Below are 57,671 nucleotides of genomic sequence, written 5' to 3'. Positions count from 1 at the left end.
CTCATCGAGCTCAAATTGAGCACGAACTTGTTGCTCAACATCCGACTGTACTTTTGTTTGTTGCTTACTGACTAACTCGATATCACCAAATAAATCCTGCAGCTCAGCTAAAGCAGGACTGTTATAAGGAGACTGCTCAGTCTGGCTTTGACCTAAGTTAGCAAAGTCGCTTAGTTGATGATGAAGTTCATCTATTTCATCAAAGTCATCAAGGTTTACATCAGCAGGCGTGTTTAACTCATCAAGATTAACTTCATCCATGTAGTCAAACTCAGCCAGTGGATCGGCTTTAGTTTGAATGTCGTGTTGCTCATCGTTATCTAAACGCTCAATAACAGCGCTGATTTTTTGTGACAGTAAATCCTGTGGGCAAGGCTTAGACAGATAGTCATCAAAGCCTGCGTCCAAACACTTCTGCGCTGAGCCGCTTAAGGCGTCTGCAGTCAGTGCGATCAGATAAGTATTATCATGTTTCTTGTCATTTCTTAGGGCTGCAGCTAGGCCAAATCCGTCCAGGTTAGGCATGTGACAGTCCGAGATGATCAGGTCATAGTGTTTTGCATTTGCCATATCTAGCGCTTGCTGACCATCATGGGCAACGTCGGCAGAAATCCCCAATCGGTGCAGCTGGCCAGTGATAACTTTACGATTCACCGGGTTATCTTCAGCCATCAGTACTGACAGTTTCGACAGGGTGTGCGGTGAATATAATTGCGGTCCAACCACAGGTTGCAGCTGGTTTTGACGATGCTCGGTTAAGGTTAGCTCAGCCTGCTTTAGTGGCAACACTATGCTAAATAAACTGCCGTGACCTATGATGGATGAAACCTTAATTTCACCTGCCATCGCTTCAACAATTTCGCGGCAAATTGCCAGCCCTAAGCCTGTGCCGCCAAAGCGGCGAGTGGTGTCAGACTCCGCTTGCTCAAACGGGTTAAACAAGCCTGCAAGCTTAGTTTTATCGATGCCGATACCTGTATCGCGAATATCGATTTTTACGGTGAATACATCATCTTGTTGTTTGATGATATGGGCGCGAATATCAATGCTACCTTTTTCGGTAAACTTAATCGCGTTAGAAATAAGGTTGTTGACGACCTGCATTAAACGGCTTGGGTCACCAATAAATAACTGATCTTTACTGCTATCAATCGCCAGGCTCAACGCGATACCCGCACTTTGTGCCTTGTATTTAAAGTTGTCTAAACTTGCCTGTAAAATCGACTGTAAATTGAACTCAATCAGTTCCAACTCCATCTTGTCGGCATCCATCTTGGAGAAGTCGAGTACGTCATTGAGTAGGCCCATTAAATGTTTGGCTGAGCCTGTTAGTGTGTCGAGCAGGTCGGTTTGCGCTGGAGATAGATTGGTATAACTTAACGACTCGGTCATGCCGAGAATACCGTTCATAGGCGTGCGGATTTCATGGCTCATTTTTGCCAGAAAGTTGGTTTTTGATTTCCCCGCTTCAATGGCGGCAAGCTCTGCTTGTTGCGCTTTAACTAACGCAGCCTCTAACTCTTTTTGGTGGCTGGCTTTTACCCTAAGTTGCCACTTAAAGATAATAGCGAGCAACAACAAGATGCCAAAGAACATACCAAAGCCAAGCAAGCTACGTTTGTAGAGTTGGTTGTATTGGGTGTTGTTGGAGTTGTCGATAATTAAGCTGTTAATCCATTGCTGGCGCACAGACTCTATATCCATGGTACTCATATCAGCAAGGGCAGCGTTGACGAGTTCTCTTAGGACGGTCTCTGATTTTTTGAAGCCAAAACGGTAACTGTAGTTGTGATCGCCAATATCAATTTGCGTCAGTTCCATATTGGTGTAACTGAGCTTACTGCGATAATAAGTGGTGTTAATACTGCTACCCAGATAAAAGTCAGCCTGCTTACTGTTGACGAGTTTCAGTGCTTCAGGAATGGTCTGCGCTTCAATGAACTTGGCTCGGGATAAGCTAGTTCTCAATCTCTTAGTGAAATAAGCGCCAGGCACGACTGCGATGGTTGCACCTTCTAACTCACTAATATGGGTAAATTCATGATCAGCAATCGCGGCCAGTGTCGGTGTAATAGGCTCATAGGCTGTCGAAAAGTTGAATTGCTCCATACGTTCTGGGGTTTGGATGACATTGGGTACAAAGCGCACGTCGCCTGTTTCTTTTAGGCTTTTTACCAAAAGTGGAATATTGCGGTAGGTATGGTAACTAAATTCAATACCTGTCTTTTCAGTGATTTTCTGAAGTAGTTCAACGATGTAACCTTTGGCTACACCATTTTCAACATAAATATAGGGCAAAATTCCGTCGGTTAAAAAACCATAATTAACCATTGGGTTGTCGATGATGTACTGTTGAAGATCATCACTTAAATTGCGAGCCAGACCATTAATTATTGGGCTACCACTCTTGCTTGGTGGTAAATCTTTTGCCAATTTACTGCCTTTCCCGTGCATGAATGTATTAATTTGCTGTAGTAGATGTTTATTTTCAGGTTTTACTTTTGCTCTTAAAAATACCTTATGTTTAGCATTGTTAACCCGAGTGTATTGCTCAGCATATTGAGACTTTCTTAGCTCTACCTCAAATTGCTTAGGGAGCCAGCTATAAATTACATCGTATGGTTCTGTACTTGTCAGCAATTTGGCTGAACTTTTGTCTGTTGTTAGGTTAGCAATAGCTTGACCAGACCAGCCAAGGTTGAAGTGATAAGGTGAATGTACACCAATATTTAAGCCAGTTTGCTTTGCCTCATTTAATACATATTCCGCAGGCACAATCGAGAAATAGGGCACGCTGTAGGCGTAGCGCTCACTTTTAGTGGGTTGATAGGTGGTAAGCGCCGCAATATCAAAAGCGCCTTTTTCTAGAAGCTCATCAGTGCTTTGTGCATAGGTGATGACCACAAACTCGATGTGATAGTTGTTCTCCTTGCCCCAGTATTGCCAGAATTTTTTAACAAACTGAATGCCCTGAAAGTAATCAAAATTGTAATCCTGACTTATATCGTTGATATCAGGAATACCTACACGGAAGGTTTGTTTTTGCTGGTGGTCAATTATATTTGTATCAGTCTGACGCTCGTTAGTGGCTGAATCAGACGTAACTGCAATCGCCTCTGAAGCGGTTTGACGTACACCTGTTTGCTCTGTAGTTGTGCTTTTATTAACTACCTCTATAGCGGTATAAGCACTTGCTTGGTTTAGCAAAGCGATAGAAAAAAACAACAAAAACAAAGATTTTAATGACAACTTAACGCCACTATTTACCATACATCCCCCAACAATAATTGACGTTATATTAGCCGAATATGAATTGGGTTCTGTTCTTGTCGTAACAGAAGTATAGATTGGCATTTTGTAACATCTGTTCGAATTTTGAACTAGGTGGGGATGCCAATGAAGTTTAACGAGTTTGTTAACAGTAAAAAGTCTGTGTTGATTATCGATGATTGTCCGGTGTATCGAACTGCACTCAAAGGAATGCTAGTGAAGATGGGCTTTCATAATGACAACGTACTGTTTGCTGCTGACGCTAACTCGGCGCTGCAGATCGCCCGTACCAAAGAGTTGAAGCTTGTGTTCTTCGACTATAACTTGGGCGACAGCAAAAATGGTATTCAGTTGTTGGATGAACTGAAATCTAGCAAATTGCTTCCTCCTAGCTGTGTGTTAGTAGTGGTAACCGGAGACTCAAGTAAGGGCGTAGTGACAGGCTTTGCTGAGCAAGATCCCGATGGCTACCTGATCAAGCCGCTTAACTATGTCACGCTAGCTGACCGACTGCCGCGTTTTACCCGCCGTAAACGTGAGCTTGAACCTCTGCTAAAAATGTATACCGCGCGTGAGTATGAGTTGGTGATTGAAACCGCTAAGCAATATGACTCCACTAATCCTGAGTTGATGCAGTGGTGCCAGTACCTAAGTGCTAAGTCATACCTTAAAATGGGTGATGCAGATGTAGGAGTGAGCTTGTTAAAGAGCTTGCTTGGCTCAACGCTGCACACTAAAGCCCTTGGTGTATTGCTGCGCTATGCTATTCAACATCAACACTATGACGAAGCCCAGTCACTCATATCTGAGTTAGAGGGTTTCCCATTCCAAAAGCCAAAAGCAATGCAGTACGCTGCTGAGATTGCTTTGCGCCAAGACAATAAGCCAAAAGCCTTAGCCATCATCAATGAAGCCGTCAAACTAGCACCAAGCAGTATTGAGCAGGTAGGCACTCAGTTCCAGATTGCCTGTGCCAGTGGTGATTTTGAGACGGGATTACAAAGCATTAATCGTGTTATTCGCTTAACCCGTGACTCCTTTAGAGAGCATATCGACCTTTATTTCAGTAAAGGCAGCATGTTACTTGACGCCGCTGAGCAAGAGTTTGATATCAAAGAGCGCAGTAATTACATCAATCAGTTACTTAAGCTTGCGATTACCTGGCGCAGCAAGTTTTTAAAGAAATATTATATTGGCGCTGAGCTGTTGTTGTTTGCCCGTGCTCATGCCTTGCTTGGCCGCTATGAAAAAGCCAATCAGTCATTAGAAGAATATGAGCAGTGGTTAGCTGAATCTGCGGCCGGTAAAAGTGGTAGTCAGTTAGAACAAATAGAATATGCACGGGTGCTACATAGGCTGCGCGGAGAGTTAAGCCTGGTTAAGATGTTAAAGCAATTTGAAACTATTCCAGTTGCTAAAATGGATATACGCACCTTGTGTGTTAAGCAATATTACGGCGCCTGGTATGGTCAATTCAGCGCTAAGACAAAATTGGTCGCGCAGCTAAAAGATCATGCGTTGGCCGACTTTGCTAAGCAGCAGTTTGAGCCTGGTGTTAAGCGCCTTTCAAAAGCATTTGAAGTGGGCTTGTATGACCTCTCTATCGCCGAATTATTGCTGAAGAACTTATCAAAAGCCTGGCCGCAAGAGTGGGACAAGCACACTGTTTCATCGCTTGTAGCCAAGTGCAAAACCTTACTGCAGGATAATCGCAGTTTAATTAATACTGATATCAGCTCTGAAATGACTGTGCTGAACCGTCAGCTACAACTTGCGAGTTAACTGTGATGCTAGATATTTCAAATAAGCAAGATTTAACCGCGATTGAGCGTATTCTGATTGTTGAAGATGACGACTTTCAACGCCACCTAGTTAACAAACAAGTTACCAAGTTATGTAATGCAGAAGTCGTAGCGGCAGAGGATGGTGAAGCCGCGATGCTGGCGATGATTAATGGTTTTCAGCCTGACGTGATTTTTTGCGATTTAAATATGCCTGGTGTTGACGGCATTGAGTTACTGAGAATTATTGCAACTTTGCATTTTACCGGTCATATCGTGCTGCTAAGTGCAGAGTCTGATGAGATTTTGCAGTCGGTTAAGCTAATGTCTAAAAGCTATGGTTTTGCCAGTGTAAACAGTTTGAAAAAGCCTATTACTAGCAAAGATCTTGAGCTGGTGTTGCTGCAAGCGTTGCAAACGACGTCGCATAAACCTCAACAGCATACCGATAGCGCTGCGCAAGGGTTTACAGACGTAGAGCTCACTCAAGCTATGTTTCATAATCAGCTGTGCTTGTTTTATCAGCCCATGTCGACCCAGCTAAAGAGCAGGTCATTGGTGCAGAAGCCTTAGTACGTTGGCAGCATCCAAGCTTAGGCCTACTAACGCCTGATAAGTTTTTAAGCTCTATCATGAGTCATGGTTTGTCACTGGAAATGGCGCGTTTTGTTATTCGCAGCGCGGTTAAGCAGTGTAAACAGTGGCATCAAGCTGGGTTTGAAATTGGTGTATCGGTCAACGTGTCGGCAAGTGATTTATCTGATACTCATCTCGCCAATTACATTTTGGCTGAGCTGGATAAAAGTCAGTTGAATCCACGTTTTCTCACGGTGGAAGTCACCGAAACTGAAATGACACTCGACCTGGCGAAATCATTAGAAATTTTAACGCGCCTACGCATGCGCGGAGTGAACATATCAATTGATGATTTTGGTACTGGCCACTCGTCATTGATGCAGCTTATTCGCTCGCCATTTTCAGAGCTTAAGATTGATATCAGCTTTGTGCGAGATATGTTTACCGACAAAAAGAGCATGGCGGTGATTAATGCCTCTATGTCGTTGGCAAAATCCCTTGGCATAAAAACCGTCGCTGAAGGGGTCGAGAGTAGTGAACAAGCACAGTTCTTTTTGTCTCACGATTGCCATGCGATTCAAGGATACTTATATAGTGTGCCGTTAGCTCCTGCCCAGTTTCTAACTTTCTTAGGCACAGCCAATCAAACCAAGTTAGCTGAGTCAGTTGTTGTTAATTAGCTAGCGCTAGTCAGCAGCTATGACCATATGTCTGTAGCCGCTTAGTCCAAATAGATATGAGAGAGATAAAGTTGAAAAAAGTACTAATAGCACTAGCAATGACTAGCTTGGTTGCTGGCTGTGGCAATGATGACAAATTGTATAGCGGTGTAGATATATCGTCGAAGTGGGATGCAAGATCCGTGTGTCAAACCGCAAGAATGCTATATAAGCGCTCACAAGGTGAGGCAGCAGCTAAGCCATTGTATTCAAGTAAGTGTACAGTGAGTAAATTAACTGGCGAACTCCCTGCTAAATCATGGAACACGCCTTATGCGGCAACCTGGCCTAATGGCACTGCCTTGCGCGTTTATGTTGATAGTAAAGGGTTAGGCTTGATGGGGATTTCTACTGAAGGTATTCCGTTTGGTTGGAACAAAGCAGAAGATATGACTGAAACCTCTGTCGACGGACATATTCAGATTTGTAAGGCTCGTTTAGCCAATGTCGGAACGAATATCGAGCTTATTGATACCGAGTTGTATGCTGATAAGTCTGGCGGAAAAGCGCATTTTAAATTTCTCCGCAGTCCAACTGAGCAAGGTACTGGCAAGTGCCTATTTGATACTAACAAGGTATTGATGGTAACAACTGACCGAAAGGCAGACTATTCGCTGTTGAACTAAGTCGCCGCACAAAATAAAAGAGGCTGAATAATCAGTCTCTTTTGCGTTTTATAAAATCAAGATTTAACATGGTCAAGTAATGAGGTAGTTACACTGCTTTCACGCAGTTACGACCTGACTCTTTGGCTTTATAAAGCGCCTTATCTGCTTTGAGTAACAGCGGTGATAGGGTGGTTTCATTACTAAAACTAGCTACACCGGCGCTAACGGTTTGCTTTAATTCAGGCGCCACCTGTTGCCAGTCAAAGTTGGCAATAGTGCTTAATAGTCGGTTGGCAATTTCCACCGCAGTGCCTTGTTCTACATTTGGTAACAGAATTAAAAACTCCTCGCCGCCTACTCGGCCTACCACGTCAGTATCACGCATCATGCTCGAGGCTATTTCGGCAAGTTTTATCAGTACTTTATCGCCTACTTCATGTCCTAGGGTGTCATTTACTGCTTTAAAGTGGTCCGCATCGAACGATATTACCGAGAAAGGTTTACCTGAAGCTTTAGCCTGCTTAAGGAACAATTGCCCTTGGTTGTATGTGTCACGGCGATTTGATAACCCTGTTAATTCATCAGTCAGCGCAAGCTGGCGGTAGGTGCGCTGCCTAATCAGTTGCTTGTAGGCAAAAATCGACAGGATAACTAGGATAATCACACTGAGCACGATTACCACAATTTGCAGAGTATCGTTACGCTCCATAACTGCAAGTTGTTGTTCTCTTGCTTTAGCCGCGCGTTCTAGTAATTCGTTTTCACGCTTAAACTTGGAGTTATCAAAACGAGCCAGCATTTCGGCATTACGATCTGACAATAGCTTCTCATCTAAAGCTGCGTGGGTTTTGTTGTATTCAACTAACTCTAGATAGGCTTGTTGCCAGTTTTGCTCACTAGCATGAACCTCACTGGTGAGTTTTTGCGCATCGGTCAGGCCGCGATTATTGGCGCTTTTGTTGAATGCTTGTTGTGACTCTTCAAGGTAGGCTAAAGCCTGTTTGCTATTTCCTTCATGGTGGGCCATTTGGGCAAGAGCGTACATGAGGTGGCTATAGGGAGCATCAAAATCCGCAGGGATAATGTGTTTATGATTCTCTAAAAGTGGCTTAGCTTTGTCGTATTGGCCTAGTGCCATGTACGCATTTGCGATAGTCACCGCCATATCAGCTGCCATTTCCGGGTCGTCATTGGCTTCCCAGTATAGTTTTGCAGCCTTGAAATGCTCAATTGCTTTATCGAACTGTCCCAGCGCTTCATAGGAGTATCCCATTTGTACTCGCACTTCATTGGCATCCAGATTTTGATCCGTTTCGGTAAAGCTTGCTAGCAGCTTTTCTTGATAACGCAGAGCGGTGGCAGGATCGCCAAAGCGGCGGTATGCGGTAGCAAGCTCGGTGAGATTAAAAATTTCCCAGTATGGTGTGTCTAGCGATTCATAGATTTGCTGAGCAGTAATTAAATCTTCAAGTGCGGTGCTGTATTCACCCTGGTAAGAAAACATGGTACCGCGCAAACTGCGGGCATCGGCTATGAGTCTTGGGCTTTCTAGCTTGTAAGAATCATCTACCGCTTTGTTGTAATCGACTAAAGCTTTATCAGTAAATGAATTAAGGTTGTAGTAAAAGCCGCGGCACATTAGCAGCTCAGTTAAAATGTATGACGGCTTTGGATCTGAATACAGTAAAATTAGCTTACTGGCATGCTCAATAGCGACATTAATTTCCTCAGTGGTTGCGCTGTCTTGATACCAACACCTTAGCCCAACAAGTTTATGACGACGTTTAAGGTCGTCATCGGCAATTAATCTGTCTAATTCAGCAAGCATTTTGTCGCTTTGCTCTGGGTAATTGATTTCACCTAAATCGAATTGACGAAAGATGGCATCAGCCTTTTCGGAATTGGTGAGTTCTTCAGCTTTTAGGCTCAAGCTTGTTAAGCTTAAAAAACTGATACATATAGAAATAACGCTTAGCTTAGCGATAACAAAACTATACTTCACGTGTCCACGATTGAGCATGAATTTGAGCAATTGGCGTTCCTGAGCATCAATTATTATTTTTAGGTCGCGCAGTGTTAGAGACAGCGCCATTCCCATGAAATGCATAAGGCTATTATAGATACAAAGCTGTGTAACATGAAGGTAACATTTAGGTTTTGGATAAAAATGTTACATTTATCACCTCTTTGCAAATAGGTGGCTATTTTAAACTGCTTTGATAGCTGCAGCGGCGACTTTTCACAACTTTACATTGTTAATAGTAGCGAGTTTAGCTGTGATATTGAGTATCAATAATAAAGCAGTCTAAATCCCGGTTTGAATGCAGTATAATGCTGCGTTTAAAGTTTTAAGCGTGGTCAAATCTGTATTGGCTTCGCTGCCAAGATAGTTAAAGAGTAACGATTATGAGCGATAAAGATCCACAGTACGTTGAAACAGCCAAAAAGGTAGCTTACAACGTGTCAAACCGTGTACTACCTATGGCAAAAATGCCGGCAACCTTGCTTGAAGCCTATGAAGGTCTATTTGCCGAACTGATTGCTGACAAAGCAGGCCACTTTCAAGCATCTTGGGATGCATTGCCGGCAAGTGCACAAAAGTTGTTTCCTGTTGCTGAGTTCCATGGTTTTTACATCGCTAATGCCTGGATGCAATTAAGCCGCGTAGCGCAAGAGATTGCTGATAGCGCGGAAACCGAAGAAGAAATGAATGATAAGCAATACGACGGTGTATTTGGGCGTCTAGCGGAAGCATCATTGAAAGAGAGTTTGCGTAAGCTTAAGAAAGCACGTACCGACCGCGCCTTACTCAACAGCATCAAGCAGGTGATGGCTGAGTAGCTGAAATAAAGCTGGGTCGTAAAATAAAATTGGGTCCCAAAATAAAGCTGGGTCAAGGTAAACGGTTATTTCCAATTGAATGGCCGTTTACTCTGACCCAGTTTTTTATGGCTAGTGGGGCTAGAACGAAGTACGCTTGTAACGGCGATACTCAGGCTCCCAGAAGTTGTTTTCAATGCGCTGTTTTAGCAGCTCATCATCACAAGGTAGGGCATGACCCTCTTCAATCGCTTTTTTCGCTACCGCAAAGGCGATGTACTTACTCACTTTTTGAATATCTTCTAAATCTGGAAGCAGTGAGCCTTCACCGCTTTCACCAAGTGGTGAGCATTCTGCCAGTGCACGGCTTGATGCCATCAGCATTTCATCTGATACCCTTGCTGCACCACATGACAATACGCCAAGACCAATGCCAGGGAAGATAAATGAGTTATTGCACTGGGCGATGTGGAAGGTTTCATCGTTATAAACAACAGGTTCAAATGGGCTACCTGTCGCCACCAATGCTTGACCATCGGTCCAGTGAATGATGTTCTTTGGCGTTGCTTCCACGCGGCTAGTTGGGTTCGACAATGGGAACACAATTGGGCGTGGGCAATGGCTGTGCATGGCGCGAATGATTTCTTCGGTGAACAATCCTGGCGCACCAGAAACACCAATGAGTACTGTTGGCTTAGCGTTGTTGACGACATCAAGCAATGACACGTTTTCACCGTCATGCTTCCAGCTGTCGATAACTTCGGCTTTTTGCGTCAGCTTTTGCTGGAATGGCAGCAGGTTCGGCATATTGTCTTGCAGTAGACCCCAACGGTCGACCATAAACACTTGAGAGCGAGCCTGAGTTTCGCTGATCCCCTCTGATACCATTTGCGCGATAATCGCTTCTGCAATACCGCAACCGGCGCTGCCTGCACCTAAGAAAGTAATACGCTGCTGTGAAAGCTTAGTTTTTGCAGCTTTACAGGCGGCTAACAGTGAGCCAACCGTGACGGCAGCTGTGCCTTGAATATCATCGTTGAAGGTACAGTATTTGTCTTTGTAACGCTCAAGCAGTGGCATAGCATTCTTTTGCGCAAAATCCTCAAATTGGATGAGCGCATCGGGCCAGCGGCGATGAACCGCTTGCATAAACTCTTCAACAAACGCGTCGTATTCTTCACCAACGATGCGCTGATGTGGCCAGCCCATGTACATCGGATCTTCAAGAAGATGTGGGTTATCTGTACCCACATCAAGGGTTATAGGTAGACAATACGCAGGTGAGATACCGCCACAGCTGGTGTAAAGCGACAGTTTACCAATTGGGATCCCCATGCCGCCGATCCCTTGGTCGCCTAAACCAAGAATACGTTCACCGTCGGTAACAACAATCACTTTAACTTTGTGACGAGTTGAGTTGTTGAGAATGTCGTCAATGCGGTCTTTATTTGGGTATGAAATAAACAGGCCACGGTTACGACGATAATCTTTAGAAAAACGCTCACACGCCAGACCCACAGTTGGGGTGTAGATGATAGGCATCATTTCACTAATGTGATTACGTACTAATCGATAAAATAGGGTTTCGTTGGTGTCTTGAATGTTACGCAGATAAATATGCTTATCGAGATCATTATTAAAGCTGGTGTATTGCTGATAAGCGCGCTCTGCTTGTTCCTCAATGGTTTCGATCTCCCATGGGATCAAACCTTCAAGGTTAAAGAAAATACGTTCTTCTTCACTAAAGGCTGTGCCTTTGTTTAGTAGTGGAGACTCAAGGATTGCTGGACCTGCAAAAGGAAGATAGAGGGGCGTTTGTTATCGTCCATGGGGAACCTTAGTGTTTAGTATTATCGATTTATGGGTTCTTTTGAAAATGTCGCTAGATTACCACGACTGTTACAGATTGTGGTCTGTTAAGTGAGGTATTTCACGTTTTTTCGTTAAAATTTTAAACGCGTAAAGGTAAATAACAAAAAACGCAGCCTTGGCTGCGTTTTTTACGGTATTCAACTCAATATACTGAGTTTGGACTTGTTTGATTGTGCCCGTCGATTGCCAAGGACTACATACCGCGATGTTTGATTGACAAGCCTTTTAAAAAGTTGCGCAAGAATTGATCGCCGCAGACTTTAAAGTTCTTATGGCCAGGGTTTCTAAATAGCGCGCTTAGCTCTGATTTAGAGGTTCTGAACTTAGCCAGCTCAAGTGTGGCAATAATGTCTTCTTCACGTAGCTCTAATGCGATGCGCAGCTTTTTAAAGATCAGATTGTTGTTTAGCTTTTTGCTTGGCTCTGGTATATCGCTACCAGGCTTAAGGCCACGGTTATTGATGATAAGTCCATCTAAAAACTGGCACATTGTTAGGTCGTTACACGCTTGATAACCCTTGTCATCCTCTTTCTTTAGGATGGCAATAACCTGCTCGGTAGTGACCGTTTTATTGGCTTTAGCAAAAATTTCAACCATTTTTTCATTTGAAAAATCAAAGACAAAACGGACACGGCGAAGAATATCGTTGTTTAACATAGCTCTCTCATGCGCGGCTGCGCGATTATTTAATTCGCGCAAATTATACCTGCTTTAGGCTGCTGATGTGCAGCTTTATTGCCTTACTCATCGACTACCGCGTTATTTTACAATGAGCTGTTGTAATACTTGCTGGCGAATGTTGTCGTGCACCGAAAATACCCTAGATATGTCATCCAATGACCAAGACGTGTTTTCTAAAATCACTATACTGGTTTGGCTTTGAGGATAGTAAATACTGCTGCTAATAAAGCCATTAACATAGCCAGAGTGGCTGTACTCAACGATAGGTTTTAGTTGCTGACCGTTAGTGATTTTATTGATCTGCACGCCATACCCATAGCCCAATTGCCCCCAACGATGTTTGCGCTCCCCATAAGTTGTGGTCATTGCCTGATAGCTAGCAGACGACAATAGCTGGCCTGTATGTAGCAAGTGCATAAAGCGAGCAAAGCTGGCTGCATCTGTCTGGATAAATCCTGAGGCTAGCTCGCTCTCGCTAAAGTTTAAGCTCTCAACCTGACTACGTTGGTAGGTTGCTGTGTTTGGCTTGTCACTTTTAAGCTGTTTGTCTTCACTGGTTTGAGTGGGTTTAACAGCAACTTTCTCATTAAAGCCTGCCAGTAAAGATGGGTTTTGCAATTGCGCGTCTTTAAGGCCACCAAAGCTTGCATGCAAATTGAGATCAAACTGCCTGCCAAAATCGCTGACTTGCTTAGCCAATGGTCGGTTATTGATTGCAGTGAGTAGCTGACCAAGTAATTGATAACCAAGGTTTGAGTACTGAAAGCGCTTGTTTGCATAAGCGTTTTCATCAGTAAGTATTTTAGCATCCCCCCTAATGCCCGATGTGTGGCTTAATAGCCCCGCAACGGTCACGTCAGCGTGAATATTATCGCCGAGATAATGGCTGACTTTATCATTGAGCTGCAATTTACCTTGGTCGATTGCGCGCAACACCAATGTTGCAGTGATCATCTTAGATAGTGAGCCAATGATATATTGCGGCTCGCTGACAACTGGCTCACTTACACCCGAAGCCATTTTGTTTATGAGTACCTGAGTGCTGGCATGGTCAGCTATCAAAATGGTGCCGAAAAAGGGGCGGGGTGCCTGAGCTAATTCTTGTTCGATGATTTGTTCAAGTTGGTTGCTGGCAGTGACCGAAAGCTGCAGTGCTTGCGCTTTCGAAAATAGCAGTGGCGCAGAGGCCAAACAAATAACAATGAGGGTACGTATGCTATGGCTCAATGGGGGATATCCTGGTTTCATTGTCTAGAGAATGGGTTTGCCGCACTGTTTGTTAAACTATCAGGCGCTAAAGCGAAGGTCTAACTTTTGCGCAATTTAACCTTTAAATCATACCCATTATCGAGTTATGTCCCTTTTGTTTTAATTTACTCCTTATTTACGTGTTCAGTCGGCTCTCATTTATATAGTTAAGCTGTTGCTAATGCTAGCTTTAATTGTGACAGCTATATTGGACGGTATCCGAAAATAGAGATTTATTTTGTTTGAAATCAGTCAATAACAGTATGTTGTTGACATCCTTTTTGATATTTAGCTTTTGCTAATTTAATACTTTTTGGTCGATTGACAAAGTGAGGCATCACTTTACATTAAATCAGGCTATACCCACTTAAATAACTGATGTTAGTAGTAGTTATGGAAGATACATATTAATAATTAAGGATAATTATAATGATACCTACCTTTTTACGCAGCTCGTGCGCACTCGCTGTCATGCTGGCTGTTACGCCAAATGTTTATGCAGAGCAAGAGTTAGAACGCATTGAAGTAACTGGTACACACATTAAGCGTACAGATATGGAAGGCGCTTCGCCTATGTCAGTGTTGACTGCTGAAGATATCGCCAAGACAGGCGCCCAAGACATTTCGCAACTGCTAAGTAAGTTACCAGAATCGGGTAGCGGTACCTTTTCTACTCAAGGTAACAATGCTGATGACACCGCTAATGGTGGTGCTGCAGTGTCACTACGTGGTTTAGGTGCTGATTCCACCTTAGTACTTTTAAACGGTCGCCGTATTGCGGTGTCTTCGTTTGCGAAATCGATTGATACTGCATTTGTCGACATTAACTCAATTCCAATTTCAGCGGTAAAACGTATTGATATTGTTAAAGACGGTGCCTCTGCAACGTATGGCTCAGATGCTATTGCAGGTGTAATTAATATTATTTTGAAGAAAGACTTTGAAGGCTTTGAAGTCAACGGTAAGTTGGCTGAAACCGTTGAAGATGGCGGTGGTCAGCAAGCTGCATCAATGCTGTTTGGTACAAAAAGTGATGATGGAAAATCTCATACCACGGTAATAGTAGATTACTTTAAGGAGCGCGAAACACTATTTGCTGACCGTGATTATTCTAAGTCAGCTGATCAAAGCGCCAATGGTGGATCAGACTTTAGATCGTCTTCAGGTAATCCTGGCTCTTACATCCCTGCTACAGTTGGCAGTGATGGCTCGATCACACCTAAATCTGATCAATACAGTTGGACCCCTGATGTAAATTGCCCTGCAGATCTGACGAAGGGGCCATATTGTCGTTACGACTACGCGCCGCTGATGACTTCCGTACCAGAAACAACGCGTGTTGGACTGTCAGTATTTCAAGACTATCAATTCAATGACGACTTAAAGTTTTTTGCTGAGCTGATGTACCAGCACAATGACAGCGTGATTAAAGGTGCAGCAAGCCCATCGTTTGGTGAATTTTATATGCTAGCTGATAACCCCCTGTTTGCCAGTGGAGCAGCAGTAAACCCGTTTCCGGGTGAAGACTTAACCATGAGGCGACGTATTACCGAGACTGGTCAACGCCAAAAGTCGGCAGAGTCAAATAGTGCCCGCATGGTATTGGGCTTAAATGGCATGTTGGCTGAGTGGGAATGGGAGCTTGCATATACCTATTCATATAACCGTAACCATGAGTACGGCGAGCAGGGCTTTGTGTGGTCACCAAGATTACAAGAGGCGATTAACACAGGAACATTTAATCCACTTGCAACCACACAAAACCCTGGTGTGATTGATCAAATCACGGTCAACACAGTACGTAATGGTAAGTCTACGACGCAAGCATTTGACGGCAAGATAGTGGGTGATTTATTTGATATGCCAGCGGGTAGCGTGGGTATGGCTGTTGGGTTTGAGCATCGCAAGGAAGAACTGTCTGATACCCCAGATGAGCTGTTTAAGCGTGGCGAAATCTTTGGTACAGAAGCCACTGAAGCGGCAGGTTCTCGTGATCAAACTTCGGTGTTCGTTGAATTTGCGGTGCCGGTGTTGGAGAGCTTAGAAGCCCAGTTAGCTGCACGTTATGAAAACTACTCAGACTTTGGTAACACAACTAACCCGAAGGTTGCACTGCGTTATACGCCGCTTGACAATTTAACGTTACGTGCCAGCTGGGGTAAAGCGTTTAGAGCGCCATCTTTAGTGCAGTTAGGGCTTGGAGCTACTCAAGAATCACCAGGGCTTGTAGATACCACTCGTTGTCCATTAACTGGACTTGAAGAAGACTGTACTGCGCAAGAGCGTACGGTTATTTTTTCAGGTAACCCTAACTTACAACCTGAAGAATCAACCTCTTACAACCTAGGTGGTGTTTGGGCTATTACCGATGATTTGAGTGTTGGCGTTGATTATTGGAACTATGATCAGGAGGGCTTGATTACGTCTGATACTCAATACTTACTCGATAATCAAGGTAACAACCCTGACGTTGTTAAGCGTGAGCCATCTTCCACTGCAGTCCCTGGTCGCATCATCGAGATTTACGACCAGTTTGCTAACTTAGGTAGTCAAAATACCGATGGCGTCGATTTTGATATTAAATACCAGTTACAAACACAAGGTATGGGTGACTTTAACTTTAGTTACCATTTAACCTGGGTTAACACCTTTGATCAGGTTCGAGCAGACGGTACCAAGCGCGAGCTTGCAGGTGAGTATCAACATCCTGAGTATCGTTGGACCACAGGTGCTGACTGGTCAATTGCTGACTGGCGCACCAGCGCTCGTCTAAATTACATTGGCGAGTATATGGGAGATGTTGATGCAGGCGCGACTAAGAAAATTGATGCATTTACCACGTTAGATATGAATGTGTCATACATAGGCCTTGAAAAATGGACCCTGACCTTAGGTGCTAACAATATATTAAATGCAGACCCATCGTTTAGTGAGACTAGCTTCATGGGCTACGATCAGGCTACACACTCTGCTATAGGTGCCTTATGGTACGGTAAAGTGGGTTATCGCTTTTAGTATTTAGTGATAACTTTTACCTTTAATAGAGCGGCAATTTGCCGCTCTTTTTTGTTCTCAAGCTGGGCATCGTTTTGGTGTTATATACCTAGTTAGGGTTCTTTCAAAAGTTTTAAACTCGCCTTTTAGCTCAAAAGAAAAGCTGCTATGTTCAATTACTCGGTGTTTATTTTTTAACAGCAAACCATCTACTGAATCAGGTGGTTTAGTTATCAAGGAATTAAGATGATCACACTGTATGGCACCCCACGAAGCCGCGCGCTGCGTATATCATGGCTGTTAGAAGAGCTTAATCTTGAGTGGGAATTTAAGTTTCTAAACTTTGCTAAGGGCGATAATCGCTCGGCAGAGTTTTTAGCATTAAACCCAAGCGGCAAGATGCCAGTGATCACCGACGGCGATATAGTGCTGACTGAGTCTGCGGCAATTATGCAGTATCTGGTTGAGCGTTATGGCGGCGCATTTGTACCTGCGGCAGGTACAGCTGATGCTGCCAAACATCATCGCTGGGTAAGTTTTATTATGACTGAGCTAGAGCAGCCTTTGTGGAGCATGGGCAAGCATAAATTTGCCTTACCTGAAGAGCAGCGTCTGCCAGAAATGCAGAAAGTCGCGAAATTCGAGTTTGATAGGGCGGCAGCAATTGCTGAGCAGTGGACGCCGGAAGATGGGTTTTTGTTAGGTGATGCTATTACCTACAGTGATATTTTAATCGGACAAACCTTGCTGTGGGCAACGGTATTTGAGCAAGACTTGCCTCCTAAATTAACCGCACTGCGCGATAGACTGCAGCATCGACCAGCGCTCGCGAGTGCACTGCAAAAGACCGAAGCTATTGCTAAAGCCGCGCTAGCACAAGAGTAATCATAACTGCGCTGCGTTAGCTAAACAAAAAGGAAGCCAAGGCTTCCTTTTTTAGTTTTTGTTTCAGTATTCGTTGCTAGCGCTTTTTCAAGTTAGCATTAATGCTACAGCATCAAGCCAAGCTAGCCGGGCAAATTATAATTGGGTTTTAGCCCATTTAGCGCGACTTTCGCGACTTTCACTCATGTTGTTATCTGCTCGGTAGGCTTTGTAGGCTTCAACATCTAGCGGGATTAACGTCACTTCGACATCAAGTACAATCTTGCATTCTTTTTTAATGCGCCATGCAGCTGTGTTGTACAGCTCTGTTAATGGCAGTGAGCTTAAAAACTCAGGGTTGTACTGAGTGTAAATCGCTTGAGAAGGGTAAACCACAAAAGCTAAACGGCGTTTTGGCTCTGTTTTAAATAAGGCTTCAATGCCGTCAGTGGTGTTAAGCACCTGCATTTCGATGGTGTCATCGATTTCAGTCAGTTGCTTTTGAATTTTCATTGGTGCTTCTGCTTCGCCATTTTCCCAGGAAATGACTTCTGCTTCGCCAACCTTGGTCAGCTCAGCCATTTGCGCAGTGCTGAGTGCGAATGATTGACGCAGGCATTGCATTTCGATGGCATTCATCGGGGTAATCTTTGACATGTTTATCTCGCTTGTGCATTTCGCTAATGGCATCGATATATGTCACTAGCGTTAAAATTAACTGTATCTTGTTTTGGCGCTAACCAGTTGAACTAGTGAGCTAACCAAACCTCTTCAATCCAATCCCAAATTGACTCCCAAAGGTCATCAGTAAGGTCGCCATCTTGATATAGGCGCACCTGACCTTCTTGGTCGATGCAATAGAAATCATCACCCTGCTGGCAAATCGCAATTAAGTCACGTGGCATACCAATCGACCAGGCGTAACTGGTCACTTCAGGTAAATAAGTGTGAGAGTAGGGATCTGATGCCGTTACAGGCTCATACACACCATAAATAACGTCACTGCCGAACAGTAAGTACTCTTTTAATGCATTTGGCAGAGAGATCAGAATTTGCTCTTCCACTTCAACTAGCTGCTCAAAGGTTGGCAGAGTAAGCGGCACTGGCACGGTTTCGCTGAGCTCTTGTAGCTGCTCAATAATTTCGTTCATGGATATTTCAACTGGCTCGAATTAATGAGCGCGAGTATAGCAAAACATCCACAAATCACCGAGGGTTAAATAGGACTCAATGAGCCGTGTCGCTTATTCAAGGCAAAAAAAGCCCACTGTAAAAGTGGGCCAAGGTTGGTGGAGAGTCGGTAGTAACGATGGTCGTTGTTTAAGCCGCCGTTAGGGTATGAGCTGCAATATTTTGGCGCTTATAGCCAAGCCACGCTTTGTGATACAGCTTGTGAGAGGCTTGTCTTAACTTGGTTATTTGCGCCGTTTCAATATCATTCAATTGGCGCTGCTGGCGTTTAGCGTTTGCTTCAATGGCTTGAACCTGAACATAGGTGTCGTGCTCTGCGCCGCTTTTGATTTCGGCAATGTCATTAAGGTGCAATTGCACTTCAACAATCATTTGGCTGTTAGGCAGTTTCACCAAGGCATTTAGATCGCGATAGCCAGATGCTTTTGGGTTAGCAAAACGATTTTTAAGCTGCACAATTTCAGCATGTTGTTCCAGTTGTTTGTAGGCGCTCATTAGGCTACTTACATCACTGGCAACAATGCTTGCACGGGCAAGGTCGGTGATTTTTGCCGTTTCACCAGCAAATTTAGTGGCAATTTTTTGCTCTGCGCGAATACGTGATTTTGGCTGGGCGATAATCGCCTGGGTTTGAGTCTGTGCACTGACAAGATTAATTAGGCTAGCAAGCTCGCTTTGCGCTGCCTCGGTTTGTTGCATTAACTCGTCAAGGTCACGGCTATTTTGCAATGGTAAGTAACGTTGGAAGTCTTCTAGTTCATTTAGCTCGTCGACTTCACTGCGGGCTGCTTGAGTGACGCTATAACCGTTAGAGTTGACGACACTAATTTTGGCTTGCACTGGTTGGGCGACTGCGCCGCGGGTGGTTAACAGGACAAGAAAAATAAAAAGGGTACGAAACAATCGATTCATTAATTCACCTCTTTGTGAAACTAATCAGTCTGTGACAGTGGTAAGTTGATCGCTGTCAAAAAATAACTGATATCAATGTATTGATGTCAATGTACCTATAGCATACTGAATCTTTGCTGAACGAAAATACCTGCAAGATTAAACTTGATTTAGAAACCTTAAATTCGCGGGGGCAGTATCAAAGTTTTCGTTAATCGGTAAAAAAAGGTGCCGTGAGGCACCTTTTTAAGATTGTAATACTTGCAGTGATTACCAGATTTTTACACGCTTTTCTGGTGGTAGGTACATCTTGTCACCTTCTTTCACACCATATGTTTCGTAGAACTCTGGCATGTTAGACAGTGCGCCAATAGCGCGGAAGTGACCAGGTGCATGTGGGTCAGTGGCAACACGGTTACGCATTGCTTCTTCTTTCATTTTCACGCGCCAGATTTGGCTAAAGCCCATGAAGAAACGCTCATCGCCTGTTAGGCCGTCAATTACCGGTGCTTCTTTACCGTTAAGCGACATCTTATACGCCTTGTAGGCAATAGTTGCGCCTGAAAGGTCACCAATGTTCTCACCTAGGGTTAGCTCGCCATTGACGTTTAAATCGTCATAAACTTGGTAGCCGTCGTACTGAGCGATAAGTGCAGCACCTTTTTCAGTAAAGGCCTTTAGGTCTTCCTCTGTCCACCAATCGCGCATGTTACCTTCGCCGTCAAACTTAGCTCCCTGGTCGTCAAAGCCATGGCCCATTTCGTGACCGATAACCGCGCCGATACCACCATAGTTAACCGCATCTTCAGCCGCTAGGTTGAAGAATGGTGGTTGCAAGATAGCCGCCGGGAACACAATCTCGTTCATTGTTGGATTGTAGTAAGCGTTCACGGTTTGTGGGGTCATAAACCACTCGCCTTTATCGATAGGCTGACCAAGCTTAGCAACGCTTTGTGCATGGCTTAACTGGGCGGCGCGAACCTTGTTACCGATTAGGTCGTCAGCGGCAATGGTTAGCTTGCTGTAGTCTTTCCATTTATCAGGGTAACCAATTTTTGGATTGAATTTGGCAAGTTTATCTTTTGCGGCAACCTTAGTTGCATCGCTCATCCAGTCCAAAGAGTCAATGCTCGCACCATAGGCGCTGCGTAGGTTCTCTACTAGCTCGGTCATGCGTTTTTTCGCTTCAGGTACGAAGTGACGCTTAACGTAAACTTTACCTACAACTTCACCTAGGGTGTTACTGACACTGCTTACGCCGCGCTTCCAACGTGGTTCTTGTTCAGCTTGACCGTTAAGAGTTTTGGAGAAGAACTCAAAGTTTTCAGTGTCTAGTGCTTCAGTTAGGTTGCTGGCACTGTGAGTTAGCTCGTTCCAAGTTAGGTAGGTTTTCCAGTCTTCTAAGCTATGAGCGCCGATCACTTCACTCAAACCAGACACGAAGCTTGGTTGATTGATAATGATGTCAGCTTGCTTGTCGCCACCTAGTGCTTTTAAGTAACCATCCCAGTTGATGTTTGGTGCAAGCTTGGCAAGATCTTTAACCTGGTACTTGTTATAGGTCTTGGTGCTGTCGCGTACTTCAACTACATCCCAGTGCTTTTCTGCAATCGCTGTTTCTAGCGCTAGGATGGTTTTCGCTGCTTGCTTACCGTTTGGTAAGCCCGCTAGGTCATACATTTTCTCAATATGCTCAACGAATTTAGCGCGGATATTTACGAAGCGCTCTTCTTCATTAAAGTAATAGTCTTTTTCTGGCAGGCTCAAACCATATTGCCAGATGTGAGTTGCGTAACGCGTTGAGTCCTTTGCGTCTGGGTTGATGTAAAATGCAAGTGGGGTGCCGCCGCCATTAACCTGGCTTTCACCAAAGAAGGCTGTTATCGCAGCTTTGTCTTTTAGGCCGGCAATTTTATCAAGCGTTGGCTGGATTGGTTTGATACCTAGCTTGTTTAAGGTTTCAACATCCATAAATGCGCGGTAAAGGTCAGCTACTTTTTGCTCGTCACTACCCATTTCTAGGTTTTCAGTGGCACTTACGTCTTCAATAATCGCTTTTACGTCTTCACGGGCTTTTTCGCGTAGGTCGTAAAATGCGCCAATGTTCGTGCGATCGCCTGGGATTTCAGCTGTTTTCAGCCAGCCGCCGTTCACGTATAAGTAGAAGTCGTCTTGTGGGCGGACACTTTTATCAATGTTTTCGAAATCGATACCTGATGTTAGCGCTTGCTCAACTGCAGCCGCTGCTGGCTTTTTAGCGACTTGCGGCACTGGTGTTTCAGCGGCTTGTGGTTCAGGTGCTTTTTCTGAGTTACATGCACTAAGACTTGCAATTAGTGAGGCGCACAGGCCACTAATAACTAGTTTTTTCATGTTGAATCCCTGCTGTTGTTATTTGTGTTGTTGGTTGCATCCGCCTTTTGCTAAATCTGACTGTTACTCATCAAAAGTCAGTTTGGCAAATGACGGATTGGATTACCGAGTCGTTAATGGGGCTTATGCAATTTGCTCACAAGTCGCCTCACTGCGTTCGGTATATTGTTATTGTGGACTCCATGTTAAGGATGTAACCCTTGATTAACAAGGTTTTTGCCGCAGTTTTATTGGATATTGTGTGACGAAAAGTTACTAGTGAGAGGTTATGCAATATTGCAGACTGACTAATCTGTACGGGCTACTCAATTACACTTTTGAGAGCAATATATTCAAGGTCGTTGGCGGTTACAGTATCGGTTTATGGCAAACGCGTTCCTTGTAACTCAGTTTGAATGAGTAAGCGTTTTTATGGTTTTACTAGGCATATCACTAAAAACCAATGAATAGCGGTAAGTCTGCAGTTCGAATTTTGCGCGGTGATCGAGCTGTATCCAACAGGATAACTGACAATTTCGATGTTTCGCTATTGGTTATGTTTCTGAAATTATTGGGTTTATCTTTTGTAATAAATTCGGCCTGACAGCCGGCGCTGTTAAATTTGCCGGTATTTTTTCGCAAGGGCATCAATAGGAATTAGTAATAGTAGTTAACTTTCTTGGTAATAGTTCAGGCTTTAACATAAAGAAAATTGTATAAATTCATCAAGAGAGGCTCCGAGTGACAAGACAACAAACATTGTTTGCTGGTTTTATGGTTTTCGCACTGTTTTTAGGGGCTGGTAATATTATTTTCCCGCCGATGCTGGGATTTGCATCGGGTGAGTTCTTTTCTCAAGCGTTAATTGGCTTTTTGTTAACTGCGGTAGGCTTGCCCGCTGTTACCTTGATAGCCATTGCCTGGATGGGCAGTGGCGAGGGCGTGACCGAGAAATTACCGCGGTGGTTACAACTCACCTTTTGGAGCACCTTGTTCCTGACCATTGGTCCATTTTTCAATATGCCGCGTACCTTCAGCGTGGCATATGAGTTTACTGCTAAGCCATTCTACGGCGATGATTTAATGCCGTTCGTTACCTTAGTGTTTGCGGCTATCACCTTGTTTTTTGCTTTGTCACCAAGCAAGTTGATGGACAGGGTCGGTAAGCTAATCACCCCGTGTTTAATCACTATCTTCGTGGTTTTGATTGTAAGTGTTTACATGATGCCTCACGGCACCCCAACTGACGTATCTGCTCGTTACCTTGAATCTGCTTTTGCTTCTGGCTTAAGTGAAGGTTATATGACTATGGACGTGTTAGGCGCAATTGGTTTTGGTGGCTTAGTTATTGCGATTATCAGTCAGCGCATGAACGCAGATTCTGGCTCGTTAACCAGAGAAATGAGCAAGATTGTGGTTGTGTATGCCAGTATCATTACTGCGTTATATATGGCAATGGCATGGATTGGTAGCCAATATGGCGCTCAGGTGAGCAACGGTGGTGAACTGTTGTCTAGCTACACTCAGTGGATGTACGGCAATACAGGCGCAATTTTACTTGGCGCAATCATGACGTTAGCTTGTCTAACCACGGCAATTGGCCTTAGCTGCGCGAGCGCTAAGTACTTTAGTGATAACTTTAAGTTTGTTAGCTACAAGCCAGCTGTAGTTACTATTGTGGCAGTAACTACGGTTGTTGCTAACGTAGGCTTAGCTAAGTTAATTGAAATCACCTTACCGCTGGTGGTGGTACTGCACCCTGTGACCATTAGTGTTGTAGCGTTAGCCGTGTTCTACAAACATAAGCCGTTTAATTTAATGGTGTGGGGAACAACGGTAATGACGGCAATCTTATTTGGTGTGATTGATGCGTTAAACATCTTAGGTCAGATGCCAGCGGATCTAGAGCAAGCATTTAATCAATACTTACCGCTATACCAATACAATGCCGCGTGGATTATTCCAACACTTGCGGTATTTATGGGGTTAACCGCGTTAGCAAAACTGGCTCGCAATGTAAGTCGCAGTCGCTGCGCTCAAGTGTAGCCTTGAATCTAGCTAGTTAGCGCAGATGTAAAAAAGCCATACCTTCGCAGGTATGGCTTTTTAGTTTGCCCGGCGGTTGGGAGTGCCGGGCTATTCGTTCACTTAACTCTTGTTAATTAAGCTTTGGCGCGGCGGCGTAGGCCTAGCATAACCAGTATGCTCAACCATAGTGCACCTAGCGAGCCACCGTCGTCTTGGTCGATAACATCAACTTTAACTGTTTCGGTTTCGCTTAGCTCACCGTCAGATACAGTCACTTCAAACACTAGGGTTTCATTGCCACTAACATTTGGTAGTGAAACTGTTGCTTCTGCGCTGTCAGCTGAGCTGATGGTCGCCTTTGTACCTTCAACTTGCGTCCAAGTAAAGCTTAGCGCGTCATTGTCAGCATCTTCACTCATTTGTGCGCTTAGGGTAACCGAAGTACCTTCGTCTGCACTCATTGAAGCCACTTTCACTTTTGCATCAGGACGTGAGTTAGGGTTAGAAAGGGCAACTGCGCCGCTGTCTGTTACGCTTGTGCCTTCAACGCTGTAGCTCCACGCGGTAGACATGTCACCGCTTTGGTTCGCTAGCACTTGGGCTTTAGCGACAAACTCACCACCTTGAGTCGCTTCAAACGTTAGGGTTTGACCACTCACGCTGCCTTCCTCTGAGTCTAACCACTGCATTTTTTCAGATAGCTTTAACTCAACTTGCATTGGTTGATCAGCAGATGCTGCACCTTCAGGGATAACCACTGAGTATGCGACTTCCTGACCAGAGGTGACTGAGCTTGCATCAGTGCTAACGTTTAGCGCGTTGCGAGTGTGGTCGAATACCACGATTGATTGACCTAGCTCCATTTCTACACCGTCGTTGTTTTCAGTGAAATCAATCGCTGTGTAGTAAGCTTTATTAGCAAGCTTAGACGCCCACTCGATGGTTAATGGCATTGTTGAGTATGGCTCAACAGAGCTGTCAACAGTGATATCTAATGGGATCATATCTGCCTCACGACGTTGAATAACATCAACACGGAAATCGTCTACCGAGCCATCTGCTTCAGATAACCAGTTGTGAGTCATCACCCAGTACTGGCCCGGAGTAGGGTTGTCGATGCTACAAACTTCAAACTGTGCAAGGTCTGCATAGTTACCAGCACAAATAAACTCTACTTCTTCAATTGTGCCGTTATTGTTGTTATCCCAACCGATGTAGATATCAGCATCATAGCTCTTAGTTTTACCAATGATGGCGACTAGCTCTTCAACATCGTCACCCACGTTGACAGTCACCACTTTTACGCCATCAGTTAGATCATCTACTGGTGAGCGGTTGTCAGTGTCGCCTGCTAGCGAGAAGTGGAATGACTCAGATGGCATTAAGCCTTCAGACGTTGCTGATACCGCCAATGGGCGACGGAATGCATAGTCATTGCTTTCGATGCTTGCATTGCTGTGGAAGACTTCAACCGTGTTCCAATCAGCAATATCTGCAACCATAGGTTGAATTGCAATAGGCAATGATAGCTCTGGTGATGCACCTGTGCTGTCGGTTAGTTTCAAGCGGCCGTAGTTCCAGCTATCACCTGCGTTGTCAGCAACCTTGATGCTTACAGTCACTTCAAGTGACTCACCTTCAGCTAGTACTGCTGAGGTTGGTGAGATAGTCACGTCTAATTCTGATGCGCCAGTGTAAGCCAGTGACCAGTTACCCGCTTGTGTTGCGGTAAAGGCACGAGTGAACTCACATTCACCTTTACAGTTACTGTCAACTAAGTAAGCACCGTTAAGCTCTTTTGGTGTACCGCCAACTTCTGGGTTAGCTGCAACATAGTTGTCAATGGTCTCATCCATCCACAGGCCTGCTTTCACTGCTAGGTCAACTTGGGTCATACCTGAGCCGTGATCCCATACTTGTGATGGGGTTGCTAAGTCTTGAATGGTGGTTTCGCTGTTAGCGGTCAACATTAACGCTGATTGAATCTGTGCTGGTGTTGCGTCAGGGTGAACCTGAGTAAATAGTGCTGCAGCACCTGCTACGTGAGGTGATGCCATTGACGTACCGGTTAGGAACGCAAAGTCTGCAGTACCTGGCTCCCACGCGAATGGTTGATCATCAGAGTAAGCGGCGTAAATGTCAGTACCTGGCGCAGCAATGTGCGGCACCATGTTCTCTGCTGCGTACAGAGACGGACCACGTGAACTAGACGCGTTAGCAGAGTTTGCCATTAGGTCTGAATAACCGACTTCACCTTGAGCAATGGTTAATGTTGGGTTAGTTGAGCTTGCAACCCAGTTCATTAGCTCTTCACCGCTTTCTTCGGTCAACAACATGCCAGGAATTGCATAAGGAATGTTGTACATATCTGAGCCGCTTTGCGGTACGTTGCGGATGAGTACGCCTACAGCACCTTTGTCTTGCGCGTTGACTGACTTGTCATATAGCGCAATGTCACCGCGGTCACAGATGAGGATCTTGTCCTGGATTTCAGGAAGGTCATCATAGAAGGTGAAATCACAAAGGCTATAGTCGATTGAGCCGTCACCTAAGTCACCAGCGTAAACCACGCCAGCAGTGACTTCATCGCTCAGCCCACCAACACCTTCGATAGCCGCTAAGTCGACACCTTCATCGTTAGTACCAGTGAATGACTTAGTAAAGATACGCGAGTGAGTGTAGTTAGCGACAACGGTCGTCCAAGGGGCAACGTTACCTACAGTGCTTTCGCCAGGGCCTGCGTTACCCGCAGCGGCTGCAACGAAGATACCCGCTTCGCGTGCTTTCAAGAAAGCCATACCTGAAGCCGAGGTCCATGGGCTACCGCCATCACCGCCTGGGCCAATAGAGAAGTTGATGACATCTACGCCATGCTCAATCGCAAGGTCAACCGCTTTAACTGTCAGTGAGTCAAAGCACGAACCTTCTTCATTACAAGTTTGGTACGAGATGATGTTTGCGTGTGGTGCAACACCCGATAGGCGCGCAAATTTCGCATCACCAATTGGTGTACCATCACCTTGATTGGTGTTGTCTTGCTTAAGGATAGGTTGGTCTGCTAGTACGTTACCGCCAGCAGTACCAGAGGTATGCGAGCCGTGACCGTTATAATCTTCACCAACAGGTGCTGCCAATCCTGCATAGTTGTCGGTGACTTCAGGGAAGCTATATACACCAATTAGCTTGTTGTTACATAGGCTAGCGTCTGTTTCACAGTCACCAACAAATACACCATCACCATACGGGTTGGTGTGCACGTAACCGTCACCGCCTACTTCAGCAAATGAAATGTTATCTGTATTGATACCACTGTCGATAATACCTAGCAGTACACCTTCGCCTTTACCTGCAAGTTCAGGTACAGCGCTTTCCCAAATTTTGTCCGCGCCAATATGCTGCGGGCCAACATCAGTGTTTAACTGGTGAATTTGCTCTGGGTATACTGCTTTTACTTCTGCTAGCTGTGCAATGCGCTGAGCTTGCTTTTTCGAAAGCTCAAGAGCAAAACCATTCATCGCGAAGTGGTAACGCACTGTTGGCGAAACCGATAAGCTTGTTGCTTTAGCAATACTAGCTAACGCGCTGTTTTGACGGCTTTGTAGGTGTTGCTTGTACTGCTGAATTTGCGGCGCAGCTTTGGTTTTTACACCTTGCTTAAGCAGTTGCTTAGTACCAGCAAACTTATCATTACCCTGGAAGCTGCTTACCGCGTCATCTTTAAGCTCGATAATGTAGGTTTGTTTTTCTGCATTAGTGATTTTACCGCTAATACCTACGTGGTTTTTATGACCTGCTAAGAAGGTCTTTTGAGCGTTGCTTTTTACAGGTGCGGCTTGGGCACTTGCGCCAGTTAGCATTGCAACAGATAGTGCTAACCATAATTTTGATTTGTTCATGAATTAGGCCCTTATTATTTTTTAATTTTTCTTGTGAATAAGCCAAGTAAAGCGAATAACCATAAGCTACCAAGTGCACTACCTGCGTCAGACTCGACTTTATTAACCTTAACGGTCACTGTTTTTTCTACAGTATTGACGCCATCATCAAGTGTTCCGGTTAATTCAATGCTTTGAGTGTTATCAACAAGTGGAGCAGAAACTGTCAGTTCGTTGTTCGACCAAAAAACGTTAAGCTCGATGTCGCTATTGTGAGTCCAGTTTACTGATACATCATCTGAGTCAACATCAGTCACGACGGCGCTGACAGTGGTGGACTCGCCTTCAAAAACTTCGATGTTGCTGGCAATTTCAATTTCTGGAGCATCGTCAATTGTCACAACATTAAGGGTGTAGTTTTGAGTGGCAGAGCGTGAGCTGTTGTCTAAATCGGTTACTGCAAGTGTGAAAGTTGCTTCACCAATGTAATCAGCACTAGGTGTGATGGTCGCGCTAACATGAGTTGCGGCCTTAACTACGTCTGTGATAGTGATATCAGTGGTTTCTGTGGTTAACTGGACATCATGGTTTTGCGACGTTTCATCATGGATGGTAAATGTCATTACCTTGCTCATGTCTTCTAATGTGGCAAGGTTTGGCTTCACGGCTAATTTAATATCAGCAGTTAAACCATGGGTGCCATCGTTATGGATGTTTTGAGCATATATAGGGCTGTTATTAGTACCGTCTTCTGACCAATAAATGACATCACCGATAGGGTTAGTATGTAGCTGCAGGTTGCCTTTGGTGTTTTTGTTGCCATCGATTGTCTTTTCTTCACCTGCCTTACCGTCAGCATCAAACTGCACATAGTTATAGGTAATTGGCCAGTAGTCCCATACTTTCATGAAGTAGGCATTAACAACGCCGTTGCGGCTAGAAGTGTTAACCACGTCTAAGTAACCGTTAAAGCCTGTATCGAAATCACCAGAGGTCAATTGAACAATTTCTCTTGGCTCGCTCCAAATAACTTTGCCGTCAGCAGAAACTTTTTGCGCAAAAATACCTGTTTCAGGTGTCGAGCCATCAAGGAGTACTGCGAATGTGATGATACGGTCACCGTTCACCACTTCAATGCTAGGACCACTTGGGTTGTAGTCAGCATCGCCATGAGAGATACGCAGGTTACCGCTGAAGCGCTTGTTACCCATGCGATCAAATTCTTGCATCATTAGCATCGCACCAGAGTCTGTTGGTAGACGCCATGCAATAATTACGTTCTCGTGTTCATCGATAGTAATATCTGAGTTAGGAGCAGGTGAGTCTGGAATGTTCTCTAAATCGCCTTTGGTAAAGGCAACTGGCTTATCACCCCACGTTGGCTCACCATTTTCCAGAGAGTACTTTTGAATACTTAGGTGTGAGCCATATTCGGGATCGATATCTTGATAAACAACAATAAAACCATCGCTTACTAATGCGCGCTCAACAGGGTAGCTCGCATCGTGCAGTTGTTCATGAACGTGCCACTTTATTTCGCCGTTTTCATCAACATAAGCGATGTGCGCGTTAGTTGGGTCACCGTAATAGTCTAAGTCACCATTAACATCTTCTGATTCATCCCAGGTCACGATTGAACCGTTACCAACAGCAGTAACATGCGGTACACCAACATGGCTTAGGCCCGTCGGTGAAGTAATTTCAATCCCCGTTTCCCAACGAGACTTTTTGTCTGCGCTGACTTCATAGATCACTACGACATCTTGAATATTACCGTCAGTGTTTTCGCGCTCATCACGAATAGCGATACGAACTGACTCGTTATCTAGCGCTGCGATAGAATAGTCATAAACATATGATTTACTTCTATCAATAACTAATAGCGGCTCATCATCCCAAACGACTTCACCTTTTTGGTTAACGCGCTGTAGGTACATGTCATAGCCGTGATAAACCGAGTTCTCCCAGTCATCGGCCTTAAGGAAACCTGCGTAATGGTTACCGGTTTTGGTCGTCGTCCATTGTGGGATGACACCCTCACTGGCAATAGTAGCGAAATTAGTTTGATCATTATGCCAAGCTGCTGAGGCTGACATTGAGCTTAATGCCAGTCCTATCGCTAGCCCGAGTTGGGTTTTTGTAGTCATTATTCGTCCTTCATTATCGTTAGAATTTGGTGGGAAATGCGACTCTTATGTTGATTACCGTGTCATTACTGCTTTGTTATAGTGATGTTGACCTTTGCATCGTATCGTGTAAGGGAAGTGAGCTAAATTGGACTTGGGACTGCATACGGTAAGACTAAAGTCCTACATGTTTGGTCGTTGAATTCTTTAATGAAAACAAGTAAAAGGAAGGAGTGCTCGCCCCTTATAATAACAATGGAGTCACTATGCAAAGTACCGTCGTCATTGCAGATGATCACCCGCTATACCGTGAAGCATTGATCGGTTCAATCGTTAAACAGTTACCCGAACTTACGCTATTAGAATCTGCAGATTATTTGTCGCTGTTTGACATGCTTAAGGAGCAGCGCGACGAGATTGATTTGGTATTACTGGATTTGAGTATGCCCGGTTGTCAGGGCTATAGTGGCTTAATCTTTATTAAGAAGTACTTCCCTGAAATTCCGGTACTGATTATTACCGCCCATAACAGCGCAGAAATTATGAGTCAGTGTCAGCTATTTAATGCAGATGGATTCGTATCTAAAACGGCATCAAGCGATACCATCGTGAGCAAAATAAGCCACTTACTTGAAAGCGATGATGTGTTGTCTCCGCAATTAAATATGGCTGCATTGGCTCAGCAAGAGCAGCTGCGCTATCACAAGGTGATGCAATTAACGCCGCACCAATTTCATATTCTGTCCTTAGTTGCTGATGGTTTGCTCAATAAGCAAATTGCCGCGCAGCTAGAAATCTCTGAGAAAACGGTGAAAGCACACTTATCGAAGATTTTTAAAATTCTCGATGTGGGTAACCGCACTCAGGCGGCTAAGTTTGTCGCTGGATTAGCCTTAACGACATCTTGGCAGCATTAGCGTGGCGAACTTGTCCCATCGATTGCGTGAATTAAATGTGCATGCTTTAGGCAAAAGTAGGTTGCTATTATCGCTGGTTTTGCTGGCGTCTTTCATTCTATTGCTACCAAATAAAGTGAATGCCAGTGATGAGATGCTTTCTGATGTAGATATTACTGCTGAAAATACCCAGGTTGGGTTCGTTGCAAGCGAAATACCATCAAGCAGTCGCACAGTAAAGGTCATCGATTATCTTGATGGCTTATCGCAAAGTACCATTATGGCGCTGGCACAAGACCAGCAGCACAATTTATGGGTTGGAACCCAAAATGGTCTTAATCGAATTTCGGGTAACGAAGTTACTCAATATGGTTACGGTACTCATGGCGGGCAAACGCTATCTGGCGGGTTAATTAATGCCTTGCAAGTTGACCGTAATAATCGTTTGTGGATTGCCAGCACCAAAGGGCTTGATGAGTTTGACCTTAGTAACAATGTGCTTGCACCGTCATCATTAATCGCTACCTGGCCCGAACAATATAGCCGTGACATTCGTGCCTTGCTGGTTGTAGGCGAGCAAGTGTTATTTGCTACGCGCGAGCGTTTAATCATTGCCAATATCAATACCCATAAAATTGATGCCCATATCGACTTTGCTAAATATGGTGTGACACTGCGCTTCCCACATTTAGTGTCAGCGGCTGGCAAGGTGTATTTGGGCAGCGATGAAGGGGTCTATAGGCTAAATTTAGCCTCTACGTCGCTAACTAAACTTAGTTCCACTGATGGGCTGATTATTCGCTCAATGGTTTATGGCAAGGGTAAGCTGTGGCTAGGTACGCGCCATCATGGCTTAAAAGCATTAAATTTGACTGATGAAAGTTCAGTTGAGCAGGTGATTGAAGGTGTAAATATCTACCGTTTGAGTTTATTTAATGATGAGTTACTTATTGATCTGCATAATCAGTTTCTCAGCTTAAATTTATCAGAACGACAGCTAAAGAAACTTCACCTAACCGCGTTTAATCGCAATTATGTGAGTAGCTTAAACATCTTTTCTTCACTGCAGCTTAGCTCGGAGCAATATCTACTTGGTTCTGGTACAGGTATCTTAGCGCTGAGCGATAGCTCCAGGTATATGGAGCGAATTCCTCAAGTTGAAGAAGAAGGCTTTGAAAATATCGATGCTGTGCAAGCGCTAGAGTTGAATAGTGGCGCAAGCACTTCAACCACAGATTTTTTAGTGCTTGATAGCGAAGCCATTTATCGCCTCAATATTGAAACTCAGCAAAAGCACCGGCTATATTCGGCTAAGCCAAATCAAACCTTTATTCGTATGTTGCAACATCAAGGTAAAACCTATGTCGCTTCTCAAGGGCTTGGTTTTCTCGAGCTAAGCGAGCAGTTTGAGTTGCTGAGGCAATCTGATGTTGCTGTCACCATATACGACATGAAAGTGATTGCAGGTAAGCTATGGCTAGCAACCCCAGATGGTATTTATCTTGTTGATTTAGAGACGTTTGAGCACGATTTGATCGCATCTACTGCATCAAGACGTTTTTTTAGCTTGAATCAGTTTGGCGATATTGTGGTTGCGACCAGCTTTCGCGACGGCACCTGGGTATTTAGCGCTCAAGATGAATCACCAAAGCAGCAATACATAGCATCAAAACCTGCGATGGTGCTAGAGAGTTTTCAAGCCAATGACGGTCAGATTTGGTTGATGACGGCAGAAGATGGCATGTACAGCCTCAATACGCCATCGCGTTCTAACAGCCAATACAGTGTTAAACCGTTTGCGTTAAATGATCAATTCCCTAGTCGCACCATCGTTTGTATGGCGCAAGACAAACAGCAGCGTTTATGGATGGCGACGTTAGATGGATTGGTAATGTCAGCACCCGGCTCGCAGCAGCTAGTTCATTTTGGGCAAATAAAAGGTTTGAGCAACTCAGACTTTAACCAAAAAGCCTGTGGCCGTATTGGTGATCAGCTTTATTTTAGTGGCTATAACACCATTGATTTGGTTGATGCTGATAACCTTCAAGTACAAGGTGCTAAAACCATTGCACCGCAACAAGTGCAGCTATTAAGTGCTGATAAACAAATTAATACTGTGCTGAGCAAACAAACCCAAAAGGTGGCAGAAAACCCTATTTATCGCTTTGTAGTGACGCTTAATACCGATAAGTTGATGCAAAATATGACCTATCGTTATCGCCTAAAAGGTTATCAGTCACAATGGCTTATCTCACGCAGCAACGAGTTTGTATTTACTAACTTACCTGTTGGTGATTATCAGCTTGAGCTATACGCTTATAACGACGCCGGAGACACCTCTGAAGTTAGCCGTTACCCACTAAAAGTCACGGCGCTTTGGTACAAGTCTTACTATGCCTATGCGGCTTATTTCATTATTTCCATTGCAATATTTATATGGATTGTTCTGCTGAAACTGCGCGCGGCAAAACTCAAATATCAGCTTAAAGAGCAAGAGGCAAAGCAACTCACTCAGCTTAATGAGCAGTTAGAGCAATTGGTGAATGAACGCACTGCGGTACTTGAGCAGAAAACCTTAGACGCCGAGCAAGCTAACCAGGATAAAACCGCGTTTATTGCTACCGCGAGCCATGACATTCGCCACCCGCTCAATTCAGCGAAATTGCTGCTTGAAGCGAATCAAAATGATGAGGTTGGTCAAACAGCGTTCTTTAAACGCATGCAAGAAAGCATAGGTAGTTTGTCGCGTTTAATTGAGTCGATTCTTGATTTATCTAAAGTCGAATCAGCGCACTTTAAGCCATTTGTGCGCTCATTTGAAACGCAAAATTTGCTGAATGATTTAATTGTAGAGTTATCGCCGGTTGCGGCTAAATACCAGGTTAATCTTGAGTGCAGCGCCTGGCACAATTTGAATGTTGAAAGCGATAGCTTGTTGATAGAGCGGGTGCTGCTTAATGTAGTCATCAACGCCATTGAGGTCAGTAAACCGGGGCAGACGGTGAGTTTAGCTGCGAAACAGCTAAATGATATGTGTGTAGTGGAAATTACCGACCAAGGGGCTGGTATTCCTGCATCGATTAAGTCGCAGCTGTTTGAGCCATTTGTTACCCATAATAAAGCGTCCGGTACTGGCCTTGGTTTGACCATTGTTAATAAAATCAACCATGTTCTCAATCTTGGCTTAGCGGTTAACTCAAGCAGCAAAGGCACTAAAATGAGTTTTAGCTTGCCGCTGGCGAGACAGGTTGCTCACGCTGAGCCAAGTACCAATATTGGCGAGGTATGGGTGCTTGATGATCATCAAGAAAGCGCTGACTCACTGGCGACTGTACTTGGCAAGTGGCAGCTTGAGTATCGTATTTTCTATGACCATCACAGCTTAATTAGCGCACTTGAGCAAACCACGCCTGATTGGTTATTGCTAGATTTTCATTTGCAAAATACAGACAGCGCTCGGGTGCTAGCCGAAAACGGTCGCTTGTTTGAACCAGTGAATATTATCGTGATGTCGGCAGAAGCCAGCGTTCGCTCCATTTTGCCTTATCCCTTTCTGCTTAAACCAATCAAGCCTAACAAGCTAAAGCGGCTATTGTTATCGCCTAAGAGGGTTTAGCCTTGCTACAGAATTGTGCGTAAGTATTCGGTTAGGGTCAGATATGTTAGTATCTGCCCTCATTGATTTTGGTAAGAGATCCCCGTGAGATTAGATAAATTCATTTGCGAAAGCACCGAGCTAACCCGCTCTATGGCGAAAAAGCTGCTTAAATCAGGTGAAGTCACCTGTGATGGTGAAGTGGTTAAAGATCCAAGCTTTAAAGTTACCGATGCTATGCTGATTGAGGTTGATGGTAATGAGCTTAACCTAATCGGCGAGCGCTATATTATGATGCACAAGCCCATCGATACTATTTGCTCAACCGTTGATGAGGAATATCAGTCTGTGCTGAGTCTAATGGACATTGAAAAGCCTGAAGCACTGCATATTGCTGGCCGCTTAGATGTTGATACCACAGGATTGATTTTAATCACCAGCGATGGTCAATGGTCACATAAGATCACTTCACCAAAAAAAGGCTGTGGTAAGCGTTATTTAGTCGAAGTAGCTGAGCCACTTAGCAAAGACTTAGTTGATGTATTTAAGCAGGGCATTGAGCTGAAAAGTGAAGATGGGCTCACTAAACCTGCTGAGTTAGATATTATCGACAGCCATAATGCTAGGTTGACAATTGTCGAAGGTAAATATCATCAGGTAAAACGCATGTTTGCAGCTGTAGGTAACAAAGTGGTCAACTTGCACCGCGAGGCGATTGGCCCAATAGAGATGGACCATGATCTCGAAGAGTGTGAATGGCGTTATTTGACCGATGAAGAAATTGCACGGGTAAAATAAGGTTTTTTACACTTCACATATCTGCAGTACATACATGTGCGTTATACATAACAGGCAGCTTTTAGCTGCCTGTTTCATTTTGCTCTTGTTTAGTTTAACAGGCTAAGCGATTACCAAACCTCTCGATAGAGATTAACGAGATTGCTGCCAAGTACCTTAGTAATCACCTTGTCTGAATGCCCTGAACGTTGCATATAGTGGGCAATAAGCTCCATACGGCGAATGCTGTTTAGTTGCGGGATAAATGGCGGACGATTAGCTGACTCACCTGGCGCTGAAATACCAGCAGCTTTGCGGCGCTCAACATCTTTGCGGATCATCTCGCGGTACTCAGGGCCATCGTTGACAGGCAAGATCCCCTGATCGCTACCAATGGCAACATGGTCTTCACCGCAGACATTAATGGCATGATTTAAGTGGCGCATAAAGGCGGCTGCGGTAATTTCACCATCGCCGCCTTCAAGAAATGGCATCAGATAAATACCGACTACGCCGCCTTTATCTGCTATTGCTTTTAGCTCAGTATCGTCATTGTTTCTCGGGTGCTGATAAACCGCGTTACAACCCGTGTGGGAGAGCGTTAACGGCTTACTTGCAGCTTTAATCGCATCAGCGACAGTTTGTTTGCCCGAGTGGGATAGGTCAAGTAACACCTTAGCATTTTGTATTTGTGCCACTGCCTGACGGCCAAGCTCGGTTAGGCCTGTATCGTGTTTTACCAAACCGCCTGAACCATATTGCGATGGGCCGTTATAGCTCAGCTGCATATAGCGCGCGCCTTGCTTGGCAAAATAATCAATTCGGCTTAAGTCATCGGCGAACATTTCTGTTGATTGAAAGCCGATGATAATCCCTATTTGCCCTTGTGCTTTAGCCTGCAAAATATCATCAAGGTTGTACACAATGCGAAGATGCTGCGGGTACAAAGCGGTGATTTGTTTTACATGGGCAATTTTCGCTTTTGCTGCAGCAAAATCATCACCGGGGTAAGGTACGGTTGCATTTACCGCCGTCACACCTGAGCGTTTAAATTGCGCTAACGTCTCAGCACTTAACTCATTGATACCATAATCAAACAGCGCGCTGAGTCCATCTATCACTATGCTTTTGTTGTAAGCTGCCCAGCTTTGTTCTTGTGCGATAACGGATAAACTCAGTGATGGCAAGCTAGCTGCTAAGGTGGTGAGGCCACAAAGTTTGATGAATTGCCGACGACTTGTTTGACGTTTAGTGAGTTGCTGCGAATTTACTTGTTCGATATCCATGGCTAGTTCCTTATAGCTCGGCAATACATTCAACTTCGACTTTGGCGCCTAACGCCAAGTCAGCCTTACCAAAGGCGCTGCGAGTTGGGTAAGAGTCAAAAAACGGTGTGTAGGCTTCATTCGCTGCTTGCCACTGGTCAATATCTTCCAACATCAGGGTGCATTTAACGATGTCTTGATAGCCTAAATCGTGTTGCTCAAGCACATTGCCTATGTTCTTCATCGCCTGAGTCATTTGCGATTTAATATCATCGCCCGCCAAGGTCATTGTGGTTGGGTAATTACCGAGCTGTCCTGACATCCACAGCATGCCGCCAGCTTTTTTTGCATCTACAAATGGCAGCTTAGGGTTAGAGCCGCGATACACAAACTCGCCATTTTTGATCACGTGGGCGATGTCTCTGGCAAAATGAATGTTGTCGCTTGGGTCTTGATTTAACACCACTAGATTGGCTTTTTTGCCCACTGCAATTGAGCCATAGTCTTGCTCGATTCCAATCACTTTAGCGCCATTAATCGTTGCCGCTTGAATCGCCTCTAATGGTGAAAGGCTTGCTTCATGTACCAGCAGCTGCATTTCGTTGAACACTAATGGCGTCGTATGACCAAAGTAGTCGCTGGCTGAGTCTGTACCTGTGGCGATGGTAATGCCGTTCATGTGCGCCAGTTTGGTAAATTCATAGCCCCAGTTTTCAAGCATTTCACCGCGAGCGCCGCGCTGGGCTTTGGTTTGTTCAAACACGGTAAGGGTCGAGTCGAGAATAGTGTCCTTGCTTAGCATGTCTTGCATTAGCCCTTCATAGCGCGACAATTGCTGCGAGTCTTGTAGTTGCTTGTCGGTGATTAACTCACCTTTACGGCGCAGCTCGTAAAAGTTATCAACCACATGGGCTGAGATATCTGGCGCGTGGGAAATCGTCTCTACCCCAGCGTTAACAATCTCTTGCGGCTTAGCTGGGCCAATATAGGCATGAGACCACACTTTTAATCCATGTTTCTTGGCTGCACTTGCAAGCATTTCAACGACATTTGCTGGCACCTTGGCGTAGATTTTTATGCCAGTTGCACCTGTGCCAAGGGCACGTAGCATGATGGTATCAAAGTCACTATTCTCATCTACCGCACGCATCCAATCTACCTTACCGGGCTCGCGACCTAATGCAGATGCCACAGTGCGTGGGTCAGCAAAAAACTCCTCGCCACCGATGATCACCGAATAGTAAATATCAGGCGATTGAATCGCATCAATCTCAGCGCGGCGTTTAAGCGAGCTAAGTGCACGCACATCACCGCCCATGTCTCTAACTGAAGTGACACCGCCCTGAAGTAGGTGGCGCAGCCGCTTACGGGTCGTTATGTCGTTGTCGCTGCCATCGGGCACAGTTGCATGATGCACATGAGTGTCGATGTAGCCTGGGATAAGATATTTATCGCTCATATCAATCACTCGAACATGCTTTTTATAGCGAGGTTTACGGCTCTTGATTGATACAATTCTATCGTCTTCAATCAGCACGTGTTGCGCCTTATTTATTGTGAGGCTTTCTACATCGATAATATTGATATTGGTTAGCGCGATAGAGTCAGCGATGCTCGGCGCGCTAAATAGGCTTGCAATAGCAAATGCTAGCGATGCTGTTGATAGACATGAATGATTAGCCATAGTTGTTCTCGTTGTTTAGGGCACAAAACATTTGTTATCGAGAGGTTAACTTAAACCTAGGTGACTAAAAACTGCGATTTGGTTTATAGTCTATAAACATATTGTTTATATTTGGGGTGTGAATGAATAAGCTAGAGGCCATGACGGCATTTTGCGTGGTTGCCGAGCAGCAAAATTTTTCAGCAGCGGCGCGAGAGTTAGGTGTGTCGAACACGTTAGTGAGTCGTCATGTGAAACAGCTTGAGCAAACTTTGGGGTGCTTGCTGTTGAAGCGCAATACGCGCAAGGTTTATCTCACCCCAGCAGGTGAACAATACCTTGAGCAAATTCGCCCTTTGCTTAAGAAACTCAACTCAGTTGAAGCTATGATGGGGCAGTTTAGTGAGCAGCCAAGCGGCAAGCTGACCATATCAACTACCTTCGAAATGGGTGGGCAATACTTTGCGCCTCTGATTGCTAAATATCGCAAGCAATATCCAAAGGTTGAGTTAAATATTCGCTTGGCAAATAGCCCCGCAGATTTATTCGAATCTGATATTGATCTCGCCTTTCGCGTCGCGCCTAATTTACCCAATGCTAGTTACATAGCCCAAAGTATCGGCCAATCTCGCCTGAGCTTATGGGCAAGCCCAGATTATCTAGCTAAATTCGGCGAGCCGACATCGCCCGAAGGTTTGATTGAGCACGAGCTGTTATTTTTCTCTCACAGCATTCGTAAAGAGCAGTGGATATTTGAGCATAACGGTGAGCGATTTACTCAAAAGTTGCCTTGGACCTGGTCATCAGACAATGGCCGTTTACTTAATGAAGCCGCTGCTAGCGGGCAGGGGATTATTCAAGCGCCAACCTATTCAGTAAATGAGTATGTAAATCAGGGGCGTCTTGTAGAAGTTATGCCTGAATATAGCATTAACAATTTGATGGTATCAGCGGTATTCCCACACCGACTAAAACTGACTAACAAGATCAGCAGCTTTGTCGCCATGGCTAAAGCGCACTTTAGCGAGTTCCCGTTGCCTTAGATTTGGTTCGCGTTTGAGGGAGTATGACATTGCGTGGTGGATAAATGCGCGCCCAAATGGCGTCCAAGTTCAAGCTGCAGTGTTTATCGACTGGACATAAACACAAAAAAGCCCATCTAATGATGGGCTTTTTTGTAAAATCTGATGGTGGCCCCTCCCAGACTCGAACTGGGGACCTAACGATTATGAGTCGTGTGCTCTAACCAACTGAGCTAAGGGGCCGACTTAAAGTAGTCGTCACTACTGAAAGCGAAAAAGAGTATACGAAGTTTATATTGGCTTGTCACCTGTGTTTGTCATTGAATTTTCATTTTGAGATTCATTTGGTTATCTGTTGTACAAACATAGGCTGTTGCTTCAAGCTACTAAATGTATCAGGCATAAAAAAACCTGCCGTAGCAGGTTTTTAATGTCGATATCGCGATTGCAGACTTATTCGACTCTCAATTGACTTACTCGTCTTTCCGCAGACTTACTCGTCTAAGAACGACTTTAAGATTTCTGAGCGAGAAGGGTGGCGTAGTTTACGTAGTGCTTTCGCTTCAATCTGACGGATACGCTCACGCGTAACGTCAAACTGCTTACCTACTTCTTCAAGCGTGTGGTCAGTGTTCATGTCGATACCAAAGCGCATACGTAGCACTTTAGCTTCACGAGCCGTTAGGCCTGCTAACACTTCGTGAGTTGCGTTACGTAAGCTTTCACCTGTCGCTGAATCCAGTGGCAGCTCTAGCGTGGTATCTTCAATGAAATCACCTAAGTGCGAATCTTCATCATCACCGATTGGGGTTTCCATTGAGATAGGTTCTTTAGCAATCTTGAGTACCTTACGGATCTTGTCCTCAGGCATCATCATGCGCTCAGCTAGCTCTTCTGGAGATGGCTCACGACCCATTTCTTGTAGCATTTGACGAGAGATACGGTTTAGCTTGTTGATCGTCTCAATCATGTGCACAGGAATACGAATGGTACGTGCTTGGTCAGCAATCGAGCGAGTGATCGCCTGACGGATCCACCAAGTTGCGTAAGTCGAGAACTTGTAACCACGACGGTATTCGAACTTGTCTACCGCTTTCATCAGACCGATGTTACCTTCCTGGATAAGATCCAGGAATTGTAGGCCACGGTTGGTGTACTTTTTCGCGATAGAAATTACTAGACGTAAGTTCGCTTCAACCATTTCTTTCTTAGCGCGGCGAGCTTTTGCTTCACCGATAGACATACGACGGTTGATGTCTTTAATACCAGCAATGGTTAGGTCAGTTTCTTGCTCGATAGCTTCTAACTTACCAACACAGCGCTCTACGTCGAATTCAACCATGCGTAGGCCTTCTGCGTATGGTTTAGCGCTAGTTTTCTCTGCTTCAAACCACTCAAGGTTGGTTTCGTTGCTAGTAAATGCCTTAACGAAGTTCTTCTTAGGCATTTTAGCTTGTTCAACACACAGCTTAAGAATTAGACGCTCTTGAACGCGTACGCGGTCCATCATGGTGCGCATGCTTTTAACTAGTCGGTCAAATTGCTTAGGTACAAGACGGAACTCTTTAAATAGCTCACCGATTATGAATAGTGAGCCGATAGACTCAGGGTGGTCACGACCTTTCTCAGCGATAATTGCTAAGCTCTTTTCATAAGCCTCACGAAGTTGAGTGAATTTTTCTTTGGCTTCTTCAGGGCAAGGGCCTTTGTTGCCTTCTTCCTCTTCTTCGTCATCGTCGCCATCATCGTCTTCATCTTCAAGCTCTTCTTCAGAAAGCTCAGAACCAACGTGAGTCGCGGTTGGGGCAACGTCATCTTCGTCAGGATTGACAAATCCAGAGATAATATCAGACAAGCGAATTTCGTCAGCTTCGTACTGGTCGAATTGCTCCAAGATCATGGCGATTGCTTGTGGGTATTCACTCACTGAACATTGAACGGTATTAATACCTTCTTCAATGCGCTTAGCAATAACAATCTCGCCTTCGCGGGTAAGTAGCTCTACTGTACCCATTTCACGCATATACATACGTACAGGGTCAGTGGTGCGGCCTAATTCGCTTTCTACGGTAGCAAGGGCTGCGGCAGCTTCTTCAGCTGCATCTTCGTCTGTGCTGTCTTCCGACATCATCATGTCATCGGCATCGGGTGCTTCTTCAAACACACGGATACCCATGTCATTTATCATCTGGATAATATCTTCAATCTGGTCAGAGTCGACCATGTCTGCAGGTAAGTGATCGTTCACTTCTGCATAGGTTAAGTAACCTTGTTCTTTACCTTTAGCTAGCAACAATTTAAGTTGCGACTGCGGAGTTTGATCCATAGATATCATCCAAGTTTTGGTAACTGAAAATCGACCGCATCTTAACTGGGTTAAGATTTATGCGAATCGAACATTATAGCCTCGCGTTAGCTTGTAAGCTAGTCCGAGACTTTGTTCTAGCGCAGAAAAATCTGCTTTATTTGTTTTTGCCTTTCATTATCGTGATCAGTTTAAGTAGTTGTACTTTCTCTTCCTTCGACAATGGTTGTTTAAGGCTAAGCTCTTGATATCGCTGCTCGATGTATTTATCACTCAGCCATAATAAGGATTGTTTAAACTCGGATACCTGGTTTTCATCCGCCACTTGATGGTCCCATTGGGCCAATTTGATCAGCATCGAATGTTGTTGATGCTCTCTATATAGTTCAAGTAGTTGTGCGCTGTTCAACTGTTTGTCGCGAGTTATATCCAACAGGCTATTGAATAAGTCTATGCCTGTGAGCTGTATTTTGCTTAATGCTGGTTGCTTAGGTAAGCCATAGCCCAATTGTGGGGCCTGTACGAGTAAGGCAATCGCGAGCCTTAATGGCGTTCCTCTACCTTGTAAGCCCTTGGCATTTAGCGGTTTGGCTTTTTGTTCAACAAAGCCTAGTTTCTTTTTTAAGTCATCAGCACTGTTCATACCAAGTTTGTGCGCGAGGTTTTCGAGCAACAAGTTTTGTAGAACGGAGTCCTGAATCTTTTGGATAAGAGCAATTGCTTGTTTTGCCAATGCACCCTTATCGGTGCCATGAGTGCGAGTTAGTGTGTCAAACAGGAACTCAGGAAGCCCCATTGCTTGTTCAATTAACTGCTCAAAGGCTTGTTTACCGATTTGCCTCACCATAGTGTCTGGGTCTTCACCTTGCGGTAAAAACATAAACTTCACAGTGTCACCAGGTTTGAGCAAAGGTAATGCGGTTTCTAGTGCTCGCCATGCAGCTTCACGACCGGCATTATCACCGTCGTAGCAGCATACGACTTCTTTAGCACTGCGAACCAAAAGTTGAAATTGTTCTGCTGTGGTGGAGGTTCCCAAAGATGCCACAGCGTAGTCAACGCCAAACTGAGCTAGTGCGACAACGTCCATATAACCTTCAACAATGAGTACATGCTGTGGGTCACGATGCTGCTGTTTTAGCTCGTATAATCCATAAAGCTCATTACCCTTATGAAATATGGGCGTTTCTGGTGAATTCAAGTATTTAGGAGTACCGTCTCCTAACACTCGGCCACCAAAGCCAACCACACGACCGCGGCGGTCGCGAATTGGAAACATAAGTCTGTCGCGGAACCTGTCGTAACGTTTGCCATTATCGTTGGCAATTAGCATTCCCGCGGTTAGTAACTTGTCTTGCGCATCTTGATTTTGACGGTAACGGCTTAATAGTCCGTCCCAGCCATCGGGTGCAAAACCAATCCCGAATTTTTCAACCACTTCGTCACTTAAGTCACGAAAGGCGAGGTAGTCGACAACTTTTTGTTTGTCGCTGTGTTGACGCAGCTGGGTTTGGAAGTAGCGGTTTGCTTCATCCATCAACTCATATAAATCGCGGCTTAAACCATGGTCAACGCGTTTGCCAGTGCCTTTCTCTCTTGGTACTTCAAGTCCAAGTTGGCCGGCTAACTCTTCAATGGCATCAACGAATTCTAAGCGATCATATTCCATGACAAAATCAATCGCATTGCCGTGTGCACCACAGCCAAAGCAATGATAAAACTGTTTGTCGCGGCTGACGGTAAACGAAGGTGATTTTTCACTATGAAAAGGACAACAAGCCGTGTGATTTTTACCGGCTTTTTTCAACGGAACTTTGCGATCAATGAGATCGACTATGTCTGTGCGAGCAATAAGCTCATTGATAAAATCACGAGGGATCGCCATGAATTGCTAGTTACTCGACTTTTTACCTTTATCAATTGAGACTTTACGTTTATCAACTGATTAAAACAAACAAGCCGTGCAGGTGCACGGCTTATTCAACATTAAAAACCTACTAGTTTAATTTGGCACGGATAAGAGAGCTAATGGCTCCCATGTCTGCACGTCCTTGAACTTTTGGTTTTAATGCTCCCATTACTTTACCCATATCCGCCATGGACGCTGCACCAACTTGTTCAATAGTTGCGTCAATTAATGCTGCAACTTCTTCTTCAGTTAGTGGTTTTGGCAAGAAGGTTTCAATGACTTGAACTTCCAGCGCTTCAGCTTCAGCTAACTCCGGACGATTGGCTGCTTCATATTGAGCAATAGAATCGCGGCGTTGCTTTACCATTTTGGTTAAAACAGCTATCGCTTGTTCATCTGTTAAAGCTTCGCGTGTGTCCACTTCAACTTGTTTGATGGCGGCAAGTGCCATACGAATTGTTCCTAAGCGCACCTTCTCTTTGGCGCGCATAGCAACTTTCATTTGGTCTTTAAGCTGGTCTACTAGGCTCATAATGAGATATTAGTATAAACGTACGCGACGTGCGTTTTCGCGAGAAAGCTTCTTCGCAAGACGTTTAACTGCAGCAGCTTTAGCGCGCTTACGTGCAGTAGTTGGCTTCTCGTAGAATTCACGAGCACGCACGTCTGCTAGGATACCTGCTTTTTCACAAGAGCGCTTGAAACGACGTAGAGCTACGTCGAATGGTTCGTTTTCACGTACTTTAATAATTGGCATACGCCATCACCCCTTAGGTGTAGTTGTGTTGACCCGTTAAATCCCGAAAAATCGGCACCCAAATAGGCCAAAGGCTAATTAAAATGGTGCGGAATTTTACACCGACTAAATACGACTTGTAAACCCCTGAATGTATTTCGAAGATATCTGGGCGCTAGCTTGTTGATATTAAGCCAATAATCCTAGCATCTTAACGTACATAAGTTACGAGTCAGTGACATTCAGCTAGCTGATATCAGGTTGGTCTTCTTTAACGCGGCGCATTGTCGTCGAGTTCGGCTATGGCACACAACTGGCGCAATCTTATCTATATAGGTAGAATTAGCGCCCATTCCCTAAGCTGATTGAGCGAACAAGATAGAACTATGCGAGTAATAGGAATTGAAACCTCTTGTGATGAGACCGGTATCGCCGTTTATGATGACGAACAAGGTTTGCTATCACACATGTTATATAGCCAGGTTAAATTGCATGCAGACTACGGCGGAGTAGTGCCAGAGCTGGCCTCGCGCGATCATGTTCGTAAAATTGTGCCGTTAATTAAACAGGCGCTGAAAGACGCTAATTCAACGCTCGATGACATTGATGGTGTCGCTTACACCAAGGGACCAGGTTTAATCGGTGCACTGTTAGTTGGTGCCTGTGTTGGTCGCTCACTAGCATATTCTTGGGGCAAGCCTGCGGTTGGCGTGCATCATATGGAAGGTCATTTACTTGCTCCTATGCTAGAAGACGACGCGCCTGAGTTTCCATTTATTGCGCTTCTTGTATCTGGCGGTCACACCATGCTGGTAGATGTAAAAGGTATTGGTCAATATGAAGTACTTGGCGAGTCCGTTGATGATGCAGCCGGTGAAGCGTTTGATAAAACCGCTAAATTAATGGGCCTTGATTATCCGGGCGGCCCTCGTCTTGCCAAGTTGGCTGCTCAAGGTGAGCCTAACTGCTATAAATTCCCAAGACCAATGACTGATAGACCAGGGCTTGATTTTAGCTTTTCAGGTCTAAAGACCTTCACAGCTAATACCATTAATGCAGAGCCTGATGATGAACAAACTCGCGCTAATATTGCTCGCGCTTTTGAAGAGGCTGTGGTTGATACTTTGGCGATTAAATGTAAACGTGCATTAAAGCAAACAGGTTATAAACGCTTAGTCATTGCTGGTGGCGTAAGTGCCAATACTCGCTTGCGTGAATCTTTGGCTGAGATGATGAGCAACATCGGTGGTAAAGTGTTTTATCCACGCGGTGAGTTTTGCACAGATAATGGCGCGATGATTGCCTATGCAGGTTTGCAACGTTTAAAAGCGGAGCAAACTGAAGACTTAGCAGTTAAAGGGCAACCACGCTGGCCATTAGATAGCTTACCGCCTGTGTAACCGTTTTTGATACGCAAATACCTGAGTAAGTGTTAGTTTATTGAGAAAATGAAAGCCCGCTTAATCTAAGCGGGCTTTTTGTTGATTATTTTTGAATGCTGCTCAGCGTGTCAAAAGACTAAACGTCTCGAAGCATTAGCGTGTCAAAGACACTAGGCTTTCTTTTTTCGCGATACTTTAGACTCTTCGCCTATGCGCAGCCTTTCAATATTATCTTTGTGGCGAATAAGAATGAGTGTGGATAGCATGGCAGCAGGGAGCACAAAGCGTTCATCGAAAAACCATGTATATACTGGCGCAAGCACAGCGGTTGCCATTGCCGCCACGGATGAATAGCGAGTAATAAATACCAGTACAGCCCAGGTTATCATCAAGGTAATGGCTAAATCACCGCCAATCGGTGCCATCGCCCCAAAAGCCGTTGCTACACCTTTGCCGCCTTTAAAACCAAAAAACAATGGGAAGATATGCCCAAGACAGGCAGCAATGGCTATAAAGCCAAGTGATGGCGCATCGAGACCAATTTTATAGCCTATATAAGATGGCGCAGCGCCTTTAAGCATGTCGAAGAACAACACCATAGCCGCAGAGCTTGCGCCGCCAATACGCAATACATTGGTTGCCCCTGGGTTACCTGAGCCGTTGGTGCGCGGGTCTGGCAAACGACGAAGCTTACATACCAATATCGCACTTGAGATCGAGCCAGCAATATATGCAGCAGTGATCATCAAAAGGGTAATGGCAATGTCGTTCAACTTGGTTTCCTTACGCTTGTTAGGGTATTATCGCGCCTGCAAATTCTGGAAGAGACGTTATCAGATAATTTTTATGCCGTTATCCTACTGCTTTAATAGGCAATGAAAAAGGCTTATTGCGTAATATCTGTCAATATCCTATCCGCTAACCGTAAATAATTCTGCGTAATGATTGTTTTGAGCTACGCCTAGTCGCAAGCTTAAGGTCAAATGCAACAAGGAGTCGTAATGGATAAAGTGCTTATCCGTGGTTTAGAGATAAACACTGTTATTGGTGTTTATGATTGGGAAAAAACCATAGAGCAACGTTTACTCGTCGACTTAGACATGGCCTGGGATAACCGCCAAGCGGCTGCGACCGATGATTATCAGTATGCATTGTGCTACGAAACAGTATCTAACCGCGTGATTGAAAAAATCACCGAAAAGCCAATTGAGCTAATTGAAACGGTAGCAGAAATGATCGCCACGACTTTGCTTGAAGAGTTTAATGTGAGCTGGGTAAAGGTGGTAGTGAATAAACCTGGTGCAGTTAAGCAGGCGCAATCAGTTGCGGTTGAAATTGAGCGCAGCCAATCAGCGTCACAAGCGAGCTAAGCAGATGGCAACTATTTATATTAGTTTAGGCACTAACATTGAGCCCCATAAGCACCTTGGTGCAGGGCTTGTAGAGCTACAGCAATATTTTGGCAAGCTTGCACTATCGCGCGTGTTTGAAAGTGAACCCGTTGGCTTTAACGGCACTAACTTTCTAAATATGGTGGCAGCTGCACAAACTGAGCTGCCTATTGCCGAAGTGGTGGCTATTTTTAAGCAAATTGAGCAAGACAACGGCCGTATTCGAGGTGAGAAAAAGTTTAGCCCACGTAGTCTAGATATCGACCTATTGCTTTATGACGATGTGATATGTGAGCTGCCGGTAAGTTTGCCTCGCGGTGAAATCCTCTATAATGCTTTTGTGCTGTGGCCGATGGCGGAAGTCGCGCCGGAATTAACACACCCTATTGCTGGTAAAACTTATGCTCAGCTATGGCACGAGTACGACAAACCGTCGCAACAATTATGGCCAGTAGAATTTACATTTCCCGAGCAATTAACCCTATAACGTATTAAACGAGCTCGTAAACTAAGTTTCACTTTATTCATGGTAGAAAATCAGGCTTAATCATCGACTTAATTTTTCTTGCTTAGGTTTAAACTGCACAATAAGACCTAAGCAGAGATAGAGTTAGCATTGGTGGACACTGCGTAGTTTTTACTAATCAGGAAGTAGTTTCAGCCAATGCTAGTTAGAAGCTTTAAAGATAATAACAAGGAGTATTATGGACACTTTGCAGGTTATCTTACTGGCATTAATTCAGGGTTTAACTGAGTTTTTGCCAATTTCTAGCTCGGCGCACCTCATCTTGCCCGCGCAGCTACTCGGTTGGGAAGATCAAGGCTTATCATTTGATGTCGCAGTGCATATTGGCTCTCTGCTAGCTGTGATTATCTATTTTCGCGTTGAAGTCTGGACCATGCTTAAAGCTTGGCTAGCTAGTATTTTTAAAGGGCAGCATACTGAAGACAGTAAGCTCGCTTGGTGGATTATTTTGGCCACCTTGCCAGCTGTAGCCTTTGGCTTTGTTGCAAAAGACTTTATTCAAGAGCACCTTCGCGGCCCCGGCGTCATTGCAATTACCACTATCGTATTTGGTTTGCTGCTATGGGTGGGCGACAAGCTATCGCGCGATGAGCTAACCGAGTATCAAACAGGTTGGCGTAAAGCCTTGCTGATTGGTTTTGCTCAAGCTATTGCGATTATCCCAGGTACATCACGTAGTGGCATTACTATTACTGCAGCATTATTGTTAGGGCTTAAGCGCGAAGCAGCTGCTCGTTTCTCATTCTTAATGTCAATTCCCGTGATTCTTGGCGCTGCGATTCTAATGAGTAAAGATGCCATGAGTACGGATGCAGTGATTGACTATCAAGCAATGTGCTTAGGCATCGTGATGTCGTTTATCGCGGCTTATGCCTGTATTTTCTTCTTTTTGAAAATCATCAGTAAAATGGGCATGACGCCGTTTGTCATCTATCGTCTGGCCTTAGGCATAGTATTGTGCGGTTTTGTGTTTATGTAGCAGAGACTTACGCTGATAGTGATAAGTGTCTGTGATAATTGCCTAGTATGTTGTCCCTTATTGATGCCTTAGTTAAAGGCTGCGATTAACTGCCGTTGCCGCTAGAATTAATCACAAATATTGTTAAGAGTCGGGTTTACCCCGACTCTTTTGTTTAGCCGTCACTTATTCTCAACAGTGACTCGTTATAGCCGAGATTGATATGACCACCACGCCAGTTCGCTGTCCAATTTGCCAGTCACCGATGCAACTTCATCAAGCCTCAAACGGCTATTATTGTGATAACAAGCACCGCCTAGATAAGACTGAGCAAGGCTTTTACCCGTGCTTTATTAACAATAAAAACAAGCCGAAACCCATGACTCGCGCGCAAATGCGTGCAAAGCAGTTTTTGTTAGCATCGGGCTTGTATCAAGGCTTAGTGGATAAGCTCGCAGATGTAATTCGCCCGATGCACCAGCAAACTGTAGATAAAAAGCAGTCGCTAAACTGGCTAGATTACCAGTGTGGTGAAGGTTTTTATATTCGCCAGCTTAGCAAGGCTTTAGGCATCAACAGTGGTGATGAAAGTCAGATTGACGCTGTTAATTGTTATGGTTTTTCAGATGCTGAAAACGCGCTGTTTGCTGCCAGTAAGCAACAAACAACTGCGCAGTTATTTAACGGCTCAGTTAAGGGCTTGCCGTTTAATGATGAAAGCTTCGATCTCATTACTGTGCTGGATAGTCAGCTAAAGGGTAAAGAGTGCCAGCGCGTGCTTAAAGCCGATGGTCGTCTGTTACTTGTTGTGCCAACACCTGAACATTTACTTGAGCTTAGGCAGTTGCAGCAAGGTGATGTTGAACTAAAACCGACGAAGTTAAATTTACCGAGCGGATTAGAGCTAGTTGTTGATCACAGTGTTCAACTTGTGCAAGACGTTAGCGCTGAGCAAGCTCAAAGCTTATATGAGCAAACGAGTTTTGGTTGGCGCGCCAGTAAACAAGCGCAAAAAGTCACTCAGTTCTCACCAATGAAGTTAACTTTTGCCTGGCAGGTATTGGAGCTTGCAAAAGCGCGATAGACTTTTTGTAGTACCAGACTTGCTGGATGCAACCAACGGGATAAGTTAACTAGACCTGGTTGGCGAGGGGAATCGGCTGGTGAGCAGAATGGTTGGTAACTGGGTTTAGCGATTTTAGATTGTAGTGAAAGTTGTTGGGGAGAGTGCCTTGATTGTATGCGAGTTTAGATAAGCTCTGTAATTTAGATAATCTCACTAATTTTATACTCGAACAAAAATTAAGGCTTGATACTAAAACCACTTGTGAGTGACTTTAGTATCAAGCCTTAATAATCAACCTATAAAATAAGCTAATTTAAATGGCGATTACTTCTTGTAAGAAGAAGCCATGTTGTCTAAACGGTCGTTAGCACGTTTAGCTTCAGCTTGAGCGTCCATTGCAGCTGCTTTAGCGCCTTTAACGTCAGCAGAAAGTTTGCTTTGCTCAGATTTTAGTGCACCCACTTCAGCAGATAGTTGGTCTACTTTGTTACCTAGGTTTGCAACGCTTTCTTCTAGAGCAGTAGTGTTAGCACAGCCACCTAAAAGAGCAGTTAAAGCAACACCAGCAATCATCATAGTTTTTTTCATGGGTAAATCCCTTAATCAAATAGGTTGTAGATAATGCAGAACATATTTCTGCACCATTGTCTTTACGACAGTAACGTCTAAACGACACACAATATTTCAAATACCATGGGTAGATATAAGATATTGCTTTAAATTAATGAATTCAAGCAAAAATGTGGGCTACACCACCAAAAAACATGGCCTTGGTTGGGTTTTTGCACAAATTTACGCAGAATCCACTGAATATAGGTAAATCCTTGTTTTACCTAGCTGCACCTTTGTTAGATGTGCCAGTGTCATCCATCTGTAAACATTTAGTATAAATGGTGAATATGAAGTTTGAGTTAAAATCGCGCTTTTGACTGAGCGGCTTTATACTCAGCAATCACCTCAATACGCTGTTTGCTCAGCTGCTGCTTGATATCAGCCCCTTTAAACCCTGCTTCAACAATAGGTTTGACCGCAATCTCTGACGCCAAATTAAAACATTGAGTGACATACTCAGCTTGCGGGTAGTCCTTATCTTCAAATCCAGTGCGGCCTCGAATATCACTGTGGCAGCATACTAGCAATTGACTGAGTCTTTGTGGCTTACGCCAAAAGTCGGCTTTGTCGAATATTTTGAGTAAGGTTTCAGCTCGTAGCTCAAACGCATTATGGATGTTCTGGTGCTGATCGCTCATCAGCAAGGCTAAATCACGTAGCTCATTCGGTACGCGAATACGACTGCAGAGTTGCTTAATTGGTGCTAAACCTTTTTGGCCGTGACCATGGTGCTTTGGCCATTGATCTTTTGGGGTTAATGCTTTGCCTAAGTCATGGGTAAGTGCGGCAAAACGCACTGCTTTATCTGTGGTTAATTTGGCGGCTTGCTCTAGCACCATCATGGTGTGGATGCCGCTGTCTATTTCAGGGTGCCACTTTTCTGGTTGCGGCACACCGAATAATGCATCTATCTCTGGCAATATCTCTTTAAGTGCGCCGCATTGCCTGAGTACCTCAAAAAACACCTGCGGCTGAGCGCAATCGAGCACTTTGTCGATCTCTTGCCAAACTCGCTCTGCAGTTAGCGCTTTTAACTCGCCTGAGTCCGCCATTTGCTGCATTAATGCCACGGTCTCACTGGCAACGGTAAATCCTTGCGGAGCAAACCTAGCGGCAAAACGCGCGACTCTCAGTACCCTAAGAGGGTCTTCACTAAAGGCGGCGGATACATGACGCAGAATGCGGCTTTCAAGATCTTTAATGCCGTTATACGGGTCGTGTAGCTTGCCCGACTCATCTTCAGCAATGGCATTAATCGTTAAATCGCGGCGCAATAAGTCTTGTTCAAGAGTAACAGTTTCATCAGCGTGGCAAACAAAGCCTTCGTAACCACGGCCACTTTTGCGCTCAGTACGCGCGAGCGCATACTCTTGCTGGGTTTTCGGGTGTAAAAAAACCGGGAAGTCTTTACCAACCTGTTGAAAGCCTTTATCTAACATGGCTTCGACCGTGCTGCCGACCACCATATAGTCTTTGTCTTTCACTGGAAGGTTTAATAATTTATCGCGAACTGCGCCGCCGACGAGAAATACTTGCATGTGTGCTAGTGCTGATTTTTGATAAAGAATACTGGCAAACAGCTTACCAGAGATCGATTTTCGCGGCTAACTTTTGACATCACCTTGCGCAGGTATTAACTTGACGCGGTACTGTCAAATTAGGACTCAAGTCGGATGTATAAAGCCTTTTATGGATTAACTGACAATCCATTCTCTATTGCCCCAAATCCTCACTATTTATTTTTAAGTGATCGCCATAAAGAAGCACTGGCCCATTTAACCTATGGCCTTGGGGAAACGGGTGGCTTTGTGTTGTTAACTGGTGAAGTCGGCACGGGTAAAACCACAGTGTCTCGTTGTCTATTACAGCAGCTTCCAGAAAATACCGACACTGCATTTATTCTCAATCCGTCACTGACTGAGCTTGAATTGCTCGCAACCTTGTGTGATGAGTTGGGGATTAAATATGGTGAAAACCCAAGCCTTAAACAGCTTACCGATTTGATCAGTCAGTTCTTGCTCGCAAATCATGAGAAAAAGCGCAATACCGTATTAATTATCGATGAAGCGCAGCATCTTCGCTCTGAAGTGCTCGAGCAGCTGCGCTTACTGACAAATCTTGAAACCGACACCAAAAAGCTGTTGCAAGTTATCCTTATTGGTCAGCCTGAACTGCAACAATTATTGAAGCGCCAGGATCTGCGTCAGCTTGCGCAGCGAATTACTGCTAGATACCACTTATTGCCGCTTTCAGTTGAAGAGTTAGGCTTTTATGTACGTCACCGTTTGCAAGTGGCTGGTCGCCATGAACCACTGTTTACCAACAAAGCCATTAAGGTGCTACATAAATACAGTGGCGGTATTCCAAGATTGACCAACCTACTATGTGAACGTGCGCTAATGGCAGGCTACGGGCAATCAAAAGTGCCGGTTGATCATAAAATGGTGAATCAGGCTGCTAAAGAAGTGTTAGGCGCTGATGAAGTGATTGAAAGCAAGCGCTGGCCGTGGGTGTTAGCTGGGTCGTTGGTAGTAGCTTTTGTTGGTGTGCTGCTTGTGTTGCAACAGCTAGATGGAGACTCATCAAATCAGCAAGTTGCTGCCAAAGTTGAGCAAACCGATAGTGCGCAAACTGTCAATACACAAGCATCTTCTAAGCAGACTTCTGTTAAGCCACAAGCACCAAAGGGAATTGAGCAATCGATATTACGCACGGCAATGAGCAGTGCTAAGCAAATCGACCACGCTTACTCGGCGCTGTTTGGTTTATGGCAAAAGCAACCGATTATTGGGCTGACTTTTTGTCAGGCCGCGACTCAGCAAGGGTTAGCTTGTTACCAACAGCAAGGCAACTGGAACAGTGTTGCTCAGCTTAATTACCCAGCGGTTGTGTACCTTTATAACAATGCTGGCGATAACTTTTATGGTGTCGTGGTTGAGCGTCAAGGTGAGCAGATTTTACTGCAACTATCTGAGCAACAGTTTTGGGTAGATAAAGCCTGGTTCGAACGTCATTTCGCTGGCACCTTTGAGATCCTTTGGGCGGGTGCAGATAACACTCCGCGCGAAATTGGCCCAACCGCAAGCCTTTCGCACGCTCAGTGGCTTGAAAATAGTCTAGCCAGTATTCAGCAGCGCCCGTCTCGCTTATTAAGTAATTTTGATCAGCAACTATCGCAACATGTGATGGAGTTTCAGCGTCGTAATGGCTTAAAAGCGGACGGTATTGCGGGTAGTCAAACACTGGTGAAAATACACTTGTTGCTAAGCCAGCACGGGCCAAAACTGTCTCGTACATCAAGCCAAGCTTCATTTAACCTTTCACGCAATCAGTCAAAATCTATAGTGAATAACGCGAGCGGGCAGGAGCTGAGCTAATGTCGATTTTATTGGACGCTGTGTCGAAGCAAAAGCAGCAACAAAACCAACAGCAGCAATCGCCAATTGATATGGTAACCCAGCCCGCGCCTGTAACTGCAAAGCCAAAGGTGCAGTTGCCATTAGCGGTAAAGCAAACACTAGGTTTAGTTGTTACAGTGAGTTTAGGCGGCGCGCTCGCCTGGGCAAGCCATACTTGGTTGCTTAGCCCTAAAACTGTAGAAACTCAGACTAATGGCAGTCAAGCTAACCAGACAAGTACTGCAAAGCTCGCTGAGCAAACCGCTGCAAGTAAACTGTCGCAGCTGCCTGATGATATCAAAACAAATGTTAACCCGTCTGAATCTAGCACTAACGTGCGCTTGGCGGGGAAAGTTGCCTTGCCTGTTGCAAAGCATTATTCGGCGACAGCAATCAGTAATACTCGACCTGTGCAGGGGCAAGTTAACCAACCTAGTTATCAGCAAACTTTAGAACCGTCAGCTTCAAGCATTCAGCCTTCGGGAGTTGGTCAAAATGTGGCTGCAACTTATGCATCAGCTAACCAAAATGCTCAATCTATAGCGGAATCTCAGCTATTAGAGCCCACCGACTCTGGCATTACCTTAGCGCAGCTTGAGGCCTTAAGTTATCAGTACGATGTTGAGAATGGCTTGGTGTCAACTGGTGCAGCTAACCAAGCCTCACAAATGCCTGACTTAGCAGCAAATACGAATGTTAATGAGCAAGAGCCGATTATTCTCGGCGCTAATCCGAATGAACGTGGACGCAAAGAGTTAGCCAAGCTTCAATATGAAGTCGATAGCGCGGCTAAATCCGTCAACTTTGAACAAACTAAGGTTGAGCAGGCTGAGCGCAATAACTTGATGCTCGCTTTTGAGGCTGCCCTAAAAGAAGTTGAGTATGAGCAATCAGCGAATCAGTCTGTAACCGCAGAGCAGCTTGATCCTATCCCTAAAACGCAAGATAAGGTGCTTCCTAGCTATGGCGACTTACCTGCGAGCGTACAATTACAAGTGCCTGAGTTTAATATTGTCGCCCATGTCTATTCATCAGAGCCAGCGCAGCGTTGGTTAAATGTAGATGGCGCTGAGCTGCAACAAGGTGACAAAATCGGCGGTAAGATGACCATTATTGAAATTCGTCCGCGCGATGTGATTTTAGATATCGACGGCACTGAGTTTAAAGTGCCAGCGATTTAAGTTTGTCATAATTTTTTAGCTGGTTAACACTTTAGTTAACCGACTGTGCTAAAAACAAAAATGCCTTTTATCTCGTTCGATAAAAGGCATTTTTTATGCTTTATTTTTATGCTTATAGGTAAGCCCTAAAACTTAGGCTTGTATTCAAACGACTGCGACGCTGTTGAGTCGCTAAATACTTCAATTACCTGTTTTTTATTGAACATGCCGTTAACCAGGTTGTTAGGAAATACCTGAATACATGAGTTAAAGCTGGCAACGTTTTGGTTGAAGATACGCACCGCTGCACCGACGTTTTCTTCTTGCTCGGTAATTTCATACATAAACTTCGAGAACGACTCAGATGCGCGTAGCTCTGGGTACGCTTCTACCGCCACATTGATGCCTTTAATTAGCTCTTGTGATTGCTGGTCAATTTGGCTTTGCAGCTTAGTATCAATCTCACCATCTTTTAGGGCGTTAATGCCTTGGCGCAGCGCAGTGATCTGCGGCAAGATTTGCTTTTCATAATCTTGATGCTGCTGCAAAACGCGGTCTAACTCGGGAATGATACGACCACGTTGGCGCTCTTGGGTAAGCACGTCAGCCCAGCCTCGCTGCACCGAGTTATGCTCTTTAACGATGCGGTTATAGATAATCCACATGCCGAGTAACACTACGCCGGCAATTATTAATAAAATCATAGAAGCGTCCATTTTTAATCCTTATCGAGTTGGGCCGACACTGTGGTGAATAATCTTATTTACGAAGCCAAATATGCGATTAACTGTATCAAGCGAGGTGTCGTTTAACAGCTCGTTTTTAAACGCGCGTGGACTCGTTATATCGTGATCCATTTTGGGGTTAAGTAGGTTGGCTTCATTTTGGTTGATGAGCAAGCTGCCATCAGCTGCAAACTCGATGGTGAGTTGCGGTAATTGTTTACCAAGCGCTTCGCAGGCGACAACCACCACGGGTTCAAGGAACTTGGCGGCTTCAAACTCGCTAGCGGTTTGTACATTAAAACGTTTTTCAAACTCGCGCGATGCCGGCATAAACTTCTCTGGCCAATGTTTTTTCGCTCTAAGCTCGCTCATGACTAGGCTGTGGCATTTATTAATCGGCGGGAAAATGACCCCTTCACGATGGTAGTGATCGTAAACGGTGCGAGTACGGGTTTGAGTATTCCCCTTGCTATCGGTCTCAGTATAGGTTTCTTGGCGCTGGTCAACATAGTGATGATGAATTACGCTAGCGCGGATAACTCCGGCTTGGGTATGAAAGTCAATTTCCTTGCCCCACTCAATATTGCGGCTGTGATTACCACGCTGAAAATCAACAAACTTGCTTTGGGCTTGCGCCAAAAATATACCATCACACTCAGTCATATTATAGAGATGCTTAATGGTTTCATCGCGCAGCAGCTTGGAAGTGCTTTTAATACGCTTATGGCGAATGGTTAGGGTGATAACGCAGCCAATTATGACGCTAAATAGCAGCGCAAACGCCAGCCAATGAGTCTGTTGATAGTATGAAAAGCTATAGCCCAGACGGTCGAGATACAACCATAGTCCGATACTGGCGATGGTGCCAAGTAGCAGCGAAATATAATGGTACTGATTGCGATACTTGGTGGCATAGGGCAGGGCAATAGCCTGATCAAGGCAGTCTTTAATGGTATCAATCGAGGCTGAACCCGCTGCCTGGCGTTTTAGCTTGGCTAAAAACTGGCTAAGCTGTTTATTATTGTAGGGTTTATCCATCCTTTGAGGCTGGCTGGGCGTTGACATAATCCGTCCTAGTCAAAATCATTACCGCTATACTATCTAGTCGCTAACTTGTGTAAAGTGTTGTTTTTAATAAATTTGAATTAACACTATTCAGACTTAGAGTTCTACCGAGTGTTACCCCGTTTGTTGCAGTAGGAGCATGCTATGGCTAGTTTACAAAGGATTGATCATATTCATATCTATGTGTCCAACCGCGAGCAGGCTGTTGATTGGTATCAACAGGTGTTAGGTTTTCATGTGATTGAAGCGCTTCGTTTTTGGAGTAAAGATGGCGGCCCGTTAACCATTAAGCATGGCGATATTCACCTTGCCTTGTTTGAGTCTGATGCCAATAAGCGCACGACAGTTGCATTTGGGGTTAGTGCTGAAGATTTTTTAGCCTGGCAAACGCAACTAAATCAACACAATGTGGTCTCTAAAGAGTACGATCATGATTTAAGCTGGTCGATTTACTTTAGCGACCCATTTGCTAATCCGTTCGAGATCACCACGTATGAGTATGATGAGGTAAAGGCGCTTAAAGCTAAGCTTTCCTAATCTTACCCGTCCGATAGACGAGATTATTCAAACTCGGCTTTCACTTCGAATTGCATCGGTGCGCCCGTATCCGGGTGATTAAAGCTTAATTGCTGGGCATGGAGGTGTAATCGCTTATCGTGCTTGCCATATAAGTCATCACCAACGATCGCCATGCCTAATCCAAGGTGGTGGGCGCAGTGCATTCTTAGTTGATGAGTGCGCCCAGTTTTTGGGTATAAGGCTAATAAGGCTTTACCATCAATCACGCGCTCAAGCTGCCAGTGTGTTTCGGCATGCTTGCCGTGTTCATAACACACCAGCTGCTTAGGTCTATCATCGAGATCGACTCGCAGTGGCAAGCTGATATCACCGCTTTGCTGCGCTGGCACATCGTCAATTAATGCCACATAACGTTTACATACAGTGCGTTCAATAAACTGCTGCACTAACGCTTTGTTGGCTTCGCTAGAAAGGGCGATAACCATCAAGCCTGAAGTAGACATATCAAGACGGTGAACAATTAGCGGCCCGCTAGCTTTCGGATAGCGCTGCTTCATTCGTGTTTGCACCGAATCGCTAATATGTTTACCCGCAACTGATAGCATTTCAGCAGGCTTGTTAATGACTACGATGTGCGCGTCTTCATAAATAATTTCGATTTGTTTATCCGCAGCGGTATTGATCAGTAGCGGGTCTGGCTCGACATTTAGCCCTTGTAGCATGTGGCCAAGTATAGGGCGACATTTGCTGTGACAGGCTGGATAGTAGTTTTTATGCTGCTTTACTTCAGACTTAGGCGCTTTA

At 44.7% G+C, this 57,671-nt stretch carries 42 protein-coding genes, 1 tRNA gene and 1 pseudogene (2 of these 44 only partly in view); 20 read left to right on the top strand and 24 right to left on the bottom strand.

Translation table 11 applies throughout. The annotated features are described in order from the left end of the window. On the bottom strand, positions 1 to 3,270 hold the 5' portion of the coding sequence (locus EXU30_RS04595) for an ATP-binding protein (RefSeq protein WP_165398966.1). Its footprint begins 561 nt before the window's first position; the window shows 3,270 of its 3,831 coding nt (coding positions 1-3,270); the start codon lies at positions 3,268 to 3,270; the stop codon falls past the left edge of the window. A 126-nt stretch (positions 3,271 to 3,396) separates the two neighbouring features. Between EXU30_RS04595 and EXU30_RS04590 the strand changes: the two genes are divergently transcribed. From EXU30_RS04590 to EXU30_RS04575, 4 genes are all read left to right on the top strand, one after another. Beyond that, the gene (locus EXU30_RS04590; protein WP_165398965.1) at positions 3,397 to 5,052 is read left to right on the top strand and encodes a response regulator; all 1,656 of its coding nucleotides are present in this window, start codon (positions 3,397 to 3,399) and stop codon (positions 5,050 to 5,052) included. A gap of 5 nt (positions 5,053 to 5,057) precedes the next feature. Beyond that, entirely contained in the window at positions 5,058 to 5,624 is a 567-nt protein-coding gene (locus EXU30_RS04585) for a response regulator (RefSeq protein WP_242620386.1), read from the top strand. Further along, complete coding sequence (locus tag EXU30_RS04580; protein WP_130598030.1) at positions 5,561 to 6,307, top strand: EAL domain-containing protein; 747 nt, start codon at positions 5,561 to 5,563, stop codon at positions 6,305 to 6,307. Before EXU30_RS04585 ends, EXU30_RS04580 begins: the two co-directional genes overlap by 64 nt. 71 nt (positions 6,308 to 6,378) lie before the next feature. Then, positions 6,379 to 6,972, top strand: a complete 594-nt coding sequence (locus EXU30_RS04575) for a hypothetical protein (protein WP_130598029.1) — start codon at positions 6,379 to 6,381, stop codon at positions 6,970 to 6,972. Between the two features lie 88 nt (positions 6,973 to 7,060). On the opposite strand, the gene EXU30_RS04570 is transcribed toward EXU30_RS04575, so the two are convergent. Further along, positions 7,061 to 8,956, bottom strand: a complete 1,896-nt coding sequence (locus EXU30_RS04570) for a tetratricopeptide repeat-containing diguanylate cyclase (protein ID WP_165398964.1) — start codon at positions 8,954 to 8,956, stop codon at positions 7,061 to 7,063. Between the two features lie 404 nt (positions 8,957 to 9,360). On the opposite strand from EXU30_RS04570, the gene EXU30_RS04565 reads away from it, so the two are divergent. Beyond that, positions 9,361 to 9,795, top strand: coding sequence for a DUF3069 domain-containing protein (locus EXU30_RS04565; RefSeq protein WP_130598027.1), 435 nt, complete (start codon positions 9,361 to 9,363; stop codon positions 9,793 to 9,795). Between the two features lie 120 nt (positions 9,796 to 9,915). Here the strand turns inward: EXU30_RS04565 and EXU30_RS04560 are convergent. The 3 genes and pseudogenes from EXU30_RS04560 to EXU30_RS04550 all read right to left on the bottom strand — a co-directional run bounded on the left by EXU30_RS04560 (position 9,916) and on the right by EXU30_RS04550 (position 13,555). Beyond that, positions 9,916 to 11,603: pseudogene (locus EXU30_RS04560) on the bottom strand (NAD-dependent malic enzyme). 236 nt (positions 11,604 to 11,839) lie between these two features. Then, positions 11,840 to 12,304 carry a YehS family protein gene (locus EXU30_RS04555; RefSeq protein ID WP_130598025.1) on the bottom strand — a complete coding sequence of 155 codons (465 nt, stop codon included), beginning with the start codon at positions 12,302 to 12,304 and terminating at the stop codon, positions 11,840 to 11,842. 102 nt (positions 12,305 to 12,406) lie between these two features. Next, entirely contained in the window at positions 12,407 to 13,555 is a 1,149-nt protein-coding gene (locus tag EXU30_RS04550; RefSeq protein ID WP_165398963.1) for a serine hydrolase domain-containing protein, read from the bottom strand. Between the two features lie 450 nt (positions 13,556 to 14,005). On the opposite strand from EXU30_RS04550, the gene EXU30_RS04545 reads away from it, so the two are divergent. After that, positions 14,006 to 16,591, top strand: coding sequence for a TonB-dependent receptor plug domain-containing protein (locus tag EXU30_RS04545; RefSeq protein ID WP_130598023.1), 2,586 nt, complete (start codon positions 14,006 to 14,008; stop codon positions 16,589 to 16,591). A gap of 225 nt (positions 16,592 to 16,816) precedes the next feature. Then, complete coding sequence (locus tag EXU30_RS04540; protein ID WP_130598022.1) at positions 16,817 to 17,455, top strand: glutathione S-transferase family protein; 639 nt, start codon at positions 16,817 to 16,819, stop codon at positions 17,453 to 17,455. Positions 17,456 to 17,590: 135 nt separating this feature from the next. Here EXU30_RS04540 and EXU30_RS04535 read toward each other — a convergent pair whose 3' ends face one another. From EXU30_RS04535 to EXU30_RS04520, 4 genes are all read right to left on the bottom strand, one after another. Next, entirely contained in the window at positions 17,591 to 18,091 is a 501-nt protein-coding gene (locus EXU30_RS04535; RefSeq protein ID WP_130598021.1) for a DUF4447 family protein, read from the bottom strand. Positions 18,092 to 18,183: 92 nt separating this feature from the next. Beyond that, positions 18,184 to 18,585: an SMI1/KNR4 family protein gene (locus EXU30_RS04530; protein ID WP_130598020.1), complete on the bottom strand. Its 402-nt coding sequence runs from the start codon at positions 18,583 to 18,585 to the stop codon at positions 18,184 to 18,186. 169 nt (positions 18,586 to 18,754) lie between these two features. Then, positions 18,755 to 19,537 carry a nucleotidyltransferase family protein gene (locus EXU30_RS04525; RefSeq protein WP_130598019.1) on the bottom strand — a complete coding sequence of 261 codons (783 nt, stop codon included), beginning with the start codon at positions 19,535 to 19,537 and terminating at the stop codon, positions 18,755 to 18,757. A 249-nt stretch (positions 19,538 to 19,786) separates the two neighbouring features. Next, complete coding sequence (locus tag EXU30_RS04520; RefSeq protein ID WP_130598018.1) at positions 19,787 to 21,889, bottom strand: M13 family metallopeptidase; 2,103 nt, start codon at positions 21,887 to 21,889, stop codon at positions 19,787 to 19,789. A gap of 720 nt (positions 21,890 to 22,609) precedes the next feature. On the opposite strand from EXU30_RS04520, the gene brnQ reads away from it, so the two are divergent. After that, the gene (gene brnQ, locus EXU30_RS04515) at positions 22,610 to 23,914 is read left to right on the top strand and encodes a branched-chain amino acid transport system II carrier protein (protein ID WP_130598017.1); all 1,305 of its coding nucleotides are present in this window, start codon (positions 22,610 to 22,612) and stop codon (positions 23,912 to 23,914) included. Between the two features lie 116 nt (positions 23,915 to 24,030). On the opposite strand, the gene EXU30_RS04510 is transcribed toward brnQ, so the two are convergent. Together EXU30_RS04510 and EXU30_RS04505 are read right to left on the bottom strand one after the other, a co-directional pair. Further along, positions 24,031 to 27,792, bottom strand: coding sequence for a S8 family serine peptidase (locus tag EXU30_RS04510; RefSeq protein ID WP_130598016.1), 3,762 nt, complete (start codon positions 27,790 to 27,792; stop codon positions 24,031 to 24,033). Positions 27,793 to 27,806: 14 nt separating this feature from the next. Further along, a complete protein-coding gene (locus EXU30_RS04505) occupies positions 27,807 to 29,918 on the bottom strand; it encodes a hypothetical protein (RefSeq protein ID WP_130598015.1) in 2,112 nt (703 codons plus the stop codon). Positions 29,919 to 30,163: 245 nt separating this feature from the next. Between EXU30_RS04505 and EXU30_RS04500 the strand changes: the two genes are divergently transcribed. The 3 genes from EXU30_RS04500 to rsuA all read left to right on the top strand — a co-directional run bounded on the left by EXU30_RS04500 (position 30,164) and on the right by rsuA (position 35,186). Continuing rightward, on the top strand, positions 30,164 to 30,814 hold the full coding sequence (locus EXU30_RS04500; protein WP_130598014.1) for a response regulator: 651 nt from the start codon (positions 30,164 to 30,166) through the stop codon (positions 30,812 to 30,814). 1 nt (position 30,815) lies between these two features. After that, on the top strand, positions 30,816 to 34,409 hold the full coding sequence (locus EXU30_RS04495; RefSeq protein WP_130598013.1) for a hybrid sensor histidine kinase/response regulator: 3,594 nt from the start codon (positions 30,816 to 30,818) through the stop codon (positions 34,407 to 34,409). A gap of 84 nt (positions 34,410 to 34,493) precedes the next feature. After that, positions 34,494 to 35,186 (top strand): 16S rRNA pseudouridine(516) synthase RsuA, encoded by a 693-nt coding sequence (gene rsuA / locus EXU30_RS04490; protein ID WP_130598012.1) that lies wholly within the window; start codon positions 34,494 to 34,496, stop codon positions 35,184 to 35,186. A 110-nt stretch (positions 35,187 to 35,296) separates the two neighbouring features. Here the strand turns inward: rsuA and EXU30_RS04485 are convergent, their stop codons facing one another. Together EXU30_RS04485 and EXU30_RS04480 are read right to left on the bottom strand one after the other, a co-directional pair. After that, positions 35,297 to 36,451, bottom strand: a complete 1,155-nt coding sequence (locus tag EXU30_RS04485) for a dipeptidase (protein ID WP_130598011.1) — start codon at positions 36,449 to 36,451, stop codon at positions 35,297 to 35,299. Positions 36,452 to 36,461: 10 nt separating this feature from the next. Then, the gene (locus EXU30_RS04480) at positions 36,462 to 38,114 is read right to left on the bottom strand and encodes an amidohydrolase family protein (RefSeq protein WP_130598010.1); all 1,653 of its coding nucleotides are present in this window, start codon (positions 38,112 to 38,114) and stop codon (positions 36,462 to 36,464) included. A 122-nt stretch (positions 38,115 to 38,236) separates the two neighbouring features. On the opposite strand from EXU30_RS04480, the gene EXU30_RS04475 reads away from it, so the two are divergent. After that, positions 38,237 to 39,136: a LysR family transcriptional regulator gene (locus EXU30_RS04475; protein WP_130598009.1), complete on the top strand. Its 900-nt coding sequence runs from the start codon at positions 38,237 to 38,239 to the stop codon at positions 39,134 to 39,136. A gap of 145 nt (positions 39,137 to 39,281) precedes the next feature. Here EXU30_RS04475 and EXU30_RS04470 read toward each other — a convergent pair. The 5 genes from EXU30_RS04470 to rpsU form a co-directional block, all read right to left on the bottom strand. After that, positions 39,282 to 39,358, bottom strand: a tRNA-Ile gene (locus EXU30_RS04470). Between the two features lie 250 nt (positions 39,359 to 39,608). Continuing rightward, a complete protein-coding gene (gene rpoD, locus EXU30_RS04465) occupies positions 39,609 to 41,441 on the bottom strand; it encodes an RNA polymerase sigma factor RpoD (protein ID WP_130598008.1) in 1,833 nt (610 codons plus the stop codon). A 136-nt stretch (positions 41,442 to 41,577) separates the two neighbouring features. Next, the gene (dnaG, locus tag EXU30_RS04460; RefSeq protein WP_130598007.1) at positions 41,578 to 43,305 is read right to left on the bottom strand and encodes a DNA primase; all 1,728 of its coding nucleotides are present in this window, start codon (positions 43,303 to 43,305) and stop codon (positions 41,578 to 41,580) included. Positions 43,306 to 43,417: 112 nt separating this feature from the next. Next, the gene (locus tag EXU30_RS04455) at positions 43,418 to 43,861 is read right to left on the bottom strand and encodes a GatB/YqeY domain-containing protein (protein WP_130598006.1); all 444 of its coding nucleotides are present in this window, start codon (positions 43,859 to 43,861) and stop codon (positions 43,418 to 43,420) included. A gap of 9 nt (positions 43,862 to 43,870) precedes the next feature. Further along, a complete protein-coding gene (gene rpsU, locus EXU30_RS04450) occupies positions 43,871 to 44,086 on the bottom strand; it encodes a 30S ribosomal protein S21 (protein WP_006080725.1) in 216 nt (71 codons plus the stop codon). Positions 44,087 to 44,451: 365 nt separating this feature from the next. Here rpsU and tsaD point away from each other — a divergent pair, with 365 nt between their 5' ends. Further along, positions 44,452 to 45,465: a tRNA (adenosine(37)-N6)-threonylcarbamoyltransferase complex transferase subunit TsaD gene (tsaD, locus tag EXU30_RS04445; protein WP_130598005.1), complete on the top strand. Its 1,014-nt coding sequence runs from the start codon at positions 44,452 to 44,454 to the stop codon at positions 45,463 to 45,465. A gap of 152 nt (positions 45,466 to 45,617) precedes the next feature. On the opposite strand, the gene plsY is transcribed toward tsaD, so the two are convergent. After that, positions 45,618 to 46,193, bottom strand: coding sequence for a glycerol-3-phosphate 1-O-acyltransferase PlsY (plsY, locus tag EXU30_RS04440; protein WP_423213375.1), 576 nt, complete (start codon positions 46,191 to 46,193; stop codon positions 45,618 to 45,620). A gap of 255 nt (positions 46,194 to 46,448) precedes the next feature. Between plsY and folB the strand changes: the two genes are divergently transcribed. From folB to EXU30_RS04420, 4 genes are all read left to right on the top strand, one after another. After that, the gene (folB, locus tag EXU30_RS04435; RefSeq protein ID WP_130598003.1) at positions 46,449 to 46,817 is read left to right on the top strand and encodes a dihydroneopterin aldolase; all 369 of its coding nucleotides are present in this window, start codon (positions 46,449 to 46,451) and stop codon (positions 46,815 to 46,817) included. Positions 46,818 to 46,821: 4 nt separating this feature from the next. After that, the gene (gene folK, locus EXU30_RS04430) at positions 46,822 to 47,325 is read left to right on the top strand and encodes a 2-amino-4-hydroxy-6-hydroxymethyldihydropteridine diphosphokinase (RefSeq protein WP_130598002.1); all 504 of its coding nucleotides are present in this window, start codon (positions 46,822 to 46,824) and stop codon (positions 47,323 to 47,325) included. Positions 47,326 to 47,542: 217 nt separating this feature from the next. Next, on the top strand, positions 47,543 to 48,343 hold the full coding sequence (locus EXU30_RS04425) for an undecaprenyl-diphosphate phosphatase (protein ID WP_130598001.1): 801 nt from the start codon (positions 47,543 to 47,545) through the stop codon (positions 48,341 to 48,343). A 202-nt stretch (positions 48,344 to 48,545) separates the two neighbouring features. Then, a complete protein-coding gene (locus tag EXU30_RS04420; RefSeq protein ID WP_130598000.1) occupies positions 48,546 to 49,406 on the top strand; it encodes a methyltransferase domain-containing protein in 861 nt (286 codons plus the stop codon). Between the two features lie 306 nt (positions 49,407 to 49,712). Here the strand turns inward: EXU30_RS04420 and EXU30_RS04415 are convergent, their stop codons facing one another. After that, on the bottom strand, positions 49,713 to 49,976 hold the full coding sequence (locus EXU30_RS04415) for an Lpp/OprI family alanine-zipper lipoprotein (RefSeq protein WP_130597999.1): 264 nt from the start codon (positions 49,974 to 49,976) through the stop codon (positions 49,713 to 49,715). Positions 49,977 to 50,299: 323 nt separating this feature from the next. Then, positions 50,300 to 51,538 (bottom strand): multifunctional CCA addition/repair protein, encoded by a 1,239-nt coding sequence (locus EXU30_RS04410; RefSeq protein WP_130597998.1) that lies wholly within the window; start codon positions 51,536 to 51,538, stop codon positions 50,300 to 50,302. A gap of 135 nt (positions 51,539 to 51,673) precedes the next feature. Between EXU30_RS04410 and EXU30_RS04405 the strand changes: the two genes are divergently transcribed. Continuing rightward, a complete protein-coding gene (locus EXU30_RS04405; RefSeq protein ID WP_130597997.1) occupies positions 51,674 to 53,377 on the top strand; it encodes an ExeA family protein in 1,704 nt (567 codons plus the stop codon). Then, positions 53,377 to 54,579 (top strand): general secretion pathway protein GspB, encoded by a 1,203-nt coding sequence (locus tag EXU30_RS20500; protein ID WP_242620320.1) that lies wholly within the window; start codon positions 53,377 to 53,379, stop codon positions 54,577 to 54,579. The genes EXU30_RS04405 and EXU30_RS20500 overlap by 1 nt, the downstream gene beginning before the upstream one ends. Positions 54,580 to 54,704: 125 nt before the next feature. Here the strand turns inward: EXU30_RS20500 and EXU30_RS04395 are convergent, their stop codons facing one another. Continuing rightward, the gene (locus EXU30_RS04395) at positions 54,705 to 55,262 is read right to left on the bottom strand and encodes a LemA family protein (protein ID WP_130597996.1); all 558 of its coding nucleotides are present in this window, start codon (positions 55,260 to 55,262) and stop codon (positions 54,705 to 54,707) included. A 21-nt stretch (positions 55,263 to 55,283) separates the two neighbouring features. Beyond that, positions 55,284 to 56,348: a hypothetical protein gene (locus EXU30_RS04390; RefSeq protein WP_130597995.1), complete on the bottom strand. Its 1,065-nt coding sequence runs from the start codon at positions 56,346 to 56,348 to the stop codon at positions 55,284 to 55,286. Between the two features lie 144 nt (positions 56,349 to 56,492). Between EXU30_RS04390 and EXU30_RS04385 the strand changes: the two genes are divergently transcribed. Beyond that, entirely contained in the window at positions 56,493 to 56,885 is a 393-nt protein-coding gene (locus EXU30_RS04385) for a VOC family protein (RefSeq protein ID WP_130597994.1), read from the top strand. Positions 56,886 to 56,908: 23 nt separating this feature from the next. On the opposite strand, the gene EXU30_RS04380 is transcribed toward EXU30_RS04385, so the two are convergent. Then, positions 56,909 to 57,671 carry the end of an RluA family pseudouridine synthase gene (locus EXU30_RS04380; protein ID WP_130597993.1) on the bottom strand. 998 nt of this gene lie beyond the right edge of the window, so only the last 763 of its 1,761 coding nucleotides appear in the window; its start codon lies off the right edge, out of view — the gene reads right to left on this strand; the stop codon is at positions 56,909 to 56,911.

Source organism: Shewanella maritima (genome assembly GCF_004295345.1).
Lineage (GTDB): Bacteria > Pseudomonadota > Gammaproteobacteria > Enterobacterales > Shewanellaceae > Shewanella > Shewanella maritima.
Note: the sequence above shows the minus strand (reverse complement) of the source record. Positions and strands in the feature narration are given on the sequence as shown.

Bases quoted from the DNA above. Each gene is read 5' to 3' on its own strand.
- EXU30_RS04590 (WP_165398965.1), top strand. From the start codon at position 3,397: ATGAAGTTTAACGAGTTTGTTAACAGTAAAAAGTCTGTGTTGATTATC.
- EXU30_RS04585 (WP_242620386.1), top strand. From the start codon at position 5,058: ATGCTAGATATTTCAAATAAGCAAGATTTAACCGCGATTGAGCGTATT.
- EXU30_RS04565 (WP_130598027.1), top strand. From the start codon at position 9,361: ATGAGCGATAAAGATCCACAGTACGTTGAAACAGCCAAAAAGGTAGCT.
- EXU30_RS04555 (WP_130598025.1), bottom strand. From the start codon at position 12,304: ATGTTAAACAACGATATTCTTCGCCGTGTCCGTTTTGTCTTTGATTTT.
- EXU30_RS04545 (WP_130598023.1), top strand. From the start codon at position 14,006: ATGATACCTACCTTTTTACGCAGCTCGTGCGCACTCGCTGTCATGCTG.
- EXU30_RS04540 (WP_130598022.1), top strand. From the start codon at position 16,817: ATGATCACACTGTATGGCACCCCACGAAGCCGCGCGCTGCGTATATCA.
- EXU30_RS04535 (WP_130598021.1), bottom strand. From the start codon at position 18,091: ATGTCAAAGATTACCCCGATGAATGCCATCGAAATGCAATGCCTGCGT.
- EXU30_RS04530 (WP_130598020.1), bottom strand. From the start codon at position 18,585: ATGAACGAAATTATTGAGCAGCTACAAGAGCTCAGCGAAACCGTGCCA.
- EXU30_RS04525 (WP_130598019.1), bottom strand. From the start codon at position 19,537: ATGAATCGATTGTTTCGTACCCTTTTTATTTTTCTTGTCCTGTTAACC.
- EXU30_RS04520 (WP_130598018.1), bottom strand. From the start codon at position 21,889: ATGAAAAAACTAGTTATTAGTGGCCTGTGCGCCTCACTAATTGCAAGT.
- EXU30_RS04510 (WP_130598016.1), bottom strand. From the start codon at position 27,792: ATGAACAAATCAAAATTATGGTTAGCACTATCTGTTGCAATGCTAACT.
- EXU30_RS04505 (WP_130598015.1), bottom strand. From the start codon at position 29,918: ATGACTACAAAAACCCAACTCGGGCTAGCGATAGGACTGGCATTAAGC.
- EXU30_RS04500 (WP_130598014.1), top strand. From the start codon at position 30,164: ATGCAAAGTACCGTCGTCATTGCAGATGATCACCCGCTATACCGTGAA.
- EXU30_RS04485 (WP_130598011.1), bottom strand. From the start codon at position 36,451: ATGGATATCGAACAAGTAAATTCGCAGCAACTCACTAAACGTCAAACA.
- EXU30_RS04480 (WP_130598010.1), bottom strand. From the start codon at position 38,114: ATGGCTAATCATTCATGTCTATCAACAGCATCGCTAGCATTTGCTATT.
- EXU30_RS04475 (WP_130598009.1), top strand. From the start codon at position 38,237: ATGAATAAGCTAGAGGCCATGACGGCATTTTGCGTGGTTGCCGAGCAG.
- rpoD (WP_130598008.1), bottom strand. From the start codon at position 41,441: ATGGATCAAACTCCGCAGTCGCAACTTAAATTGTTGCTAGCTAAAGGT.
- dnaG (WP_130598007.1), bottom strand. From the start codon at position 43,305: ATGGCGATCCCTCGTGATTTTATCAATGAGCTTATTGCTCGCACAGAC.
- EXU30_RS04455 (WP_130598006.1), bottom strand. From the start codon at position 43,861: ATGAGCCTAGTAGACCAGCTTAAAGACCAAATGAAAGTTGCTATGCGC.
- rpsU (WP_006080725.1), bottom strand. From the start codon at position 44,086: ATGCCAATTATTAAAGTACGTGAAAACGAACCATTCGACGTAGCTCTA.
- tsaD (WP_130598005.1), top strand. From the start codon at position 44,452: ATGCGAGTAATAGGAATTGAAACCTCTTGTGATGAGACCGGTATCGCC.
- plsY (WP_423213375.1), bottom strand. From the start codon at position 46,193: ATGATCACTGCTGCATATATTGCTGGCTCGATCTCAAGTGCGATATTG.
- folB (WP_130598003.1), top strand. From the start codon at position 46,449: ATGGATAAAGTGCTTATCCGTGGTTTAGAGATAAACACTGTTATTGGT.
- folK (WP_130598002.1), top strand. From the start codon at position 46,822: ATGGCAACTATTTATATTAGTTTAGGCACTAACATTGAGCCCCATAAG.
- EXU30_RS04425 (WP_130598001.1), top strand. From the start codon at position 47,543: ATGGACACTTTGCAGGTTATCTTACTGGCATTAATTCAGGGTTTAACT.
- EXU30_RS04420 (WP_130598000.1), top strand. From the start codon at position 48,546: ATGACCACCACGCCAGTTCGCTGTCCAATTTGCCAGTCACCGATGCAA.
- EXU30_RS04415 (WP_130597999.1), bottom strand. From the start codon at position 49,976: ATGAAAAAAACTATGATGATTGCTGGTGTTGCTTTAACTGCTCTTTTA.
- EXU30_RS04410 (WP_130597998.1), bottom strand. From the start codon at position 51,538: ATGCAAGTATTTCTCGTCGGCGGCGCAGTTCGCGATAAATTATTAAAC.
- EXU30_RS04405 (WP_130597997.1), top strand. From the start codon at position 51,674: ATGTATAAAGCCTTTTATGGATTAACTGACAATCCATTCTCTATTGCC.
- EXU30_RS20500 (WP_242620320.1), top strand. From the start codon at position 53,377: ATGTCGATTTTATTGGACGCTGTGTCGAAGCAAAAGCAGCAACAAAAC.
- EXU30_RS04395 (WP_130597996.1), bottom strand. From the start codon at position 55,262: ATGATTTTATTAATAATTGCCGGCGTAGTGTTACTCGGCATGTGGATT.
- EXU30_RS04390 (WP_130597995.1), bottom strand. From the start codon at position 56,348: ATGTCAACGCCCAGCCAGCCTCAAAGGATGGATAAACCCTACAATAAT.
- EXU30_RS04385 (WP_130597994.1), top strand. From the start codon at position 56,493: ATGGCTAGTTTACAAAGGATTGATCATATTCATATCTATGTGTCCAAC.